Source organism: Nocardia sp. NPDC052112 (assembly GCF_040680135.1).
Taxonomy (GTDB): Bacteria; Actinomycetota; Actinomycetes; order Mycobacteriales; family Mycobacteriaceae; genus Nocardia.
The window spans coordinates 1-57,671 of sequence record NZ_JBFAWD010000038.1 but is presented as its reverse complement, the minus strand read 5'-3'; the positions used below and the strand labels follow the sequence as shown (position 1 = coordinate 57,671).

At 65.7% G+C, this 57,671-nt stretch carries 53 protein-coding genes, 1 tRNA gene and 5 pseudogenes (1 of these 59 running past the window's edge); 33 read left to right on the top strand and 26 right to left on the bottom strand.

All coding sequences use genetic code 11. The features are described 5' to 3' along the window. The 14 genes and pseudogenes from AB0L58_RS39950 to AB0L58_RS39885 all read left to right on the top strand — a co-directional run. On the top strand, positions 1-468 hold the 3' portion of the coding sequence (locus AB0L58_RS39950; RefSeq protein ID WP_364395946.1) for a recombinase family protein. The gene continues 1,194 nt to the left of window position 1, outside the view; 468 of the gene's 1,662 nt are visible here — the last part of the coding sequence; its start codon lies off the left edge, out of view; the stop codon is at positions 466-468. 239 nt (positions 469-707) lie between these two features. Continuing rightward, a pseudogene (locus AB0L58_RS39945) lies at positions 708-1,161 on the top strand (transposase); the annotation flags it as partial. 393 nt (positions 1,162-1,554) lie between these two features. Beyond that, a complete protein-coding gene (locus tag AB0L58_RS39940) occupies positions 1,555-1,878 on the top strand; it encodes a helix-turn-helix transcriptional regulator (protein ID WP_364395944.1) in 324 nt (107 codons plus the stop codon). A gap of 580 nt (positions 1,879-2,458) precedes the next feature. Beyond that, entirely contained in the window at positions 2,459-2,797 is a 339-nt protein-coding gene (locus tag AB0L58_RS39935; RefSeq protein ID WP_364395942.1) for a hypothetical protein, read from the top strand. A gap of 472 nt (positions 2,798-3,269) precedes the next feature. After that, positions 3,270-3,461, top strand: a complete 192-nt coding sequence (locus AB0L58_RS39930) for a DUF5988 family protein (RefSeq protein ID WP_364395940.1) — start codon at positions 3,270-3,272, stop codon at positions 3,459-3,461. A gap of 16 nt (positions 3,462-3,477) precedes the next feature. After that, entirely contained in the window at positions 3,478-3,921 is a 444-nt protein-coding gene (locus AB0L58_RS39925) for a beta-ketoacyl synthase N-terminal-like domain-containing protein (RefSeq protein ID WP_364395938.1), read from the top strand. A gap of 110 nt (positions 3,922-4,031) precedes the next feature. Continuing rightward, a complete protein-coding gene (locus tag AB0L58_RS39920) occupies positions 4,032-9,206 on the top strand; it encodes an SDR family NAD(P)-dependent oxidoreductase (RefSeq protein ID WP_364395936.1) in 5,175 nt (1,724 codons plus the stop codon). A gap of 103 nt (positions 9,207-9,309) precedes the next feature. Next, complete coding sequence (locus tag AB0L58_RS39915) at positions 9,310-10,302, top strand: hypothetical protein (protein WP_364395934.1); 993 nt, start codon at positions 9,310-9,312, stop codon at positions 10,300-10,302. A gap of 228 nt (positions 10,303-10,530) precedes the next feature. Further along, positions 10,531-11,190, top strand: coding sequence for a Uma2 family endonuclease (locus AB0L58_RS39910; RefSeq protein ID WP_364395932.1), 660 nt, complete (start codon positions 10,531-10,533; stop codon positions 11,188-11,190). Positions 11,191-11,281: 91 nt separating this feature from the next. Then, complete coding sequence (locus tag AB0L58_RS39905; protein ID WP_364395988.1) at positions 11,282-11,893, top strand: aquaporin; 612 nt, start codon at positions 11,282-11,284, stop codon at positions 11,891-11,893. A gap of 60 nt (positions 11,894-11,953) precedes the next feature. Next, positions 11,954-12,619: pseudogene (locus AB0L58_RS39900) on the top strand (arsenate reductase ArsC). A gap of 32 nt (positions 12,620-12,651) precedes the next feature. Next, positions 12,652-12,862, top strand: a pseudogene (locus AB0L58_RS39895) (heat-shock protein HtpX); the annotation flags it as partial. A gap of 222 nt (positions 12,863-13,084) precedes the next feature. Beyond that, complete coding sequence (locus tag AB0L58_RS39890; protein WP_364395930.1) at positions 13,085-13,612, top strand: hypothetical protein; 528 nt, start codon at positions 13,085-13,087, stop codon at positions 13,610-13,612. Next, entirely contained in the window at positions 13,560-14,030 is a 471-nt protein-coding gene (locus AB0L58_RS39885) for a tyrosine-type recombinase/integrase (RefSeq protein ID WP_364395927.1), read from the top strand. The genes AB0L58_RS39890 and AB0L58_RS39885 overlap by 53 nt, the downstream gene beginning before the upstream one ends. Positions 14,031-14,087: 57 nt before the next feature. On the opposite strand, the gene AB0L58_RS39880 is transcribed toward AB0L58_RS39885, so the two are convergent. Beyond that, positions 14,088-14,160 (bottom strand) — tRNA-Ala (locus AB0L58_RS39880). A 122-nt stretch (positions 14,161-14,282) separates the two neighbouring features. On the opposite strand from AB0L58_RS39880, the gene AB0L58_RS39875 reads away from it, so the two are divergent. The 3 genes from AB0L58_RS39875 to AB0L58_RS39865 all read left to right on the top strand — a co-directional run bounded on the left by AB0L58_RS39875 (position 14,283) and on the right by AB0L58_RS39865 (position 19,759). After that, positions 14,283-15,797: a DUF222 domain-containing protein gene (locus AB0L58_RS39875; RefSeq protein ID WP_364395925.1), complete on the top strand. Its 1,515-nt coding sequence runs from the start codon at positions 14,283-14,285 to the stop codon at positions 15,795-15,797. A gap of 1,295 nt (positions 15,798-17,092) precedes the next feature. Continuing rightward, complete coding sequence (locus AB0L58_RS39870) at positions 17,093-17,425, top strand: transglycosylase family protein (RefSeq protein WP_364395923.1); 333 nt, start codon at positions 17,093-17,095, stop codon at positions 17,423-17,425. A gap of 375 nt (positions 17,426-17,800) precedes the next feature. After that, positions 17,801-19,759, top strand: coding sequence for an MFS transporter (locus AB0L58_RS39865; protein ID WP_364395921.1), 1,959 nt, complete (start codon positions 17,801-17,803; stop codon positions 19,757-19,759). A gap of 36 nt (positions 19,760-19,795) precedes the next feature. Here AB0L58_RS39865 and AB0L58_RS39860 read toward each other — a convergent pair whose 3' ends face one another. The 6 genes from AB0L58_RS39860 to crcB all read right to left on the bottom strand — a co-directional run bounded on the left by AB0L58_RS39860 (position 19,796) and on the right by crcB (position 25,049). Further along, a complete protein-coding gene (locus tag AB0L58_RS39860; protein ID WP_364395986.1) occupies positions 19,796-20,497 on the bottom strand; it encodes a thioredoxin domain-containing protein in 702 nt (233 codons plus the stop codon). Positions 20,498-20,658: 161 nt separating this feature from the next. Next, positions 20,659-22,020, bottom strand: coding sequence for an MFS transporter (locus AB0L58_RS39855; RefSeq protein WP_364395984.1), 1,362 nt, complete (start codon positions 22,018-22,020; stop codon positions 20,659-20,661). 115 nt (positions 22,021-22,135) lie between these two features. Then, positions 22,136-23,776 carry a phosphoglucomutase (alpha-D-glucose-1,6-bisphosphate-dependent) gene (gene pgm / locus AB0L58_RS39850; protein WP_364395918.1) on the bottom strand — a complete coding sequence of 547 codons (1,641 nt, stop codon included), beginning with the start codon at positions 23,774-23,776 and terminating at the stop codon, positions 22,136-22,138. A 47-nt stretch (positions 23,777-23,823) separates the two neighbouring features. Further along, a complete protein-coding gene (locus tag AB0L58_RS39845; RefSeq protein ID WP_364395916.1) occupies positions 23,824-24,186 on the bottom strand; it encodes a CrcB family protein in 363 nt (120 codons plus the stop codon). Next, positions 24,183-24,557: a DUF190 domain-containing protein gene (locus tag AB0L58_RS39840; protein WP_364395914.1), complete on the bottom strand. Its 375-nt coding sequence runs from the start codon at positions 24,555-24,557 to the stop codon at positions 24,183-24,185. The genes AB0L58_RS39845 and AB0L58_RS39840 overlap by 4 nt, the downstream gene beginning before the upstream one ends. A 33-nt stretch (positions 24,558-24,590) precedes the next feature. Continuing rightward, positions 24,591-25,049 carry a fluoride efflux transporter CrcB gene (gene crcB / locus AB0L58_RS39835; RefSeq protein ID WP_364395912.1) on the bottom strand — a complete coding sequence of 153 codons (459 nt, stop codon included), beginning with the start codon at positions 25,047-25,049 and terminating at the stop codon, positions 24,591-24,593. 333 nt (positions 25,050-25,382) lie between these two features. Here crcB and AB0L58_RS39830 point away from each other — a divergent pair, with 333 nt between their 5' ends. Further along, the gene (locus tag AB0L58_RS39830) at positions 25,383-26,495 is read left to right on the top strand and encodes a lipase family protein (protein WP_364395982.1); all 1,113 of its coding nucleotides are present in this window, start codon (positions 25,383-25,385) and stop codon (positions 26,493-26,495) included. Between the two features lie 238 nt (positions 26,496-26,733). Here AB0L58_RS39830 and AB0L58_RS39825 read toward each other — a convergent pair whose 3' ends face one another. Next, entirely contained in the window at positions 26,734-28,233 is a 1,500-nt protein-coding gene (locus AB0L58_RS39825; protein WP_364395910.1) for an MFS transporter, read from the bottom strand. 117 nt (positions 28,234-28,350) lie between these two features. Between AB0L58_RS39825 and AB0L58_RS39820 the strand changes: the two genes are divergently transcribed. Then, complete coding sequence (locus tag AB0L58_RS39820; RefSeq protein ID WP_364395908.1) at positions 28,351-29,025, top strand: TetR/AcrR family transcriptional regulator; 675 nt, start codon at positions 28,351-28,353, stop codon at positions 29,023-29,025. Between the two features lie 56 nt (positions 29,026-29,081). Beyond that, entirely contained in the window at positions 29,082-30,377 is a 1,296-nt protein-coding gene (locus AB0L58_RS39815; RefSeq protein ID WP_364395906.1) for a D-arabinono-1,4-lactone oxidase, read from the top strand. Positions 30,378-30,394: 17 nt separating this feature from the next. Here AB0L58_RS39815 and AB0L58_RS39810 read toward each other — a convergent pair whose 3' ends face one another. Beyond that, a complete protein-coding gene (locus tag AB0L58_RS39810) occupies positions 30,395-31,141 on the bottom strand; it encodes a Sir2 family NAD-dependent protein deacetylase (RefSeq protein ID WP_364395904.1) in 747 nt (248 codons plus the stop codon). Positions 31,142-31,287: 146 nt separating this feature from the next. Between AB0L58_RS39810 and AB0L58_RS39805 the strand changes: the two genes are divergently transcribed. The 3 genes from AB0L58_RS39805 to AB0L58_RS39795 all read left to right on the top strand — a co-directional run bounded on the left by AB0L58_RS39805 (position 31,288) and on the right by AB0L58_RS39795 (position 33,385). Further along, positions 31,288-32,193, top strand: coding sequence for an oxygenase MpaB family protein (locus AB0L58_RS39805; RefSeq protein WP_364395902.1), 906 nt, complete (start codon positions 31,288-31,290; stop codon positions 32,191-32,193). Between the two features lie 337 nt (positions 32,194-32,530). Further along, positions 32,531-32,944 carry an arsenate reductase ArsC gene (locus AB0L58_RS39800; RefSeq protein ID WP_364395900.1) on the top strand — a complete coding sequence of 138 codons (414 nt, stop codon included), beginning with the start codon at positions 32,531-32,533 and terminating at the stop codon, positions 32,942-32,944. Between the two features lie 48 nt (positions 32,945-32,992). Next, positions 32,993-33,385: a VOC family protein gene (locus tag AB0L58_RS39795; RefSeq protein ID WP_364395898.1), complete on the top strand. Its 393-nt coding sequence runs from the start codon at positions 32,993-32,995 to the stop codon at positions 33,383-33,385. A gap of 7 nt (positions 33,386-33,392) precedes the next feature. Here the strand turns inward: AB0L58_RS39795 and AB0L58_RS39790 are convergent, their stop codons facing one another. Both AB0L58_RS39790 and AB0L58_RS39785 read right to left on the bottom strand, forming a co-directional pair. After that, a complete protein-coding gene (locus AB0L58_RS39790) occupies positions 33,393-34,103 on the bottom strand; it encodes a helix-turn-helix transcriptional regulator (RefSeq protein ID WP_364395896.1) in 711 nt (236 codons plus the stop codon). Between the two features lie 31 nt (positions 34,104-34,134). Next, positions 34,135-35,025 (bottom strand): alpha/beta hydrolase, encoded by an 891-nt coding sequence (locus AB0L58_RS39785; protein ID WP_364395894.1) that lies wholly within the window; start codon positions 35,023-35,025, stop codon positions 34,135-34,137. A gap of 90 nt (positions 35,026-35,115) precedes the next feature. Between AB0L58_RS39785 and AB0L58_RS39780 the strand changes: the two genes are divergently transcribed. After that, entirely contained in the window at positions 35,116-35,760 is a 645-nt protein-coding gene (locus AB0L58_RS39780; RefSeq protein WP_364395892.1) for a winged helix-turn-helix transcriptional regulator, read from the top strand. 58 nt (positions 35,761-35,818) lie between these two features. Here the strand turns inward: AB0L58_RS39780 and AB0L58_RS39775 are convergent, their stop codons facing one another. After that, entirely contained in the window at positions 35,819-36,301 is a 483-nt protein-coding gene (locus AB0L58_RS39775; protein ID WP_364395890.1) for a hypothetical protein, read from the bottom strand. 436 nt (positions 36,302-36,737) lie between these two features. Here AB0L58_RS39775 and AB0L58_RS39770 point away from each other — a divergent pair, with 436 nt between their 5' ends. Then, a complete protein-coding gene (locus tag AB0L58_RS39770) occupies positions 36,738-37,679 on the top strand; it encodes a threonine/serine dehydratase (protein ID WP_364395888.1) in 942 nt (313 codons plus the stop codon). A gap of 66 nt (positions 37,680-37,745) precedes the next feature. Continuing rightward, complete coding sequence (locus AB0L58_RS39765; RefSeq protein ID WP_364395886.1) at positions 37,746-38,288, top strand: thioredoxin family protein; 543 nt, start codon at positions 37,746-37,748, stop codon at positions 38,286-38,288. Here the strand turns inward: AB0L58_RS39765 and AB0L58_RS39760 are convergent. Together AB0L58_RS39760 and AB0L58_RS39755 are read right to left on the bottom strand one after the other, a co-directional pair. Next, positions 38,285-38,575, bottom strand: a complete 291-nt coding sequence (locus AB0L58_RS39760) for a hypothetical protein (protein WP_174415132.1) — start codon at positions 38,573-38,575, stop codon at positions 38,285-38,287. The two genes, AB0L58_RS39765 and AB0L58_RS39760, sit on opposite strands and share 4 nt — an antisense overlap. Positions 38,576-38,688: 113 nt before the next feature. Next, positions 38,689-39,849: an MFS transporter gene (locus AB0L58_RS39755; RefSeq protein WP_364395884.1), complete on the bottom strand. Its 1,161-nt coding sequence runs from the start codon at positions 39,847-39,849 to the stop codon at positions 38,689-38,691. Positions 39,850-39,931: 82 nt separating this feature from the next. Between AB0L58_RS39755 and AB0L58_RS39750 the strand changes: the two genes are divergently transcribed. Further along, a complete protein-coding gene (locus AB0L58_RS39750; RefSeq protein ID WP_364395882.1) occupies positions 39,932-40,381 on the top strand; it encodes a MarR family transcriptional regulator in 450 nt (149 codons plus the stop codon). 98 nt (positions 40,382-40,479) lie between these two features. After that, positions 40,480-41,133 (top strand): TetR/AcrR family transcriptional regulator, encoded by a 654-nt coding sequence (locus AB0L58_RS39745; RefSeq protein WP_364395880.1) that lies wholly within the window; start codon positions 40,480-40,482, stop codon positions 41,131-41,133. Between the two features lie 3 nt (positions 41,134-41,136). Here AB0L58_RS39745 and AB0L58_RS39740 read toward each other — a convergent pair whose 3' ends face one another. The 3 genes from AB0L58_RS39740 to AB0L58_RS39730 form a co-directional block, all read right to left on the bottom strand. Next, positions 41,137-41,499, bottom strand: a complete 363-nt coding sequence (locus tag AB0L58_RS39740) for a hypothetical protein (protein WP_364395878.1) — start codon at positions 41,497-41,499, stop codon at positions 41,137-41,139. 95 nt (positions 41,500-41,594) lie between these two features. After that, positions 41,595-42,308 carry a helix-turn-helix domain-containing protein gene (locus tag AB0L58_RS39735; protein WP_364395876.1) on the bottom strand — a complete coding sequence of 238 codons (714 nt, stop codon included), beginning with the start codon at positions 42,306-42,308 and terminating at the stop codon, positions 41,595-41,597. A 98-nt stretch (positions 42,309-42,406) separates the two neighbouring features. Beyond that, positions 42,407-43,315 (bottom strand): NADP-dependent oxidoreductase, encoded by a 909-nt coding sequence (locus tag AB0L58_RS39730; protein ID WP_364395874.1) that lies wholly within the window; start codon positions 43,313-43,315, stop codon positions 42,407-42,409. Positions 43,316-43,686: 371 nt separating this feature from the next. Between AB0L58_RS39730 and AB0L58_RS39725 the strand changes: the two genes are divergently transcribed. After that, the gene (locus AB0L58_RS39725; RefSeq protein ID WP_364395872.1) at positions 43,687-44,490 is read left to right on the top strand and encodes a Rieske (2Fe-2S) protein; all 804 of its coding nucleotides are present in this window, start codon (positions 43,687-43,689) and stop codon (positions 44,488-44,490) included. Here the strand turns inward: AB0L58_RS39725 and AB0L58_RS39720 are convergent, their stop codons facing one another. The 3 genes from AB0L58_RS39720 to AB0L58_RS39710 all read right to left on the bottom strand — a co-directional run bounded on the left by AB0L58_RS39720 (position 44,491) and on the right by AB0L58_RS39710 (position 47,210). After that, positions 44,491-45,399 carry an EamA family transporter gene (locus AB0L58_RS39720; protein WP_364395870.1) on the bottom strand — a complete coding sequence of 303 codons (909 nt, stop codon included), beginning with the start codon at positions 45,397-45,399 and terminating at the stop codon, positions 44,491-44,493. A 39-nt stretch (positions 45,400-45,438) separates the two neighbouring features. Then, complete coding sequence (locus AB0L58_RS39715; RefSeq protein ID WP_364395868.1) at positions 45,439-46,743, bottom strand: glycosyltransferase 87 family protein; 1,305 nt, start codon at positions 46,741-46,743, stop codon at positions 45,439-45,441. Positions 46,744-46,814: 71 nt separating this feature from the next. Further along, the gene (locus AB0L58_RS39710; RefSeq protein WP_364395866.1) at positions 46,815-47,210 is read right to left on the bottom strand and encodes an ankyrin repeat domain-containing protein; all 396 of its coding nucleotides are present in this window, start codon (positions 47,208-47,210) and stop codon (positions 46,815-46,817) included. A gap of 113 nt (positions 47,211-47,323) precedes the next feature. Between AB0L58_RS39710 and AB0L58_RS39705 the strand changes: the two genes are divergently transcribed. After that, on the top strand, positions 47,324-47,521 hold the full coding sequence (locus AB0L58_RS39705) for a hypothetical protein (protein ID WP_364395864.1): 198 nt from the start codon (positions 47,324-47,326) through the stop codon (positions 47,519-47,521). Between the two features lie 46 nt (positions 47,522-47,567). Further along, positions 47,568-50,615, top strand: a complete 3,048-nt coding sequence (locus AB0L58_RS39700) for a BTAD domain-containing putative transcriptional regulator (protein ID WP_364395861.1) — start codon at positions 47,568-47,570, stop codon at positions 50,613-50,615. Between the two features lie 390 nt (positions 50,616-51,005). On the opposite strand, the gene AB0L58_RS39695 is transcribed toward AB0L58_RS39700, so the two are convergent. From AB0L58_RS39695 to AB0L58_RS39685, 3 genes are all read right to left on the bottom strand, one after another. Beyond that, entirely contained in the window at positions 51,006-51,905 is a 900-nt protein-coding gene (locus AB0L58_RS39695) for an aminoglycoside phosphotransferase family protein (protein ID WP_364395859.1), read from the bottom strand. Positions 51,906-52,456: 551 nt separating this feature from the next. Beyond that, a complete protein-coding gene (locus AB0L58_RS39690; protein ID WP_364395857.1) occupies positions 52,457-52,813 on the bottom strand; it encodes a hypothetical protein in 357 nt (118 codons plus the stop codon). A 158-nt stretch (positions 52,814-52,971) separates the two neighbouring features. Beyond that, positions 52,972-54,261, bottom strand: a complete 1,290-nt coding sequence (locus tag AB0L58_RS39685) for a serine hydrolase domain-containing protein (protein ID WP_364395855.1) — start codon at positions 54,259-54,261, stop codon at positions 52,972-52,974. Positions 54,262-54,586: 325 nt separating this feature from the next. Here AB0L58_RS39685 and AB0L58_RS39680 point away from each other — a divergent pair, with 325 nt between their 5' ends. Next, positions 54,587-55,021: a hypothetical protein gene (locus AB0L58_RS39680; RefSeq protein WP_364395853.1), complete on the top strand. Its 435-nt coding sequence runs from the start codon at positions 54,587-54,589 to the stop codon at positions 55,019-55,021. Positions 55,022-55,199: 178 nt separating this feature from the next. On the opposite strand, the gene AB0L58_RS39675 is transcribed toward AB0L58_RS39680, so the two are convergent. The 3 genes and pseudogenes from AB0L58_RS39675 to AB0L58_RS39665 form a co-directional block, all read right to left on the bottom strand. After that, on the bottom strand, positions 55,200-55,373 hold the full coding sequence (locus tag AB0L58_RS39675) for a hypothetical protein (RefSeq protein ID WP_364395851.1): 174 nt from the start codon (positions 55,371-55,373) through the stop codon (positions 55,200-55,202). A gap of 243 nt (positions 55,374-55,616) precedes the next feature. Continuing rightward, entirely contained in the window at positions 55,617-56,876 is a 1,260-nt protein-coding gene (locus AB0L58_RS39670) for a wax ester/triacylglycerol synthase domain-containing protein (RefSeq protein WP_364395849.1), read from the bottom strand. Between the two features lie 193 nt (positions 56,877-57,069). Then, positions 57,070-57,195, bottom strand: a pseudogene (locus AB0L58_RS39665) (IS701 family transposase); the annotation flags it as partial. Between the two features lie 329 nt (positions 57,196-57,524). On the opposite strand from AB0L58_RS39665, the pseudogene AB0L58_RS39660 reads away from it, so the two are divergent. After that, a pseudogene (locus AB0L58_RS39660) lies at positions 57,525-57,671 on the top strand (cytochrome P450); the annotation flags it as partial.

Sequence of the window (57,671 nt, the reverse complement as noted above, 5' to 3'; positions counted from 1 at the left end):
ATCAACACCAAGATCGACCGCTACCTCACCGCGTTCGAAAACGGCACCATGGACGAACAACTCATCGGCGACCGCCTCAACGGCCTACGCGCGACCCACCGCCAACTCGTCCACAGCCGCGACGAACTGACCGCCACCCTCGACGCCGCACCCACCGGCCCTGACCCCGCCACCCTCACCGAGATAGCCGACCACATCACCGAGCTGATCACCACCGGTACCGACCACGCCCGCAAAACCCTGATCGAAACCCTCATCGCCGAAATCAAGATCACCAGCCCAGACACCGTCATCCCTGTATTCCGCATCCCCCAACCACCCACCGACCCCCACACCCCACACACGAACAAGGCCCCAACCGGAGGAAAACCGCCGGTCAGGGCCTCAGAAACGGGTGTTCGTCCAATGACAAACTTGGTGGAGCTAAGGGGACTCGAACCCGTGGCCCCACACTGCCAGTGTCGCTAAAACTTTTCCAGCGGGTGATGTCCCGTCCATCCCGTCAAGGTCAGGGGCGGTATACCGTCCAGGCAGTACCGCTCCGTCCATCCCGTGCGTGCCCGTCTTGGCAAGCTCTCGGCAAGATGGCGGAGACAGTAACCCAGACCCTGACCTGGGCACGGTCGAATGGTTCGGCAAGGTCCCATTCGCCGTACACGGCTCGCCCGGCCCGCAGGGCAGACTGCCGACTGCCCGTGTCGTGTGGGCAGATCAAGGACCTCGACAAGCAGATCAACACCCGCTTCCGCGCCCACCCGCAGGCGAAGATCCAAGCATGCCCGGGATCGGGCCGATTCCCGGCGCGGAATTCCTTGCGATCACCGCCGGTGACCTGGCCGCGTTCGGCACTGCTGCACGCCTGGCCACCTACGCCGGGCTGGCACCGGTGCCCGACGACTCCGACAAACGCAGCAGCATTCTGCACCGGCCACTGCGTATCACCGCAGGCTGCGGCATGTGTTCTACATGGCCGCGTTCGCCAGCCTGAAGATCGACGGCCCATCGCGAACCTTCTACCAGCGCAAGCGATCCGAGCGACAACGCCACACCAAAGCACTGATCGCCCTGTCGCGCCGCCGCGTCGACGTCGTCTGGGCGCTCCTGCGCGACAACCACACCTGGCAACTGGACGCATCTGCAATCCCCACTGCCGCCGCTTGACACGATCATTGAGATCCGGTCACCGGTCCTGGTCTGAGTTGCCAGGCGAATACCGCAGAGTTTCCAGCAGTCGTCGGCTCGGCCGATATCGAGGAGGCTGTCGGCGCATGCACTTCGGCGCATCGCCCGGCCAGAGAGAGTGTCCAACGAAGGGCGGTAGCGTTGTCGAGTCGACGGCGCGCAGCACCGACGATGTCGGCGACCGTTTCCACCAGCGCCGCGATCGAACCGGGAGGTGGACTTGGTATCGGGTACATGTCAACCCGGCCTGCCGGGCAAAGATTTACCTCAGAAATCGGTTGCTGAGGTTGTGCCACCAGATTGCAGTTCTGTTGCCCTCCTGAGCAGGCCCACCGGTTCGATGGGCTCGCCGTTGTTGAAGGGACTGAGCATATGAGGTGCAACTCGAGGTTGGCCGCCGCCAACCGGGGTATCTGGAAAGCCAGCGAGCTGCAGCGCCAACTCGCCGAGCACGGCCTGGTGATCAGCGCCGGGAAGATGTCCGGGCTGTGGTCGGGCAGCCCGGCCAGCGTCAAGCTCGAGGGCCTGGACATCATCTGCGCCGTGCTGGGCTGCGGCGTCGAGGAGGTCCTCATTCCCGAGCCTGACAAGGTCAACTGGCCGGTCACCGACGCCGAGCCGAAGGCCTCGACCGGCACCAGCGCAGCGGTGGTAACGCCCAAACGCCGTGACGGCCGGTCACTTCCACCTGAGTAACGAGCGGGACCGGCGTGAGGACGGAGCAGACACGGGCTATCCGGCAGGCACCGGACAAGCCGGCGGCGAGCTGCCCCGAATGCCTGGCCTGGGGCGTGTTGTATGGCGGCTATTGCCGCGCCTGCTACGACTTCCGGCGACACCATTCCAGCGCTGCCTGTGCTGGGTGCGCTTCGGTCGTACCCCTGAAGAACAGTCATTACCGCCTGTGCTGGCTGCAAACCGCCTCGCTGTCCGCGGATCCTCCGGTCGTGACCGAGGCTGATCTCGCTCGGGTCACCTGCCACCAGTTGTGGTTCGCGGGGATGACCAAGATGCGCGGCCCGCGCTCGGGGGTGCGGCTGCGGCGCCCGCCTGCGGGCGACCGCCGTCGCGGTTCCAACGCGCCGGTGTTCGGGCCCGCCCGGAGACCGGGCTGTGTTTATCGAGTATCGACAACGCGATGTTCGCCAGCAGTGGCGACAGTACGCCCCAACGCAGTTGGGGCGTACTGTTTCGATGTCACGCTGAGTTACCGCCGGTTGGGGCGTCTTCGCCGCATTTCTGGGATGCTCTGACATGTCTGGTATTACAGTTGTTCATGGCCGGAAATCGCTGCAGCACTGCCGAATTCGCTCAGCACGTCAATGCGGCGGTGGAGCTGGCCGATGCTGGTGTGCCGGTGGAGGACGCGACACGGGTGCTGGTGGGACGGTTCGGATGTTCGCTGCGGCAGGCTCGCCGCTATCTGGCACGCGCAGCTGTCGGCGGCGAGCTCGTGGTGCGGGAGCCGATGGTGGTGTTCACGGTCAAAGTTACTGCGGCACTGGAGGATCGGGTTCGTGAGCGGGCCCGGGTGTCGGGCGGGACGGTCTCCGCCATGGCGGTGGAGGCGTTGACCGAGTATCTGGCGCCCGACCGCCGGTCGGGCGGCCGGTGACCCTGCGGCCGGGTCGAGGAGCTTGTTTTCGACCGGCACGCGGCCACGGATGCGTCAGTGGCCTACGAGACCTCCGCCCCACCACACGGTCACTCGACCGGACACAGTCTCCACATGCGGTCATTCCCAGCCGGGCGGACGCCGCCTTGATCGCGGCCCACTCGCTGTCGTAGTCGTCACGGTGATCGACGACGCCCGATCGCCTTGGCCTTGGTCGCTTCGTCGTACTTCGCAGGCATGATGCGCCCATTCTTGCCATGAAAGAAGGTGAGCACCACACCAAACAGGCAATTCACTCCATTGTAGCTAGTGGCTTGCTATTGGCCGGTCGTGCGCTGTTGAGCCCGGTGTTCGATCGTGTACGGCGTGGAGTGGGCGTTGAGTTGTCGCCGCAGGAAGGTAGACACTGCAAAGCAGTCCAACATGCTGGTCGGGTTCTGCATCCTGATGGGAGGCGTTGGCGGTGACGTGGGTGTTTTTCACCGGCGGGCCTGTCGCGTTGAACGGGCCGTACTGGGTAGCGGATACGGTTTTGTCTGATCGTCTGACGGTCGATCATCACAGTCACTGTGCCCATTTCGAGCAGGCCGACCGTATCGAAGTCATCGACGGGCAGTTGCTGCCGGTCTACATGTTCTCCTATCTGACCGCTGTCGCGGAGTGAGAGGGGCTGATTTGTCATGTCGGCCACGGCCGAAGTGCCGATTGCTGTTGTCGGAGTCGGGTGCCGGTTTCCCGGTGGGGTGAGCACACCGCCGGAGTTGCGGACGCTGATGGTCCGGAGTCGTTCGACGGCCGCGGCGGTGCCGGCGGATCGGTGGGATGCGGCGGGTCTGGCAGCGGTGCACGATTCGGAGGAAGCGGTGCGGACGGGCCGAGGATGCTTTCTCGACGGTGACGTGTGGGCGTGGGATCCGCAGTGTAATCCATTGAATCAGTCCAGTTTTCGCCTTCGAGGTGCCGTGATGGCCGCGAGTCGTCACATTGAATCCGCCGAGTTCGGTCGTGGATCGTTGCCCTCGCCCTGTCAGTCATCGTCGTGGCTGAGCTCATTCCCGTGGTCCGTACTGACGTGTGTCAGCGGGTCGCCCCTTTTCCCGGACCCAGGAGGTTCCCGGCGATGACCACGTGGACTGAGACCCCGCTCGCGATCGTGGGGGCCGGCTGTCGGTACCCCGGGGGTGTGGGCTCGCCGGCCGACTTGTGGACCTTGCTCGTCGAGAGGCGCCAACCCGTGGGTCCGGTGCCGCCGGATCGGTGGGACGCCGCTCGGTTGATGGCCCTGCAGAACCCCGACGAAGCCGAACGATACGGCCGCGGCTGCTTTCTGGAAGGGGATGTATGGGCGTGGGATCCGGAGGCGCTGTCGGTGGCGCCGAGCGAGCAGCGGTGGATCGATCCGCAGTTCCGGGTGCTGATGGAGGTGGCGTGGGAGGCTGTCGAGCACGCCGGGTTGCCGATCGATCGGTTACGGGGGTCGCGTACCGGTGTGTATGTCGGTGCTTATGCTCCGGACAATTTGTTTCGGGAGGCCCGCCCGCCCGAGGATGCGGCCGACAGCGCCTACATGTTCGGCAACTTCACCGGAACCATGGTGGGCCGCTTGGCTTTCGGCATGGATCTGCGTGGCCCGGTCATGGCGTTGAACACCATGTGCTCGTCGGGTTTGGTGGCGGTGAACACCGCCTGTACCGCGCTGATCATGCACGACTGCGATGTGGCGCTGGCGGGTGCGGTGCTGCTGATGGTTTCCCCGGAAACACAGCATTATGAGGCGTCTCTGTTGTTGTCCCAGCGCGGGCATTGCTACGCGTTCGATTCCCGCGCGGACGGATACGTGCGCGGCGAGGGCGCGGGCATGCTCGTGTTGAAGCGGTTGGCTGACGCGCGCCGAGATGGCGACCGCGTGCTGGCGGTGGCGCGCGGCGCCGCGGTGAACAACGACGGCCAATCTACGCGATTGACCGCACCGTCCACCGAGGTGCAACAGGCCTTGTACCGCGAGGCCATCGCGCGGTCGGGCATCGATCCCGGTGACGTCGGTTTGGTCGAGGCACACGGCCCGGGAACCGCGGTGGGCGACCCGGTGGAGTACACCTCGATCAACGCGGTATACGGCCGGGGCAGAGGCCGCTGCGCGGTGGGTTCGATCAAGACCAATATCGGGCATTCCGAACCGGTTTCGGGTATCGCCGGGGTTCTCAAGGCTATCCAGTGCCTGCGCTACGGCATGATCCCGGCGAATCTGAATTTCCGATCGTGGAATCCAGCCATACCCCTCGACGAGAACACCTCACGGTTGTTCGTACCGACGGAGTTGACGCCGTGGCCGGTCGATGGTGAGCCGCGCCTGGCCGCGGTGTGCTCCTACGGCGTGACCGGCACCAACGCCCACATCGTGATCGAGCAGGCTCCGCAGACCGCGAGGATCGGTTCGCCGCCACGCCGTGCGGTAGGCCGTAGGGCGGCACGCCCGCGATTGTTCGTGTTGTCGTCGGCCTCGCCGCAAGGCTTGACGTTATCCGCGCGGCGATTGGCGGACTGGTCGGAGAAGTCGACTGCCACCATCGAATTGGACGACCTCGCGCACACTCTCGACGTGCGCCGTTCACATGGACCGCATCGGCTCGGTGTCGTGGCTGCGACGCATGCCGAACTGGTCACCCGATTGCGCGCATTCGCCGAAAGAGAAGTCGGCGATGGCTTCGTTGCGGGATCCCTGGTGCTGCCCGAGCAGCATGCCGGTCCGGTGTTCGTGTTCACCGGTCAGGGCTCCCAATGGGTGGGAATGTGCCAGGGCATGCTCGACGACGACCCGGGTTTCACCGCGGCGATCAATGAGGTCGAGCCGCTGATATCGGCGGAGTCGGGGTTCTCGGTGCGTGAGATGATCTGCAAGCCAACGGATCTGGTGGGCGTCGACCGGATCCAGCCGACGCTGTTCGCGATCCAGGTCGCGCTGGCGGCGATGTGGCGTTCTTGGGGGGTGCGGCCCACCGCGGTCGTCGGTCAGTCGCTGGGGGAAGTGGCCGCGGCCGTGGTCGCGGGTGCGCTGTCGCTTACCGATGGCGTCGCGGTGATCTGCCGCAGGGCAACCCTGTTGGCGGAGACGGCGGGCGGCGTGATGGCATCGGTCATGCTGCCCGCCGAGACCGTGGGCGCCGATATCGAGGCCGCCGGCGCCGACGCCGTGTCGATCGCGGTCCTGACCGCGCCGGAATCCACGGTGATCTCCGGCGACGCGGCCCAGGTCGCTGCGCTGGTCGCGGACTGGTTGCGTCGCGACATCGTTGCCCGGATGGTGAACGTGGACGTCGCCTCGCACTCCGCGCAGATGAATCCCATCCTCGACCGGTTGCACGACGCCCTGACCGGACTGAGTCCTAGGCAACCGGAGGCGGTGTTCTATTCGACGGTCACCGCGACGCCTCGCGACCCGGGCATGCTGGACGAACGTTACTGGGTGCGCAATCAGCGCGAGATGGTGAAGTTCTCCGGCGCGGTCGCGGCCGCGCTGCGTGATGGTCACCGCTTGTTCGTCGAATGCGCACCCCATCCCGTGTCGATGAGCGCGATCACCGCGATCGCCAAACGTAGGGAGATCGATGACACCGTCGCGGTCGGTAGCCTACGCCGCGATACCGACGATCACGAGGCGATGCTGACTTCACTGGCCACCGCGTTCTGCGCGGGCGCCGACATCGACTGGGCCGCGCACTATGGTGCCGGGAACCTCGTCGAGGCACCCGGCACCGCCTGGCATCGTGTCCGCCATGGCGGCGACAATCCGCCGTATCGCCTGGTCGCGCCGGGCCTGGTCGGCGCCGATCAACACCCGCTGCTCGGGGGCTACATCTGTGATCCGGAACAGCCGGACCGGCACCTGTGGCAGACACCGATCAGCCCGCACCGCGTTCCCTGGCTGACCGATCACCGAGTGGCCGGAGTCCCCGTTCTGCCCGGCACTGGATTCGCCGAGATGATGGTGGCGGCCGCACAACGGGTCTTCGGCACCGAGCGGGTCAGCGTCACCAATCTGTCGTTGACCAGCCCTTTGGTACTCGACCCCGAACCAGTGATCACCACTCGTGTCATCGTCGAGGCACACAGTGCCCGTGCCGAAATCGTTTCGCGCACCGCCATCAAGCCACTCGTGCACGCTACCGCCATCCTGGGCACGATGCCCGCCACCGAGTCCGATGATCTCGAACTGCGCAGACCCACCACCCTCGACTGGCAGGATATTGCGCCGAGCGAGCTTTACCGGCGGTTCCGCGACCGGCACAACGTCGACCACGGCCCGGCGTTCACGGGCGTGGAACGCATTCAACTCGACCCGAATTCGGACCGGGCGCTCGGAGCGGTCCGGCTCGATTCCTCGGCGCGGGTATCCGCGTGGACCATGGCGCTGCACCCAGCGCTTGCCGACGAACTGGTGCAACTCGCGGTTTCGGTGTGGGTGCACCACCACACAACCAGTCCCGGACCCGTAGTCGTCGCCGGATTCCAGGCGATCCGCGTCTACGGCCCGACCTCTCATGCCCGTATCGCGCAGGTGATCCTGCACCACGCCGACGACCTGCGATGCACCGCGTCCGGAACGCTCGCTGCCACCGACGGTACGGTCGTCGCCGAGGTAGTAGGTCTGCGACTGTCCAATGTGACCCCACCCGAAGAGCGGTTCGCGGCCCGCCTCATCCACCCCAGGTGGGTGGTCACTCCGGTAGCGAGCGCCCCTTCCGTCGATCGCCACGGACATTGGGTCGTGCTCGGCGAGGGCGGCGACTGGCCGGCGCATCTGGCCGCTGCGCTTCGCGACCGCGGGGCCTCGTGCCGATCCCGCACCGTCCCAGACGATTTCGACGAATCCGCGCTGACGGCCGCCGTCGCCGGGCAAACCGCCGTAGTACTGGCCATGACCGAGGAAGGTGACGAACATCCCGCGAAGTCAGCCCGCAAGCGCGTGGACCGTGTCCGGGTGACGATCAAAACCCTTGCCGCACTTGCCTCGCCGCCGCGGCTGTGGCTCGCTGTACGTACCAACCGTCGGTCGCCGTCGTGCGCCGGAATCCGTGGTATCGCGCGCGTCGCCGCGTACGAGTGCCCGCAGTTGCTGCCGAGCATGGTCGAGGTCGATCCGGGCACACCGACCGATCTGGTGGCCGCCGATCTGATCGCCGCCGACAGATGCGCGACCGAGATCGCATGGCGGGATAGTAAGAGGTTCACCTCTCGTCTCCGTGCCGGTGCTCCCGAATACGAGCAGACCCGGCGTTGCGCCACCACAGTCCGGCCGGGCGCCGCCTATGTGGTGACCGGGGGGCTGGGCGGACTGGGTCTGCTTTCCGCCTCGTGGCTCGCCCGCAACGGTGCTGGACGGGTCATCCTATGCGGACGATCCGCACCCGGGCCGGAAACCTTGGCGCGCCTCGCCGAGCTGCGGGCGGTCGGCGCCGCGGTCACTGTCGTCAACGGCGACATCGCCGATCCGGCGGTCGCGGCCGCTGCCGTTCGCGCGGCGACCAAGGACGGCGCCCTGTTGCGCGGGATCATCCACGCCGCAGGTCTCGTCGAGGACGCGACCCTGGCCAAAGTCGACACCGCGATGCTCGAGCGGGTGTGGCGCGGCAAGGCCGAAGGCGCTTGGGCAATGCATGCAGCGACACTGGATCATGACCTCGATTTCTGGGTCGTCTACTCCTCGGTCGCGTCGCTACTCGGCTCACCCGGGCAAGCAGCGCACGCCGCCGCCAACTCCTTCCTCGACGACCTCGTCCAGTGGCGCGCCGCACAAGATCTCCCGGCCACCAGCATCTGCTGGGGCGCCTGGAGCGAGGTCGGCAGCGGCCAGCATATGGCTGAGCGCGGCTTCGCGATGATCTCACCCACCGACGGCATCGACGCGCTGGAACGGATCCTGGCCAACGGCTACACCCATATCGGCTACTCGCCGATCGATCTGGAACGTTGGCTCGCCTCCTACCCCGCGGTCGCCCAGTCGACGTTGTTCAGCGACCTGCTCGCCGCACGCGACAACACCTCGCCCGAATCAGCGTTGCTCGATGAACTGCTCGCCGCCGACACCGAACCACGCCGCCGCGCAATCCTCAACGCACACATCATCGAATCCGTCCGAGACATCCTCGGTGGTAGCAACCGCCACATCACCCCGAGCACATCGATGGTGCTCCTCGGCCTCGACTCCCTCGCCGCGGTCCAACTCCAAAACCGCCTCCAACACGCCCTCGCCATCACCATCGAATCCGGCGCCATCTGGGTCCGCCCAACCCCCGCGGGCCTGACCGACTGGATCCTCAACCGCATGGGAATGCTGAGCGACGAAGAAGTCCCGGACGAAGACGTCCAGAGACACAAGACCGTTCGGCGGTCAGCATCGAAACCCGACTGAATCAAGGAGCCGTCATGGCAGGCGACCGCGCGGTGAAAGCCGTCGCATGGGCGGGAATCAGCACATTCCCGATCGACGTAAGACACAGTCTGAGGGAGCCGAAATGACCGCGAACCGTATCGGCTTTCTCCGCCCAGTCACTCGCGTCACCGCGCATCCACCATCGAATCGCAGGAACCCAATCGTGTCCATTGCTGGCGATATCGATCCCTTCGCCGGTATACCGGGCCAGCCAAGCATCGACCGCCGGCCGCGATACCCGGCGAACGCAGCGATCTGTTTCTGCCGATTACTCCGCCCGACAGTCAACATCACCACGCAAGACCGCGCATATGAACATCGGAATCACGCACTACTAGCGGAGGGTTCGGCCATGGCTGCCACACGCGATGTCAGGCTAGCAGGCTGGGCCGGAATCATTTCGGTGATACCGATCCCTGTCCTGTTCTTTGTCTCAGGACGGTTCCCCGATTTCACCCCAGGGCTCGGTGCCAGTTCCACCGAAGTAGCCGAGTGGATTTCACACAACCTCACCGCGATACAGATCCAGACTGGTGCCGGCGTTGCCATCGTGCTCTACATCTGGTTCGCCGCTGGGCTCGTCGAACTCCTCAAACAACCTCCCGATGCTTCCGGCGTCCCTGCCCGCTTGGTCGGCTGGGGTACCACCGCCGCAGTTGCGGTCTCGGTAACCTCCTATGCCACCTGGTCGATCGCCACCTTCTTGCCCAAAAACGAACCCGGCCAAGCCGTTGTCGCCCGGGCGATGGTCGACACCGCACTCGTCGTCTACATCTACACCTACGCCCCGCTCGGGATCATCCTATTCGGAGCAGGGATAGGGATCCGTCGCTCTACCACGTTCCCCCGCCCGCTCGGTAGCGCCGCCCTGATTCTAGCTGGGCCGAACCTGGCCGCCGCCGCGACAGCCATGATCACATCAGGCCCACTGGAAGCCGGAGGGTTCCTCACGCTGATCCCCATGACCCTGTTCTGCCTCTGGGTCTGTGCGACCGGCATCGCCATGGTGCGCTGGAACGGCTCCAGCTCACGATCCCGGAGCTTGTCCGGGTCCTCGCCCCACGATGCGCACTGATCCTACTGTCGTGCTGGTGGCGTGCGGTGTGGACGCGACCGGTCGTAACCCCGCCAGCACCCGATGGGTGACCGAGTTGGGTTGTCCACCGCCACCGGTCGGTCATCGGGGTGGCAGCCACGCCCTGGACGATCCGGGACTGCAATCCTTCGCCGCCGGCGCGGCTCTGGGCACCGGACAGTCGCCAGTACCCCATCTCACACGTGGCGCGAACGCTAACATTGCGTTATGCCCACGCCGCAGATCGACCGCCCTGAGCTGCCGGAATACATGACGTGGGAGGAACTGGAGCGGCTTCCTGAGGAACTTGCCGGACAGATCGAGCTATGGGAAGGGCGCGTGGTCTGGGTTCGGCGCGGACCGTTCGAACACCAGCAGTACACGGGACTGCTGTGGACCACATTGCGTCGCTGCGCCGGCCGGGCGGCGTCCGGAGATCCCGATTCCGATGAATGCTGGCAAGTCGGTATGGAAACAAATGTGTTCCTTCAGCCCACGGAGAAATCCGACTTCGTTACGCCCGATTTCCTGATCTTCCATTGCCTCGACTCGGACTACCAGGACATCCACGCCGCAGATGTCGTATTGGTGGGCGAGGTCTTATCGCCGTCGAACACTCAGACCGACATCGAGGCGAAGAAAGCGCGGTACGCGAACAGCGGCATCCCCTGGTACTGGGAGGTACGGCTTGCTCGTGATCCGCGCGGGATCGCAAGCATCAGAGCTTACGGCTTGGAGGTCGCGACCGGCGAACTCCCAGAAGGAGTCCGCCCACTCCGCCGAGCCAATTACATCGTTGCCGCCGAATGGTTCCCAGGAGAATCGATGGGCATCGACATCGATCACCCATTCCCGATTCACATTCCGTGGGCGGAACTCGAATACTGATCGACCGCCGTCCCCGGGTGACCTGATGATTGACGAATCCAGGCCGAGGCATCGCTAGAATCACAGCGAGAAAACGGCTTCGACCAACAGTATTCCCCGGGGAACCTGCCGGTCACGCGCGGCCCCGTCCGCCGGGTGCCCGCACGGGGCGACGAGGAAGGCGGGAACAGTCGGCCAACCCGTCGCCACCGCTGGATGGGCTTTCGGACCGGTCTCCGGCGCGCACTTCAACCCCGTCGCCGCCGCCGACTGGCTGGCCGGACGCCGACGCCGCACCGGATTGACCGCCGCCGAACTCGGCGGCACCTACATCGCGGCTCAGATCGGCGGGGCGATCGCGGCCAACGTCATGTTCGATCAGAAGGCGCTGCAGATCTCCACCCATCACCGCGTCACCAGCGGACACTTGTTCGGCGAAATCGTCGCCACCGCAGGGCTTCTCATGGTGATCCTCGCGCTCGCCCGCACCGGCCGCGCGGCCTGGTCGGCGACCGCTGTCGCCGCCCGGATCGGCGCGGCTACTGGTTCACCTCCTCCACCTCCTTCGCCAACCCGCGGTCACGATCGGGCGGATCTTCTCCGACACCTTCGCCGGGATCACGCCCTCCTCCACACCCGGATTCATAACCGCCCAAACCGTCGGCGGCCTGATCGGACTCGCCCTGATCAGCGTCCTCTATCCCGACACCGCCGCCACCGCTGACAACGTCGTGGTCCCACACCCCGACCACGCCACGCCTCTCACCGATTCACGGAGCCCTCAATGACCGAGCACCCGACCGAGCTTTCCGTCTCCCTGCGCGCCACTCTCACCATCGACCAGCAGCTGGCGCTCAAGACCGCCGCCGCACGATTACAGGACGAGTTCGCCGACACCTTCGGCCTGGAAAACAATCGAGAAGTTCCTGCACTCCTCCTACGACCAATTCGCCTCCCGCGCCACAGTTCTCAACTTCCTGCCGCTGCTGGCCGAACGCTTCGCCCGCCAGCGCCTGCAAGCCCTGGCCAAGGTCGAAGGCAAGGCGCTGACCGGGAAACCGACCGTGTTGTTCCTCTGCACCCACAACGCCGGACGCTCCCAAATGGCGCTGGGCTTCTTCGCCCAGCTCGCCTGGGACAGTCGCCTGGTCTGGCGGCTCCGAGCCCGGCGACCAGGTCAACCCCGTCGCGGTCGAGTCCATGGCCGAGATCGGCGTCGATATCACAGGCGAATACCCCAAGCCCTGGACCGAGGAAATCCTGCACGCCGCTGACGTCATCATCACCATGGGATGCAGCGACGCCTGCCCCATCTATCCCGGACGCCGCTACGAGAACTGGGAACTGCCCGACCCCGACAACCAGCTCCTCGAGGTCGTCCGCAGCCGCGACCAAATCGAAATCCCGCGTCCGCGCCCTGCTCACCGAACTCGACATCACCGATCACTGACGGTCACACCGACTGAAAGGCCCACCACAGCAATGTCTTCCAAGCCCAACGTCCTATTCGTCTGCGTCCACAACGCCGGACGCTCGCAGATGGCCCAAGGCTTCCTCACCCATCTCGCGGGCGATGCGATCGAGGTTCGCCGCCGGATCCGCGCCCTCCGAGACGCTCAACCCAACCGCCATCGAAGCCATGGCCGAACTCGGCATCGACATCACCGCCCAAGTCCCGAAAATCCTCACCCCGACATCACCCACCTGCACAGCTTCGCCAACGGGCTGCTCAATGACTACGACGCCGTCCGCAACGGACTCACCCTCAACTGGAACAGCGGCGCTGTTGAAGGCAACGTCAACCGCATCAAGATGATCAAGCGAACCATGCGCGGCCGTCGGCCGGGTCGACATCACCGTGGCGGAGGTATGCGACGACTGACTGAAGTCGCGCCGCGATATCCGTGCCAACACCTTGCGGAACTACCGGGATTCGCTGAAGTACGCCAAGCGCGATTTCGGCGCGATGAAGCTCCAAGCACTGCGGCAAGCCCATGTGGACGAATGGGTCTCCACGATGCTCGAGGCCGGGTCGATGAAGGGCAAGCCACTGGCACCGGCCACGGTCCGGCTGGCGCTGGTGATGCTCCAGCAGGTGACCGAGTACGCGGCTCGGCAAGGTCTGATCGCACGCGATCCGGCCGAATACGTCGAGGCACCCCGGCAGCGCCCGACCAAGGTCGCCGCCTCGGACGTTTGGACGAAGGAACAGGTGCAGACCTTCGCCACAAAGGCAAGCGAAGACCGGTTGCAGGCCGTGTTCCTCATGTCCTGCTACGGACTGCGCCGCTCGGAGGTGTGCGGGTTGCGCTGGACCGATATCGACCTGACGCGCGGCACGCTCAGCGTCGAGCAGAGCCACGTGGAAGTAGAGGGCAAGGGACCACGCGGTGGACGACCCCAAGACGGAACGCTCGCGCCGCACTCTGCCGCTGCCCGATGACGTGGCAACAGCATTGCGGGAGTTGAAGATCCGGCAGAAAAGCGAATGGCTCGCGCTCGGCCGGCCCTGGGACCAGACCACGCACGTGTGCTCGCACACGACCGGCCATGCCGTCTTGCCCCGGACCTACACCGGATGGTTCCACCGCATTCGGATCGCGGCCGAACTCCCCCGGATCACCTTGCGTAACCTGCGGCACCCCTCAGTGTCCGTCATGCTGCACGCTGGTATTCCGGCATCGACCGTCGCCGCCTGGCACGGGCACGACGTCCGGATGACCACGGGCGTCTACAACCGGGTTTATGACGAAGGTTTGACCGCCGCCGCGTCGGCCATTTTCGACCCCGTCGAGAAAGCCGTCGACGGCGATCCGGGAAGAGCAGTTCCCCCACCCGTTGGTAAGAACTTGGCAAGATGACCTTGGAATACAAGAAAGACCCGGCCTAAATACCGAGCCTGACCTGCACAAATGAAGTGGAGCTAAGGGGACTCGAACCCCTGACCCCCACACTGCCAGTGTGGTGCGCTACCAGCTGCGCCATAGCCCCGAATGGGTTGCGGTCGGGTTTCCCTGACTGCCTGAACGAAGTTACACCACTGGCGTGTCGGCAACCAAATCGCCTCGATTCGGGGCTAGCGGAGGGGGTTGTTCGACCGTAGAATCGAACACATGTTCGATGACGATGATCTCTCATCCGTGGACTTCGGGGCCATGACCGACGAGGGGCTGATCGAGGCCCTGCGGGCGGCACATGGGCGGGCGGCGGTGGCGCAGGCGGCCGAGGTGTTCGCGGTGCGAGAGTTGTATCGACGGCATCGGGCCGAGAGTGCGGAGCCGGGGCCGGGCGGGGTACGGGCCGGCGAGTTCGCCGCCAGCGAGGCGGCGGTGGCACTGCAGGTCGACGAGGGGACAGCGGGAGCGCTGATCGATATCGGTCTGGCACTGGAGGATTCGTTGCCGCGAACGCGCGCGGCATTCGCGGCGGGACGGATCGATCTGGCCAAGGTGCGGGTGATCGTGGACAACACCCGGGCCGTGGCAAGGGAGGTGTTGGACGCGCTGGAGCCGCGGCTGATCGAGGCGGCGGCGCGGAACAATCCGGTGCGGCTGCGGCAGGCGGCACGGCGATGGGCGGCGCGTTTGGATCCCGGCGGCACGCAGCGGCGACGGGAACTGCGGCAGGACGAGCGCGATGTGCGGCTGCGCGCGGTGCAGGACAGCATGGCGGTATTCGACGGGTTACTCCCCGCACCGGGGGCACAGACCGTGGCGATGCGGCTGCGCGAGATGAGCATGCAGGTGTGCGCATCGGATCCGCGGAGTATGCCGCAGCGGCGGGCGGACGCTCTGGTGGCGCTGGCGGATGGGTCGGGTCGGCTGCGATGCCACTGCGGACGGGGTGAGCGTTGTCCGAAGTTCGGTACGCCGATCGAACAGCCGCGCAGGCCCTTGATCCAGATCGGAATCCCGGCGGACACGCTGCTCGGCATTCAGGAGTCACCGGCTTTTCTGGCCGGATACGGGCCGATCGATGCGGCGCTCGCTCGGATCCTGTCCGAACACGCGCGCTTCCAGATCATTCCGGAAGGTTCGAACGCCGACGACGGAGTGGCCGATACCGACGAGACGACACGGTGGCGGCCGTCCCCGAGACTGGAGCGCGAGATGCGGGCGGTGGACGGCATGTGCCGCTTTCCCGGATGTGTCATGCCAGCCGCCGAATGCGAGCTGGACCACAATCACCCCTTCGACCATCGACGCCCGGAACGCGGCGGACGCAGCATCGGCACCAATCCGGCCACGCTCTGCGCGCGGCACCATCGCCTGAAAACATTGGCGGACAACAAAAGACTGCACTGGCGCAGCTGGCGCGCCGATCCGGATCGCCTTCAATGGACCGCGCCGACCGGCGATATCCACACGACAATCCGCGAGGGTGCGCGGTACCTATTTCCGCATACCGACAGCGGCGCCCCCGTTGGCCCATACACCGGCCACCACCGATCCGAACCGCCCGAAACCCCTCCCGCAATCCCCATTCGTCCCGCCGACCGACCAACCGCCGAAGACATCGCCTACCCGCTCGACGGCTACATCGTCGTCCACGGCCAACTCCGACGAATCCGACCCGAAGACGAAATCCCCGACGACAAGCCCCAGGCAGCCCCGTTCCCCGGCCGCTGACCAGCTGGCTCCACGCCGAACAGGCGCAGGGCTAGCCAGGCACCGGATCCCACCCCAAGCAGACACAGAACCGGCCAGGTACAAGATCTCCCCGCCAAGCGGGGCGCAAGACCAGCAGGATTCCTGCCCGGGAGCAGGGACGAAGGACGGGCCACGGACGCGATCCCCGAACGAAGCGCAAGACCTGCAGGGCCAATGCGCCCCGAGCGGGACGCGGGAGGGACCCGGTAGCGGATCCACGCCAAGCGGGGCGCAACACGGATCCCCGACCGCACCAAAGCGGCACATAGGACCGACCTATCGGGCACCGATCCAACCGAGCGAAGTGCAAGACCGGCAGGATTCCACCCCAGCCAGAGCACACGAGTGCCCTGGTACCGGCGCTATTCCCTGCGCAGCGCAGACCAGCAGGGCAAGTCCCCCGCGGGACGCAGGACTGGCCAGACACGAGATGCACTCCAGCGCGATGCAAGACCAGCAGGACCCCGCCCCAACCCGAGCGGAACGCAAGACCAGCAGGACCCCGCCCCAGCGCGGGGGACGAAGGACCACCGACCCGATTCACCCCGAACGACGTGCAAGACCAGCCATGCGCACCCCGTAACGGTCGTTGCCGTGCAGCAGTGATACCAGCTGCGCACAGCGTCCTGACCGCTGTTGTTCGCACCGCATTGGAGTTTGCGTTCATTTGCTTGATTGCATGCGTACCGTCACCGAGCGCATTTGACGTCGGTATTGCTCAGTTGTGCATGCGGCGCGGAGCCTGCCGGCCACCACCGCGGCACCGGCCGACACGCGCACCTAGGAAGCCATCGGCTGCCGCATCGCTCGATTTGTGGACCGTGAATCGAGGCGAGCAGGTTTCACAAATACCCCAGCGGATAACAACTTCACCATCCGCACCCGGCCGGACGTGCATCGAGGTGGCAGCGAAACCGGACATTCATCCCAGGACTCGGTACTGAAGCGCGGCGGACATCACTATTTCACAGTGATCCCGAACACATAACGTAACTATTACGAGTGGTCGTATATATACATTTTTACGCATTCGAACTGGGTGAATGCACGAAAACTCGATCCAAGGTCGAGGAAATTCAGAAGTTATCTCAGCGTGATCTGTCGCGAATTCTTCGCTAGCGTCGTCGGCAGCCCGGATCAACGCGAAGGGCTCGAACTCGAACCGCCGAACGCCGGTAACCCTGCCCCACGGTTCGAGAGGACCCCTGACATCGCTGGGGGCAGGGACACGGCGGAAGTCCGCCGGAGTCGGACGGGCGCAGCCAGGAATCCACATGACTCAGAACCGCAAGTTCACCCGTGCCCTTGGTCTCGCCGCCGTCGCCGGTGCCATCGCCGCCGTTCCGTTCGGCCTGTCCACCGCCACCGCATCGGCCTCCGGCCACAACTGGGACGCCGTTGCCCAGTGCGAGAGCAGCGGCAACTGGGGCACCAACACCGGAAACGGCTTCGCCGGCGGCCTGCAGTTCACCCAGAGCACCTGGGCCGCCAACGGCGGCTCGGGCAGCCCGGAGAACGCCAGCCGCGAGGAGCAGATCCGCGTCGCGGAGAATGTGCTCGCCACCCAGGGCCCTGGCGCTTGGCCCGTGTGCGGCGCTTACCTGTAAGACCGGATAGACCTGACGGGGTCCGTGCCATCAGGCACGGGCCCCGTTCTCGTCGAAAACGAAACTATTTCCAGCAACCCGGTGGATAACCACCACACAATTAGACCGACACCTATCCCATATCGGAAGCGAAACCCGCTCTGCAGCGGCCCAATTCATCGGTCCCACCGCAGCTCGAGATACCCGCGACGTCAACCGATCGTCCCACTGGTCGGTACCGAATATTCCAATTGCGCATATCGAGCGTTCTCATGGTCCAAAACACCTGCGGGGAGTGATCCATCTCACTACCCTGTGTCCACCCGGCAACTCGTCCTGATCCACGCACGGTTCAGGTCCTTTACGAAATGCCGTGGCTAGAAAGGCATCTCGACCATGAGCTCGACCCAGATTGCGGATCCGCCGACCCTGCTCACGGGGCTGTGGCAACGCAAGCTACCGCACTATCCCGATACACCCGCCCGCTCCTGGTACCTGGCCGTCGTGGTCATCGCCTCGATCGCGCTCTATTACCAATTATTCGTCACCGGCGCGGTGGGCAATGAACTCATTGCCTACTTCGACCTGTCGTTCGCCTACTTCGTCTGGATCTTCATTATCGGCGCCGCCTTCGGTGCGGTCGCCTCGGTGCTCGCGGGCGTGCTGGATCGATGGGGGCGGGCGAATATCGTCGCCTACGGGGTGGTGATCTGTTCGCTGCTGACTCTGTTCGCGGTGCCCGCGACGACCACCAAGGAGCAGTACCTGGTCGTGTACTGCCTGGTGAGCATTGTCGAGGGCGCGGTGCTCGTGGCCACACCGGCACTGATCCGCGACTTCTCCCCACAGCTGGACCGGGCATCGGCGATGGGCTTCTGGACGCTCGGTCCGGTCATCGGTGCCTTGGTCACCACGCAGATCTCCACCCGCACGCTCGACGCGCATCCGGATTGGCAGTACCACTACCGGCTGTGTGGTGTGATCAGCCTCGTCATCGCGGTGGTCGCGGTGGTCGGACTGCGCGAGCTGAGTCCGCAGCTGCGCGACCAGATCATGGTGACATTGCGGGACCGTGCGTTGATCGAGGCCCGCGCCCGCGGTCTCGATGTCAAGGAACTCGAGCAGGGTGTGTGGCGGCAGATGTTGCGTCCCGACATCGTCGGCTCGGCATTGGCGATCAGCCTGTTCCTCGCTTTCTTCTACACGATCGTTTCGTTCCTACCGGTGTATATGGCCACGAACTTCGGGTTCAGTCCGGCCAAGGCCAATGCGCTCGGCAACTGGTATTGGGCCGCCAGTGCAATCGCCCTGGTGTCGGCCGGGATCGTGTCGGACAAACTCAAGGTGCGCAAGCCGTTCATGATCGTCGGCGCGCTCATCAGCATCGTCGGCATGTACGTGTTCATCGGCTACACCGATCAGCCCGATACCGGTTACTACTCGTTCGCAGCGGTTTTCGTGGTGATCGCGGTCGGCACCGGCATTGCCTATTCCACCTGGATGGCGAGCTTCACCGAGACAGTCGAAGCGCGCAATCCGGCGGCGACCGCGGTAGGGCTCGCGGTGTGGGGCGGCACACTGCGCGGGGTCGTCACCGCGGTGCTGTTCGGATTGCTGATCGTGGTGAACGCGGCCGGGCCGCTGGTCAATTACGGACCACGGCTGTCGGAGATCGCGCACAAATACGCCCAGCAACTCGCGACCATCCAGACCGTCGGCACGGAAACTCTTGCGGCACTGCAGCGCAACCCCAATGATCAGACCGCACAGGTCACTGCGCTGACCAAACTGACCGGCGCGACACCTGCCGATATCCAGACCACCGTCGGTCTCAACACCCGCTACCCGCAGGAATTGGCGACGCTGCAGGCCATCGATTCGGCGACTCTGGCCACACTGACCACGAACCCGGCCGATGCGAACGCCGGACTGGCGGCTGTTGGACAGGTCGCGAAGAAATTCGGCATTCCGGTGGATCAGGCGATCGCACGCCTACAGGCCGTGCAGCAGATTCCGGCCGCCGATCTCGCGGTGGCGGCGACCGTCGGGCCCAAATTGGTGCAGGCGACTACGCAGTTGCAGTCGGTCGGCACCATCCCGGCCGATGATCAGGCCTATCTGGCCGCACACGCCAAGGAAGTGCAGCAGGCGCAGGCCGATTCGCCCAAGCAGTGGGAACGCTGGTGGTGGATCTGCCTGGCCGCGCAGGTGGTGTTCCTGCCGTTCGTCTTCCTGATGGCCGGACACTGGAACCCGAAGAAAGCGGCCGCGGAGGCGAAGGCGCACGACGAACTCGTCGAGCGCGAACTGGCCGCGATCGCGAAGGGTGAGCCCGAACCGGAACCCGCCGGATAGGTGCTCGGTGCCGGGCGGCGCCACCGCCCGGCACGATCACTTCGTCAGGTCGACGACCCATTCGTGGTTGTTCACGTCGATCTTGTTCTTGCCGTCGAAGACTGCGGGCGTGGCGACCTCGCCATTGGCATCGGTCAGCGCCGCGCGTGCCATGTGTGCGTGGATCTTCGCGGCGTCGAGCTTCGCGCCGGAGCTGATGCATTGCACCGCTGCCAGTGCGGCGCCCGATTCCTTGGCGATGTCGGCGAGTTCGTCATTGCTGAGATCCGACCCGCCCTCCCCCGGCTGCTTCGAGGTGAACAGCAGCGCGTGGAATTTCGAATACACCGGACCCGAACCGGTATCCGCGACACATTCGTTCGCGGCCACCGCACGGGTCGAATAATCCTTGCTCTTCGACTTCGGGTCGAGGAACGTCACGAGGTGGTAGCGGACGGCGAGTTTGCCCGCATCCAGCTGTTGCGCGATCTCCTGTCCGTAGAGCCGCTCCAGCGCGCCGCAGGACGGACACAGCGGATCCTCGTACACATCGATGGTCTTCACCGCATCCGGGCGGCCGAGCAGAATCGTGCCGTTGTTCTGGTCCAGGACCACGTGCACGTCCGCACTGTGCACCGACCCATATCCGTCATTGCGGATCTCGGCGTCGTCGCGCCCCCACCGGAACGCGAGGATCACGATCAGGACGATGAGCGCCAACGCCACCCCACCCAGGGCATATGTGGTCGCGCTCGACATCGGCCGCGGCGTGTACTTCGATCCCGATTCGCTCACCCCGAACACTCTGCCCCAACCACCGCCCACCCCGCGCACGGGGTGCTGGATCCGAACCGATGATCACCGGGCATCGATGCAGGCAAACGCCGAGAGGCCCCCGCCATCGGTACATGGTGAGCAGGTCAGCGGGCGGCGTAGTTGTCGTCTTGGGGCGCGGAGTCGGGCGCCGGGCTGTCGACGCGGAGATGCTCGGCACCATCAGGGCCGCAGATGTGGTCCGGTGGGCAATCCGCGACGGCTTCCACCACCGACTCGACACCGCGCCGGTGCAGTGGTTCCGGGACGAGTGCCCAGCCGACGGCCGCGACGGCGAGCAGTGCACCGGTCAGGGCGAGTGCGAGGCCGTAGGAGAAATGCTGGGCCACGGCGCCCACCGCGACCGGTCCGATGACGGTGCCGAGGTCGGCCGCCATCTGGAAGCCCGCGAGCACCGGGCCGCCGCGGGCCTTCGGTCCGATGACGTCCGCGACCGCCGCCTGCTGTGCGGGAGTGAACATGCCCGAGCCCAGCCCGGCCACGAATGAGGTCGCGAGCAGCCAGGGCAGGTTCGACGCGAGACCGAGTCCGGCGGTCCCGGCCGCACAGATCAGGGATCCGATGATCAGGAATGGCTTGCGCCCGAAGCGGTCCGAGAGCCTGCCGGACGCGAAAAGCACCGCCACATTGCCCGCCGCGAACATCGTGAGCGTCACACCGGCCATGCCCGGTTTCTGATGTAGCACTTCGACAACGAGCAACGGCACGAGCGCCATCCGCACGCCGAATACCGCGGCACCATTGGCGAAATTCGACAGCAGTACCGCCCGGTACTCCGATCGTGCCAGTCCCTCCCGGAACGATACGAGCCGCAGCTCACCCACCGGTTCCGGTGCGGCCAACGTCGAATGCCGCAGATTCACATGGACAACCGCGGTGGCGAGCAGCAGTGCCGCCGCGTAGATCAGGAACGGTGCGCGCAACCCGAGCCCGGCCAGCGCACCGCCGACCAGCGGCCCACTCACCGATCCGATCAGAAAACTCGTCGACCACAGCCCGGACACCCGGCCGCGCTGCGCCGGCGGCGACATCCGGATCACCAGCGCCAGCGACGACACGGTGAACATGGTCGAGCCGACCCCACCTGCCGACCGCAAAACCAGCAGCTGCCAATAACTCTGGGCAAACGCACTCGCCCCGGTCGACACCGCGACGATCAACAGGCCCCCGAGATACACCGACCGCTCCCCCAGCCGCTGTACCAACCGCCCACTGACCGGCGCGAACAGCAGCCGCATCAACGCGAACGCACTGACAATCGCAGACGCGGCCGCGACACCGACCCCGAACCCCCGGGCAAACTGCGGCAACACCGGCGCGACCAGCCCGAACCCGACTGCGATGACAAACGACGCACCGACCAGCACCCAGATCTCGACCGGCAACGCCCTGGATACCGCGCCACTCGAACCAGCCCCCGCCGCAACCGAATCCGACGCCGCTGCCATCTCCACCGACCCCGACGCCTTCGCAGATCCGCCTGGCACCGTCGAACCGAGCGACGCCGCTGAATCCGCCGAACCCAGCGGACCTGCCGACCCCGATAACCCCGCAGTCGATCTATCACTCACGGGACAGCGCCTGCCCCACCACTTCTTCCGCGGCCGCTTGGACCTGGGCCAGGTGTTCGGGGCCCTGGAAGGACTCCGCGTAGATCTTGTATTTGTCTTCGGTACCGGAGGGGCGGGCGGCGAACCAGGCGTTTTCGGTGGTGACTTTCAGGCCGCCGAGAGGGGCGCCGTTGCCGCGGGCTCGGGTGAGGACCGCGGTGATGGGTTCACCGGCGATCTCCTTCGTGGTGATCATGTCCGGTGTCAACTTCCCGAGCAGTGCTTTCTGTTCCGGAGTCGCCGCGGCGTCGATGCGGGCATAGGCCGGACTGCCGTAGCGCTTCTCGAGTTCGACATAGCGCGCGGACGGACTCTGGCCGGTGACCGCGGCGATCTCGGTGGCCAGCAGGGCGAGCAGGATGCCGTCCTTATCGGTGGTCCATACGGTGCCGTCCATCCGCAGGAACGATGCACCCGCACTTTCCTCACCGCCGAAAGCCAGACTGCCGCTGAACAATCCGGGTACGAAGAATTTGAAGCCGACCGGCACCTCGTACACATCGCGCCCGAGCACGCTGACCACCCGGTCGATCATCGACGAACTCACCGCCGTCTTACCGATCTTGGTGAGCGCATCCCAGCCCATCCGATTCGCGACCAGATATTCGATGGCGACCGCGAGGAAGTGGTTCGGATTCATCAGTCCGCCATCGGGTGTGACGATGCCGTGCCGATCCGCGTCGGCATCGTTGCCGGTGGAAATGTCATAGTCGTCCTTGATGGCGATGAGCGAGGCCATCGCATACCGCGAGGACGGATCCATTCGGATCTTGCCGTCGGAATCCAGCGTCATGAACCGCCACGTCGGATCGACGAACGGATTCACGACCTCGAGTTCGAGGTCGTAGCGCTGCCCGATCTCCTCCCAGTAGTCGACGCTGGCACCACCCATCGGATCGGCGCCGAGCCGGATCCCGGCGCCGCGAATGGCGTCCAGGTTCAACACGTTCGGCAGATCCGCGATGTAGTGGTCGAGATAGTCGTAGCGCTCGACACAGTTCTCCAGCGCATGCCGCAGCGTGGTCCGGCGGACCCCGGCCAGGCCGTTGCGCAACAATTCGTTGGCGCGGTTGGCGATGGCATCGGTCGCTTTGGTGTCGGCCGGACCGCCATGCGGCGGGTTGTATTTGAAGCCGCCGTCGCGCGGCGGATTGTGCGACGGCGTGACCACGATGCCATCGGCCTGATGCTTTGCGCCACCGCGGTTGTGCCGCAACACCGCATGACTGAGCGCGGGCGTCGGGGTGTAGCGATCGCGGGCATCGATCATCGCGATCACATCATTGGCGGCGAGCACCTCGAGCGCGGTGGTCCACGCGGGTTCGGACAACGCGTGGGTATCGCGAGCCAGATAGACCGGACCGGTAATCCCCCGCGTGGCACGGTATTCCACGATCGACTGGGTGATGGCCAGGATATGTGCCTCGTTGAACGCGGTGTCCAGACTGGAGCCCCGATGACCCGAGGTGCCGAACGCCACCTGCTGCGCGGGCTCGGCGGGATCCGGGATTCGGCTGTAGTAGGCCGTCACCAAACGCGCGATGTCCTCCAGGTCGGTGGGACGCGCGGACCGCCCAGCTCGATCATGGGCCATGCTCGGGTCTCCCTTCCGTGTCGGCTGCGCCCGGCTCGTCATCAAAATCATGTCCACAACCACTGGGTAGTGGCCGCGGCGACGAACACCGCGGTCAGGCTGGTCACGACGCTGAGCACCACATTCCCCACCGCATAGGCGTATGCACCCTCGGCCGCGAGCCTGATCGTCTCGTAGCCGAAGGTGCTGAATGTGGTCAGCGCACCGCAGAAACCTGTTCCCGCGGCGGCCAACAGCCAGCTGTTCGCGCCGGCGCCGATCAGTCCACCGAGCAACGCCGAACCGACAATATTAACGGTCAATGTGCCCAGCGGCAGCAGAGATTCGAATCGCGCGACCACCGCACGGTCGATGAGATACCGCGCCGGCGCGCCGAGCATGCCGCCGACCAGGACGAGCACCACGATCATCGGGCGACCCCCAGCGTCGGCTGCCAGATCTCGACTTCGGACAAAGCGACATTCACCGCGGCGAGCACCTCGGAATTCTGTTCGATGAAGGCGCGCAACCGCTCCGCCTCGTCGATGATCATCACCAGTACGGGTAGGTGTTCGGCCAGATCGAGGATCCGACTGGTGTGGATACGCGAGGACGCGCCGTAACCCTCCACCCCGCGCCACACGCTGGCACCGGCCAGTCCGGCGTCGCGGGCGCGCCGCACGATCTCGTGGAACAGCGGCCCGTGCCGCCACTTGTCGTCCTCGTCGAGCAGCAGCGTCAGCCGCGCCGCCGGGTGCCACTGTCCTGCCGCCGGACCAGTGCCGGTCGGTGAATCTTTCATCGCCTGACCCCCTTCCGTCGCGCTCTCCACTATTCAACTCATCCGTCGTGCCGTACCAGTAGCCCACCGCGCCAAAACCATGCCGAGAACGACCGCCCCCAGTGCCGCCACCACCGTCCCCCCGAGATAGCCGAGCGCCTCGACCGCGGCACCCGATTCGAGCAGTCTACGAACCTCGACGCTGTAGGTGGAAAAAGTGGTGAAGCCGCCGAGCACGCCGATACCGAGAAAAGGGCGGAGCAGTCTGTGGGCTACCCATACCTCGGTGATCAGAACCATCAGGATTCCGATCGCAAAGCATCCCACGACATTGATCGTGAAGGTCGCCCAGGGCACCTGGTGTGGATGCGCGGGCCACCATACGCCGATGGCGTAGCGCGCCAACGCGCCGAGACCACCGCCCAGGGAGATCACCACCAGCACCGACGGCTCGACGGCAGGGGTACGGGCCCGCTGCCCCATGCGCTGACCTCCTGCCGAGCCGAATGTCATCGGCGCAATGCTAACGGTCGGGTCGGCCGAGCCGAACATCCGGGACGACAGTACGTCCCGTGACCAGCGTCGTTCGTTGACATGGTGGCGCCGAGAACGTACGAATGCCTGGAAGGTTTGGCCGAAGTTCCCACCCACCCCTACGGACACAGGTCGGGAGCGATGATGGCGGCACGAATGGCGGTATCCGAAGCGCCTCGGCAGAGGGCGAAAAGCGGGCGCCAGCAACTGTTCGGCAGATCGGTTCGTGGCAACTGGAGACCTTCGGTCCGGCGACTCGGCGTCGCGGCTTTGGCGGTCGCGCTGGCCGGACTCGGCTACGCACCGCCCGCCATGGCACAGGCGATCTATCCGATTCCGGAGCCGGACAGTTTCTATTGGGCGCCACCGGATGTGGGCAACTTCCAGCCCGGCGATGTGATCCGCAGTCGGCCGGTGGACGCGGCGCGTTTTCCCGGCGCGACGGCATGGCAGTTGCTGTACCGGTCGACCGATTCGGCGGGTAATCCCATCGCGGCCATGACCACCCTGCTGCTGCCCGCGGGTGGCGGACTCAACCGGCCGCTGGTCTCATATCAGCCGTTCGTCAATTCGCTCGGTATGCACTGCGCGCCGTCGCACAGCATCTTCGACGGCGGCCTACCGGAGGCGCCCGCATTCAATCTGCTGCTGGCTCGTGGCTGGGCGGTCACGGTTCCCGACCACCTCGGACCGACCAGCGCCTATGGCGCGGCCCGCCTCGGTGGTCGGCTCACCTTGGACGGGATTCGCGCGGTAAAGCGTTTCGCACCAGCCGATCTCGCGGGTAGCCCGGTCGGTATGGCCGGATACTCGGGCGGCGGTATGGCGACCGGATTCGCGGCGGCAATGGCACCGGAGTATGCGCCGGAGCTGCCGATCGTCGGGGTCGCGCAAGGCGGGGTTCCCGTGAATATCGGCAAGCTGGCCCGCGATGTCGGAGTGCGGCCGAGCCCGCTGTTCGGCCTCGGATTCGCGGCCGCGGTCGGGTTGGAGCGAGAATATCCGGCCCAGCTGTCGATGGAGCGGTTCCTCAATGCCGAGGGTTGGGCACTGCGCGCCCAAGTCGCCAATGCCTGCACCTCCGAAATCATCGTGGCGGGCGCGAACAAGGACCTCGACGATGTCTTCAACGGCTCGATGTTCGACGTCGACGACACCACGATCCGGATCCTGCACGAGAACAGCCTGGAGACCTATCCCGGCGTACCACGCGTTCCGGTCTACGAATGGCACGGCGCCGACGATCAGGTGGACCCGTGGCTGACCCGCGAGGTGATGGGCCGCTACTGCGCGGCGGGCACACCGATGCTGTTCGACCTGATTCCGGGCACCGACCACACCGGGGCGATATTCGCTGGTGCGCCACGGGCATTCACCTATCTGTCCGACCGGTTCGCGGGACTTCCGGCCCCTAGCAACTGCTGAGGGAAAACAGCACTGCGCCCGCGTCGACGATGACGCGGGCGCAGTGCCGTTCGGACAGACCGTGAGTGACCCCCTCATCCGGCCACCACGGAGCGAGATGTTTACGAGCGAGGAGTTCGCGGCCCGTCTCACGTCCGAGTCGTCGAAGCGCATGCGGCGAAGTCGCGAGTCTCGACGGCTCGGACGCGAGACAGTATGGGCCGCGAACACGCCGCGCCCGCGCGGCCGACAACACAGATCAGTGCACGATTACTGGTTCGCCCTCCGACGGAGCCGGAACCGTATTCGGCATCAGCCATGCGGTTATCACCGCACCGGCCACGAAAATCGCGGTGGCCCACCAGAAGCTGGTCGTATAGCTCTCGATCTGGGCCTGTGCCACGGCCAGCGGACCCGGCGTATGCGATGACAGGTAGTCCGTCGCGGCCGAGGCGGCGATGGTGCTCAGCAGGGCCGTACCGATCGAGCCGCCGACCTGCTGGCTGGTGTTGATCATCGCCGAGGCGACACCGGCATCCTCGTGGTGCACACCGGCCGTCGCCCCCTGGAAGGCGGTCGACATCGCGCCACCGAGACCCAGACCCATCAGGACCAGGGCGGGCAGGATATTCGCGACATAGCCGCTGTCCAAGCTGATCTGGGTCAGCCAGGCCATGCCGACCGCGGCGACCAGGAAGCCACCGGCGACCACCAGCTTCGGACCGACCTTGGGCAGCAGCAGCGAGGGCACCGTGGTCGAGGAGGCGACCATACCCGCCACCATCGGCAGGAACGCCAGACCGGTCTTGATCGGCGAGTAGCCCATGCTCAGCTGCATGTAGTAGGTCAGGAACAGGAAGATCGCGAACATTCCGATGCCCATGACGAATACCGTCAGGAACGAACCACCGCGGGTCCGGTCCAGCACGATGCGCAGCGGCAGCAGCGGATTCGCGACCCGGGTCTCGATCCATACGAATACCGCGAGCAGTGCGGCGCCACCGATCAGGAATCCGAGGGTGACCGGGTTGCCCCAACTGGTCGACTCGGCGTGCGAGAAGCCGTAGACGATGCCGAACAGTGCGGCGGTCACCACGATGGTGCCTGGAATGTCGAGCTTGGGCCGCTCGGCGACCACATGCTTGGCCAGCAGCAGCACGGCACCGGTCAGCGCGACGGCGGCGAAGCCGAGATTCACGAACATCACCCAGCGCCAGGAGGCCCATTCGGTGAGCATGCCGCCGAGCAGCAGACCGATGGCGCCACCGGCGCCGGCGACCGCACCGAAGATGCCGAAGGCCTTGGCGCGCTCACTCGGTTCGGTGAAGGTCACCGTGAGCAGTGACAGCGCTGCGGGCGCGAGCAGCGCACCGAAGACACCCTGTCCGACGCGAGCCGCGACCAGCATTTCGAAGCTGGTGGCCGCGCCGCCGACCGCAGAGGCGACGGCGAATCCGATCAGGCCGATGATGAAGGTGTTACGTCGGCCGAACAGGTCACTGAGTCGGCCACCGAGCAGCAACAGGCTGCCGAAGGCCAGGGCGTAACCGGTGACGACCCACTGCCGGTCGCCATCGCTGAAACCGAGGTCTTGCTGCGCTGCGGGCAGCGCGATATTCACGACGGTCGCGTCGAGCACAACCATGAGCTGAGCCACGCCGAGTACGGCGAGCACCCACCAGCGCAGGGCGTGCGAGCCGCGGCGGCCCGAGTCGGCTTTCTCGGGGGCGGGTGCCCCACGGTCCAACGTGGTAGTCATGTGTCCCCTTTGTCTCGAGGCTTGATCCGGAGGAACCATCTCCGCTTACCGAGTTAAGCTATCACAATAACGGAGACAACTCCTCCGCTTAATCCCACTTTTTGTTAGGATGTGTCTGTGAATCCCGCCACTACCGTGCCGCCACCTCGGCGCCTACGCGCCGACGCTGCCCGCAATCAGCAGCGCATCGTCGAGGCAGCCCGCCAACTCTTCGCCGATCACGGCCTGGAGATCACCCTCGACGACGTGGCCGAACGCGCCGGGGTCGGCGTTGGCACCGTCTACCGGCGCTTCGCCAACAAAAAGGAACTGATCGCCGAGGTCTTCGAACAGAACGTCGGCGAATTCGCGGTCGCCGCCGAGGCCGCCGCCGAACATCCCGATCCCTGGCTGGGGTTGGTGCAGTTCTTCGAGTACGCCTGCACCCACCTGGCCACCAATCGCGGCTTCAGCGAGGTCATGCTCGAACTCGAGGAAGACCCGGAGCGCTTCGCCCAGTTGCGCGACCAGATCAAGCCGACCATCGCCGCGGTCATCGATCGTGCGCGCAAGGCCGGCGCACTGCAGCCCGATATCGAGCCCTCGGACTTCTTCGCGCTGATCCATATGGTCGACGCGCTCGCCGAGTTCTCCAAGCCGGTCAATCCGAATACCTGGCAGCGCTATATGGCCATCGCACTCAACGGCGTACGCAGCGATGACACGCCGCGTCGACCGCTTCCGGTACCCCCATTGACGGACGAGGAAGTCGAGCAGGCCAAGTCATTCGTCTGCGCAGGCCGCAGGCGCTAACGCAAAAAGCCGGACATATCTAGCGCTGGTCCGAGCCAGCCCTTACAGTTGGACGCATGACCAATTCGTGGGGGAACTGGACCGGGGATCAGCAGTGCGCACCAGCCGCCATCGCCGCCCCGCGCAATACCGAAGAATTGGCCGAGATCATCGGCCGCGCCGCCACCACCGGGCAGACTGTACGCGTCGCCGGTGCGGGACATTCGTTCACCGATGCCGTACTCACCGACGGCATCCTGCTCGACCTCGCGAAGCTGAACCGCATCCACACCGTCGACCGGGAGACCGGCCGTGTTCGAGTCGAGGCGGGCATCACCCTCAATACCGCGAGCAATGCACTGCATCCGCTCGGCCTTGCCTTCCCCAACCTGGGCGATATCGATGTGCAGACCATCGCGGGCGCGACCGCCACGGCCACCCACGGTACCGGTGCGACGCTGCAGAACCTCTCGGCCGCACTGCAATCCATCGAACTGGTGCTCGCCGACGGCAGTACGGTCGAGTTGAACGAGGCTTCCGATCCGGACGGCTGGCGCGCGGCGCGAGTCAGCATCGGAGCACTCGGCGTGGTCAGCGCGGTCACCCTGCAACTGGTGCCGTCGTTCGTGCTCGAGGGGGTCGAGCGGCCGGTGCCGTTCGAGGAGGTCCTCGCGAATCTGGACTCCTATGTCGACGGCAACCAGCATTTCGAGTTCTACATGTTCGGGCACAGCCCGCTGGCGATGACCAAGCGCAATAACCCCGTCGACCTGCCGGAACAGCCGCGCGGCAAGGCCGCCGACTGGTTCGCCGACATCCTGATGTCCAACTACGCCTTCGATGCGCTGTGCCGACTCGGCAAGCGCCAGCCCCGACTGGTGCCGTGGATCCATCGCGGCGCGGCGTATGCGGGCAGCTACCGCCGCCAGGTCGACCGTTCGTATCGAGTCTTCGCCTCGCCTCGGCTGATTCGCTTCACCGAGATGGAATACGCGATCGCGCGCGAACATTCCGTCGCCGCCATCCGCGAGATCAAGGATCTTGCGGCGCGGTTCGATACGCCGATGCCGATCGAGGTGCGGTGGGTCGCCCCCGATGACGCATTCCTGTCCCCCGCGGGCGGCCGCGACACCTGCTACATCGCCGTACACCAGTACCGCGGCATGGACTTCGAACCGTACTTCCGCGCGTGCGAGGCGGTTTTCGACAAGTACGACGGCCGCCCGCACTGGGGCAAACGTCACTTCCAAACCGCCGAGACGCTGCGGTCGCGCTACCCGGACTGGGATCGCTTCACCGAAGTTCGTCGCCGCTTCGACCCCAAAGGCCGCTTCACCAACGCCTACCTCGAGCGGGTGCTCGGGTCTGTTTGATTCGCCGCGCGGGTTCGTCAGCTGGCCAGTATCTCGCCGACCAGGCGCGGGAGGGCGATGCCGATGGGTTCGCGGATGACCTCGGTGGCGATGCCGTCGTAGGGCGTCGGTTCGGCATTGACGATGACCAGATCCGCGCCGCCGTCGACCGCGATCGCGCACATCGACGCGGCGGGCTCCACCTGCAGCGAGGAGCCGACGGCGAGGAAGATATCGCTGGCCTCGGCGGTCAGCGCGGCCTTGGTCATGGTGCGGCGATCCATCTGCTGGCCGAACATGATGGTCGCGGATTTCAGGATGCCGCCGCAGGCCGGACACGGCGGATCCGCCTCGCCCGCGGCCACCCGCGCCAGGGTGGCGGCCATGCTCGTCTGGTATTCGCAACCGACACAGACGACTTCGAACATATTGCCGTGAATTTCGATCACCCGACCGGGTGAAGACCCGGCACGCTGGTGCAGCCGATCGATGTTCTGGGTGATGATCGTGACGGTGCGCCCGGCCCGCTCCAGATCGGCCAGCGCGGTGTGCGCGGGATTGGGTTCGGCCTGCCAGGCCGGATTGTCACGGCGGGCCAGCCAGGAACGTTTACGCAGCTCCGGATCGGCGAGGTAGGCGTCGTAGGTCGACAACAGCTCGGCGATGGGATCTTTCGTCCACACACCACGGGGACCACGGAAGTCGGGAATACCGGAATCGGTGGAGATGCCCGCACCGGTGAGGACGCCGATCCGCCCGTCACGTTCGCGCCAGTCGGTCGTCATATCGAATCAGCCTAGGGGGCCGCGTCATCGGAGCCCAGCGGGCTGGGCTTTCGGCGCCCGGGGCGATCGGTCGACAAGCCAAGTTTATGAGAGATTGTTACACTAAGTCTCTCAAGTTCTTGGATGGTTGATCAAAGGAGATCGCAATGACCGCCGCCGCACTCGATGCCGATTCCGGGACCGCACCGCAGCGCCGCCCGTTCGCACCGGGGACGCGAATGTGGGACGAGACCGGCTTGATCACCTTCTCCCTCACCGCCGGATCGGCATTTCTGCTCCAGACCATGGAACCGACCATCGCCGCCGTGGTCGATGAACATTCGACCTTCCGCACCGATCCGCTCGGCCGCGCCGTGCGCAGCATCGGTTCGGTGATGATGTGGATCTACGGCGGCGACGAGGCGATCGCCGAAGCGGATCGCCTGCGCACGATGCACGCCTCGCTCAACACCACCACCCCCGATGGCGTCCGGCACAAGGCGCTGGCGTCCGGCCCCTGGGCCTGGGTGCTGCATACCGGCACCTTCGCCTTCACCGAGAACGCCGAATACTTCGCCCGCCGCCCGCTGACCCCGGCCGAGAAGGAGGCGTACTACCAGGAAACAGTGCAGCTCCTGCGTAATTTCCTGGTGGCACCCAAGGAGATTCCGGCGAACTACACCGAATTCGAGAAATTCTTCACCGATATGGTGGAGAACCACCTGCAGGAGACCGGTACCGCGCACGACTACCTGCGGGTGATCCAGTCGATCGCGCCGCCCAGGCAATTGCCGCGCGCACTGCGACCGGCCTGGCGACGCTTGTTCGCGCCGGTGGGACGGCTGCAGTACTTCGTCACCGTCGGCACCACCCCGGCGGCCGCGCGGCGCAAACTAGGCCTGACGTGGTCGGAGTCCGACGAACGCAAACTGAAGGCGTTGGGCTGGTTCATCGCCCGCGCGGTGCCGCTGCTGCCGGAGCGAGTGCGCTATTTCCCGATCGCTTACGAGGCACGGCGACTCGAGCGCGATCGGGCGCGGCTGCGCAAGGTGATCAATCTGCGTCCCATGTGACACCTCCCGACACTGCGCGCGTCCACGGCCCGCGGTTGCCGCTCCGGCACCGCGGGCCGCGCCATATCCAGGCAAGATGCCAATTTCCTGACCGACCGGTTTCTTCTTGGTCGATATCCCGCGTGCAGCAACAACTCTCGCGCGAGCCGCCTCGAGATGCCTTGGCGGGCAAAGACGCCCCCCTCGTCGCGAAACATACTCCACCCGCCCTGGTATACGTATCACGCACCCTCCGACGCAGACCGGTGCAGCCGTTGCCCGACAATCCCGACATTGCGCCCAGACTTCTCGACCACGGCACCGCTCCGATTCACCAGCCCGAAAGGTATTCCCGCACATGGCTCACAAGCCCAGCGTGCTGTTCGTCTGTGTCCACAATGCGGGCCGCTCGCAAATGGCCGCCGGATTCCTCGATGCGCTCGCCGGTGACCGCATCGATGTGCACTCCGCCGGGAGCGCGCCCGCCGGCACCATCAATCCGGCGGCCGTCGCGGTCATGGCCGAACTCGATATCGATATTTCGGCCCAGGCACCGAAGCTGCTGACCGTGGATGCGGTTGCCATGTCCGATGTCGTCGTCACCATGGGCTGCGGTGACGCGTGTCCGTTCTTCCCTGGCATCAGCTACCGCGATTGGATGCTGCCCGATGCGACCGGCGAGGACATCGCGATCGTGCGCTCGATCCGCGACCGGATCCGCATCCTGGTGGAGAACCTGATCGCGGAACTGATCCCGGCCACCGCCTGCTGAGTCCGATTTGTTCAAGACGCCTGCCGAAGTGCGGCATACGCTGCGGATATGACTCCACAACTCAATGTCATCGGCATTGTCGTCAGCGATATGGCCGCCTCGCTCGCCTTCTATCGACGCCTGGGTCTCGAGTTCCCCGATGCGGGCGGTGACGGGCATCTCGAGGCCGCACTGCCCGGCGGTATGCGCCTGACCCTGGATACCGAGGCCGTGATCGAGTCGTTCCACCCCGGCTGGCAGCCGCCGACGACCGCGGGCCGACTCGGGCTGGCATTCCAGTGCGCGAACCCCGCCGAGGTCGACGCGGTCTACCGCGAACTCACCGACGCCGGATACCACGGCGAACTGAAACCATGGGACGCCTTCTGGGGCCAGCGCTACGCGACGATCCTGGACCCGGACGGCAATAGCGTCGATCTGTACGCCCCACTGTCCGATTGAGCCGTCACTACGAGCGCGTGAGCAACTCGCGCAACGGCATTCCGGCCAGTTCGCGCACATCGCGCGCGAGGTGGGCCTGATCGGCGAATCCGGTGCGAAATGCGGTGTCCGCGAGCGGTACTCCGCTGCGGGCCACCGCCAGCGCCCGCTGCAGCCGCAGGATCCGTGCCAATGTCTTGGGTCCGTAGCCGAAGGCCGCGAGCGAGCGTCGGTGCAATACCCGCGCACCGAACCCCGCGGCCTCGGCCGTCGCCGCGACCGACCATCCGGCTTCCAGCGCATCGACGATCCGGCGCAATACCGGATCGGGAGGTTCGCTGTCATCGGCCCGCCGCATTGCGATCGCCTCCAGTGCGGCGGGCTGATCCGCTGCCGCCCCAACCTGTTCCGCGAGCCGCCGAGTGGTCGCGGCGGGCCACAGATCCGCCAACTCGACCCGTTTGTCGCGCAACTCGTGCGCGGGCACTCCGAGCAGTGCCGGCGCGCTCCCCGGCGCGAATCGAATTCCGACCCATCGAGTCCCCGCTGCACCATCGGCCGTATACGCCCGAGTGTCCGGCCCGGCAACCAGCAACCTGCCATTACTCCACAGCAGGTCCATACAGCCATCTGGCAACACCGGTAACGCCGCGGCACCGGTGGCACTGGTATTCGTCCACACCACGGCCCCCGGGAGCCGCGATGGCCGCTCCCGATATCCCGGCACTACCTCTGCCACGAATCCGAGGCTACCCGCGTCGCCTCTCGGCTCAGCCGAAGAAGGTCAGCAGCCGGTCGGCCAGCCACTGCGGTTGCTCCTCCGGCATGAAGTGGCCGCAGTCCGGGATCCGTTCCAGGCGCATATCGTCGGCGTAATCGCGATAGCTGTCCGGTACGCCGTCGGAGAGCGGATCGCAGGCACCGTTGAGGTGCAGGGTCGGCACCCGCAGCCGGATCATGCGGTAATGCCGCGCGAAATGCGGAACCTCGTGCAACAGCACGTTGCGATTGAAGTCGATGGTCGCCAGGTGCGCGCTCGGTGTGCGCATCCGGGAAAGATAGGTCGCGGTCTCCGCGGCGCTGAATCGCCCCCGGTGCCGCCATGCGCGCAGACTCCGCCGCACCAGCGCCGCTTGCAGTGCCGATGAACGTCCGAGCGCGGCAAGCGCATAGACATGCCACGGCCTGGTGAATACCGCGGGCCGCACGCCATCGATGGTCCATGGATGCACACCGGCCAGCGCGACGAACCGGTCGAACCGCTCCGGCCAGTTCAGGCAGGCGCGGTATCCGATCACCAGACCCCAATCGCGCCCGACCACCCGAGCCCGGTCCACACCCAACCGATCCAGCAATTCCACGAGATCGCGCGCCAGTCGCTCGAAGGAGTAGCCGCCACCGGATCCTTCGGACCACCCCAGGCCGCGGATATCCGGACAGATCACCCGATACCGCTGCGCGAGCGGTGCGATCACCTGCCGCCACTCCCACCAGTGCTGTGGCCAGCCGTGCAGCAGGATCAGCGGTTCACCCGCACCCGCCTCGGCGTAGTGGATGCGCAGGCCATCGATCCGCACGAAGTGATGGCGCACTTCGGTCGGGATATCGGCGGAAAGTGCGGTGAGTTCGGCGATTTGCGAATTCGTCAGCGATGTCGTCACGGGTCTCTCCTGAGTTCGACCAACCCCCGATTCGACGCTAACATAAGATTTAGAAGTACGTACACCATGTTTTCGAACAAGAGGATGGCGATGGCGCGGCGCACCTACAACCAGTACTGCGGACTGTCCCGCAGCCTCGATCTCGTCGGCGAACGCTGGACGCTGCTGATCGTGCGCGAACTCATGGCGGGCCCGAAGCGCTACACCGACCTGGCCGACGCGCTCGACGGCATCGGCACCAGCCTGCTCGCCGCGCGCATCAAACAGCTCGACGACGACGGCCTGATCAGCCGGACCACACTGCCACCACCGGCCGCGTCGCAGGTGTACGAACTCACCCCGGCCGGTCGGGAACTCGCGGCAGCGCTTGTCCCCCTTGCCATGTGGGGCATGCGCCACCACTTCGACGAACCACGACGGCCCGAGGAGAGCTACCGCGCCGAATGGACGCTCGTCTTCCTCGCGGCGCTGATCGACCCGCCCGCGGATATGCGGGCGACAATCCAGTTCCACATCGACGGTTCCGGCGCGGCCATCGTCATCGGCGACGGGCGGGCCATCGTGACGCCCGGCGAACTCGGCGATGCCGATGCCACAGTCACCACCGATCTGCGCACGCTGGGTCGCCTCGGCACGCGCCAACTCGATCCGACGGATGTGATCGACCGAGTGCACGTCGCGGGCGATACCGAACTCGCGCTGCGCCTACTGGGGTTGGTGATCAATCGCCGATGAATTTCCGGCGGCCGCGCACCACCGCACCTTCCGCGCGGTGGATTGTCCGCGCACGGGTTCAGTGCGGGATGATGCCGCGCGGGATGACCCAGATCGTGCGGTCGTCGCCCGCGGCGATCTTCGACTCCGGATCCTTACATCCCACCGTGACCTCGGCGCCCGGGGGCGAGGAAAAGGTCCACAGCGTCATCCACTCTTTTCCGCCGATTGTTTCCTGCTTTTTCGTATCGGTGGAACGGAGGTCCTCGTTGCGGCCGGTGCTGTCGGTTACCGCGCAGCGTAGGCTCGCGCTCGCCGGGCCCCAGTCGACGGGCACCTTGATATCCATTACGACATCTGCGGGAATCGGTACTTTTTTGGTGTCGCCCAACGGAATTCGCACGCCGCTACCCGGCTCCTCGTTTTCGGCAGGTGTCGCACCCACCGAACTCGTTTCCGATGGTGTGGACGAACTCGACGCGGCCGGCATCGACTTGTCATCGGAGCATCCCGCCACGGCAACGGCAAGTGACGCCGTCACCGTCATCCAGATCAGTTTCACCGGTCAACCTCTCTTCGACAGAGCATGACTACAACTTCCAGATGGACGCAGACTACATGGCGTACAAATCGGCAATTTGTTCGCAAATAAGAGGACTCGGCGGATACCGAAATCTCCGATAGCCGGCCGGACCCGCTCCGGTGCGCCCGCTGCGATGCCACCGATCCGGCAGGCATGCGAAATTCTTTGCCGCACTTGGTGCGGTCGCCCGGTAGCCCGATAGTCGGCATCGCATCTCCGCGGACATTACCGCCGAATTATTTATCGCGGTTGCGAGCCAAGATGATTCGATGCCACCACGGCTGCACCATGCGCAACACCCCGGTTTTCGATCGGGCGGCCTACGACCGCGATCTCGCCGACCTCCGGCACCGGGCGTCCCAGCGCCGGACGCGCGGGGCAAGATGATCTGTGGGGACCGAGGACAGGAGTGCGAATGGAGTTGAGCTACGGCGATGTGAAGGCCGCCGCCGATCGGATCGCCGGACATGTGCGGCCGGTCGCCATCGCCCACGGCGACCCGGTGGCGACAACCGGCGAGCTGTGGCTCGCACTGGAATTCATGCAGCACACCGGCTCGTTCAAGGCCCGCGGTGCCCGAAACTTCATCCAGGCGCACCAGGACGACGGGACCCTGCCGGATATGGGCGTGACCATCGCATCCGGCGGCAACGCCGGACTCGCGTGTGCGTGGGCAGCCCGCGAACAAGACGTGCGGGCCACGGTCTTCCTGCCGACCACCGCGCCGATGGTGAAGGTCGAGCGGCTGCGCGGCTACGGCGCGGAGGTGCGCCTGATCGGCACGGAATACGCCGACGCACTCGCCGCCTGTCGCGAATTCGCCGATACCAGTGGCGCTTTGCCCTCGCACGCCTACGACAATCCCTACATCGCGGCCGGTGCGGGCACCCTGATGGTGGAGATCCACCAGTTGCTCCCCCGGCTGGACACCGTCGTCGTCGCGGTCGGCGGCGGCGGCCTGTTCGCCGGGGTCGCCACGGCCGCGGACCACTACGGCGTGCGGACGATCGCGGTGGAACCGGAGCGTTGCCGGGCACTGCACGATGCGATCCAGGCCGGACGGATCGTCGACGCGCCGGTCGATTCGGTCGCCGCCGATTCCCTCGGCGCCCGCCGCGCCACCGAACTGGCACTGCATGCGGCCCAGCGCTATGACGTGACCTCGGTACTCGTCCCCGACGCCGATATCGTCGCGGCCCGGCTGGCGCTGTGGCAGGACCGTCGCCTGGCCGTGGAACACGCCGCCGCGACAGCTGTCGCGGCGCTGAGCACCGGCGTCTACCGTCCCGAACCCGGTGAACGGGTCTGCGTCGTACTGTGCGGGGCCAATACCGATCCGTCGGATCTGGCGCCGTGAATCGGGCCGGGCGCACTAGGCTCGATACCGACTCGGGCTCGCTATCGACTCAGATGGAGGCACCTCATGTCGGTCCGATCCCTGATGGTCCCGATCGGAACACCCGCTCCGGATTTCGCCCTGCCCGACCTCGACGGTCACCGCCACGCCCGCGCCGACTACACGGACGGGCCGGGGCTACTGGTGATCTTCGTCTGTAACCACTGCCCATACGTACGTCACCTCGAGTCGAAACTCGGCGAGGTGCTCGGCACACTGGTGATCCCGACGTTGGCGATCTGCACCAACGACGCCGACGCCTACCCGGATGACGGGCCGCAACATCTGCGGGCCCAAGCCGATCGCGCCGGTTGGCGGTTTCCCTACCTGATCGACGAAACACAGCAGGTGGGTCGAGACTTCCGGGCCGCGTGCACGCCGGACTTCTTCCTCTACGACGCACAGTTGGAGCTTGCCTACCGCGGCGCATTCGACGAATCGACGCCCGGTAACGGTAAACCGGTGACCGGCAACGAATTACGCGCCGCGGTCGAGGCGGTACTCGCCGGAACACCCGTGCCCGAGCCGCATCGGCCGAGCATGGGCTGCTCCATCAAATGGCGTTCCTAGGTGCCGATCACGGCATTCATGATGGTGCCCGCGCTGGTGGCGACGACGCCGCCGATCATGGCTCCCGCCACCATCTTCGGCGACTGCAGGCCGCCACCGGACCACTTCTCCCAGGCGAACCGACCGCCCGCGTAGGTGATGGCGGTAATACCCGCCAGCAGGATGAACCAGGTGAAATAGCGCACCATCTGCAGGATCTTGTCCGCGAGGGGCGGCGCCTCAGGTGTCGGGTTGCCGAGTTGGGCCAGGACTGCTCCATACGTGTCATGTGCCGCGGCGAGAATCATGCTCACAGTCGTACCCCTCTTCTGATATCTGCGACGCTGGTAAGCGCCTAGCCAGATGATAGCGGCTCAGCTCGAGACAGATTGTGCAGCAATCGGATTCAACGACATACCGGTCAGCTGGATTCCAACGCGGGCCGGCGATCACGCCGCAGCATGTGCAGCGCCAGCGCCGAGCCCGATACCGTGAGCACGGCGGCTATCGAATAGATCGAACGCAGTCCCGGTCCGTCATCGATGGCCCAGCCGCCGATGCGGCCGGCGAATGCGGCGGCGAGTTGGTATCCGGAGGCATTGACCGCGATGGCCAGTGTGGGTGCCGCGCCCGCCGCGGTCACCACCCGGATCTGCATACCGGGAACGATCGCGAAGGCCAGCACACCGAGCACGAAAATCAGTGCGACCGTAATCAATTGAATCTCCGCGAACACCCACAGCAGCGCCGACGTACCAGCCAGGGCGGCGAGCAGACCCGCCAGCGATGGCATCAGCGCCCTGTCGGCCAGCCGTCCACCGAGATAGTTGCCGAGCACCGCGCCCGCGCCGTACACCAGCAGCAGCGCGGGGACCACACGCGACGCGAAACCGCTCACCTCGGTGAGCAACGGGGTGAAGTACGTAAACACCGTCACCACACCGACATTGCCGAGCGTGGTGAGCCCGATCGCCAATTGCACTCGGCGATCGGCGAATACGCGCAGCTCCCCGCGCACCGATCGGCTCGACGGCGCGGGCATCGTCGGCAGGAAACGCAGCACCAGCAGCAGCGCGACGGCCACGCACACCACGACCGACACGAATGTCGCACGCCAGCCGAAGGATTGGCCGATGGCCGCACCGATCGGGGTGCCGCCGATTATGCCCAGATTCAGGCCGAGCGCCACCTGCGCCACCGCAGCCGCCTCCCGGCCGGGTTCGGCCATCGCGACAACGGTCGCGATGGCGACGGCGAAAAGCGTTGCCACCACGAGTCCCGCGGCGAATCTGGCCAGCAGCACCATCGAATAGTTCGGCGCGAGAGCCGAACCCAGATTCGCGACGACCGCGACCGCGACCAAGCCGACCACGAGCGGTTTGCGCGGCAGCCGTGCCGTCGCCACGGTCACCACCGGCCCGCCGACGATCATGCCCAGCGCATACGCGCTCACCAGCAGACCCGCCGCGGGCACCGACACCGCGAGACCGTCCGCCACCTCGGGCAGGATACCGGCGATCACGAATTCCCCCGTGGTCAGGCTGAACACCACCAGCATGAGCGCAAAGACAGCAAGACGCATACATCCACTCCCGGATAGTTCTAATTCAAATGATTTGAATTAGAACTATCATAGTTCGAAGCATGACACTAGACTCGACGATATGAAGGATCAGCCGGACTCGTCACCGAATCTCCCCGTGGATTCCGAGATCGATCGCGATGTCTGCAAGCTGGTGCATCAGTTCACGCATCGTCTCGACGTGCATGTTCGACGGGTCGCCGAGACATTGGACATGACGCCGTCACAGGTCATCGCCCTGCGCGAACTGTCGGATCCGATTACCGCGCGCGAATTGGCCACCAGGATGTCGTGCGAGCCGTCGAATGCGACCTTCGTACTGGATCGCCTCGAACGGCAGGATCTGGTTCGACGGCAACCACATCCACACGACCGGCGTGCCAAGCAGATCGTACTGACGGCGGCCGGGGAGCGGCGCCGCACCGAGGCGCTCGACCTGCTCGGCGCCCAGTCGCCACTCACCTCGCTCACCGGCGCCCAGCAGCAGACCCTGCGCGATCTGCTCCATGCGATGGTGGCGGAAATTGTCTAACCATACGGTCGGACGTATTCTTTTGTCATGACTACGGCGATACTCCCGGCCACGGTCGTCGCAGCACTTGCGCACCAACCGAGTAAGCGGGTGCCCGAATGAGCGAAGTTTCGCGCAGCGATTCGACGAGGGGTGGCGGCCGAGTGGCGGGCGGGCCCGAGGACAAGCGCCTGCTACGCGGTGCGCGCAGTCGCCAGCTCGTGCTGCGCCAGGCGGTCGACACCGCCTCCCTCGATGGTCTCGAGGGTTTGAGCTTCGGCAGATTGGCGACCGATACCGGGCTCAGCAAGGCGGGCGTGCAGACCCTGTTCAAGACCAAGGAGGCACTGCAACTCGCGGCGCTCGATTTCGCCCGCGATATGTTCATCGATGCCGTTATCCAGCCGGCCCGCAAGCAACCCCATGGCGTGCAACGACTTCGCGCCCTGATCGAACTCTGGATCGTCTACGCGCAGACACCGTTGTTCGCGGGCGGCTGCTACCGGGTCGCGAATATGGCGGAGTTCGACAGCCGTCCCGGTCCCGTGCGCGATGCGCTGGTCCGTGATCAGCAGGATTGGATGGCAACCATCGCGCGTGAACTCCGCCATGCCGTCGATGCGGGCGAAATCGCCGATTTGGATATCGATCTCGCAGCCTTCCAGATCGACGCCGTCCTCTGCGCCGCCAATACCGCACTGCGCCTCGGCGATGCCGATGCGGTGCCCAAGGTCCGCCGAGTCGTCGAAAGCTTCCTCATTCCGACGACGTAGCGATCAGGGGCAATCGGCGGTCTGTTGCAGCTCGATCCTGATCCGGTCGTCACTGAGGATGAGCATGCCATTGCTGGTGGTCCACGCGGGCGCGAGGAGCAGGAATTCTTTGAGCCAGCTGTCCTGGTGGGCGAATTCCGGCGGGTAGGACAGCACGGTGGAGAACGGGGACCGGGTTTTCAGGACGCCGCTGTCGGGATCCACTTCGAACATCACGGTATTGGCGCCTGCATGGGCGGACAGGCGGCGGGTTTCGTCGACGAACCACAGCGTGATCCGGGTGCCGCGGACCAGGAATCGTGGCAGGCCATTCTCGGTGACGGATGAGGAGACGTAGCGGTTGCCCCAGAGATCGGAGTCTTGCATCGGCGGATCGGCCCTTACTTACAGCGTTCGACAGCCCATCCATCCTGGTTCCCGCGCCGAGCGTGCAGAACGGCACGGTCCACTGAACGAACCGATCAGCGAAGATTCTTCTCGATTTCGCGGGCGGCATGTGCGACCAGACCGGGCAGATTCGGCGGAAACTGTTGTGACAGTGAGATACAGCCGATAGCGGCAGCATCGCACATTTCCGGTTGACGGATTGCCGCTGCGGCACAGCAAATCCCGGCGATCAGTTTGTGATGATCGACCGAAACCAGTCCGGCATCGACGATTCCGGAGCACACACGCTGCCATTCGGCGGCCGAATAGGTCGGTGGCGCAACGGTGTTGTCGGCCCGCCCCGCGAAGAGCACCTGCGCCAGCGCGGTGCGATAGATCAGCTCCGGATCCGCTGTGGTACCGAGGAAGAACTCGGCACCCTTGAGCCCGGAGACCAACCGCACCTCGCCCGCATCCAGAATGCACACCGCAACAGTCGAATTCGTCAATGCGGCCAGAACCCGCGCGGGCCGTTGCGCGGCCCGGCGCAGGGTCGGCGCGGCCTGCCAATGGCGGCCCAGCTCCGCCATTCGCTCGCCGACGAAATACCGCTGCTCCACCCGCTGCACGGCACCGAGCGTCACCAACTGCTCGGCCAACCGATATGCGGTGGCCTTGGCCAATCCGGTGGTGCGGGCCAGTTGCGAGAGCCCACAGCCCTCCGGTGCCGCCGAAATGGCCTCCAGGATCTGGAAACCCGCATCGAGCACACCGCGACCCGTTCCGTCAGCCGATGGGCTACCCGCCATCGCGCCCGTCCTCCTCCTTGCCGCGGCTCGCATCGGCACACGGCAAGAAGAGATGGTACGCCGGTTGTCGTTCGCAACAAGGCGTTCCCCGGACGAGGTCAGCTCACGTCGAGTACGACCTTGCCTGGGCCACGCCCCTTTTCGCTCTCCTCCTGGGCGGCCGCCGCCCGCTCCAGCAGGAAGGTCCGCGGCTGACCAGGCAGCCGGAAAACACCGCTGGCAACATGTTCGGCGACCTGCCCGAGGAGTTCGGTCGGACGCTGCGCGCCGCTGCCGGCGAGGAAGGTGATGCCGAGTTCGCGGGCCGCCGGATCGACGATCGTCACGATCCGGTCGGTGCCGCCGCGCAGTTCGATAGCGGCGGGCAGCACACCATGCCCGGCCGCATCGAAGACCGCGTCGATGCCATTCGGCGCGAGTTCGCGCACACGCTCGACCAGACCGGGGCCGTAAGTGGCCGGGGTGGCTCCGAGTTCGCGCACCACATCCTGATTGGCCGCGGATGCGGTGCCGATCACGGTGGCTCCCTCGGCCGCGGCCAGTTGCACCGCCATCGACCCCACCGCACCCGACGCGCCGTTGATCAGCAGTGTTTCGCCCGGTTGTATTTTCAGTGCCGCCAATGACTTCGCCGCTGTCGACACCGCGACCGGGAGCGATGCGGCATCGGCCCAGGATAATTCCGCGGGCTTGTGCGCAACGGCATTGCTGAGAGTGTATTCGGCATACGCCGCGACCGCCCAGCCCAGCACCTCGTCGCCGACCGCGACGTCGGCGACATCGGGACCGACCGCATCGACCACACCCGCGATCTCACCGCCCGGATACTGCGGAAACACCCGGTCGCCGAAAGATAGTGCTCCGGAACGGATCTTCCAATCTGCCGGATTCACCGCGGTGGCTCGCACCGCGACGCGGACCTGACCGACACCAGGTTCCGGGATCGGGATGTCGACGATCTGCAGTACGTCCGGACCGCCGAATTCGTAGAACGCAATCGCCCGCATCGCACCAGCCTACGGGTCGCGCCGCGCGCCTACCGGTACCGCGGCTCGAATTTTCTCAGGAGAGTCTCATCGAACTCCTACCTCTGGTCTCAGAACCGTTCCGTTCAATGACCGGTGGCTGCCCCGCCCGGTCCCGGTCTCACCCGGGCGGTAGGCAGCGCCAACCTCCGCAGGAATCCGAACGACCTCGAACCGAATCGGCGGCTATCTCGTAACACCTACAACTACGAGTCGACAACGCCGAGGTCACGATGAGCGTCGAACACTGCAACCGTCGAACAATCGTCATCGGAGCCGGGGCCGCGGCATTTGTCGCGGCCTGCTCGACGAGCGAACGCCCGTCTGCGCCGGCCACTTCCACTTCCGGCACGGTGACCACGACATCGAGTTCGGTTGCCGCCGCGCCGACCATCGAAGCGCCGCCGCCCCCGAACGAGGTGGCCGCCGGGCCGGAACCCACACCCGGCACCGCACTCCTCCGCACGGCCGATGTGCCGATCGGCTCCGGCGTGCTACTCGGCGATACCGTCGTCACCCAGCCGAGTCCGGGTAATTATCAAGCCTTTTCGGTGATCTGCACGCATCAGGGCTGTGCCCTCAATGAAATCGCGGGTGGCACCATCAATTGCCCTTGTCACGGTAGCAAATTCAATCTCGACGGCTCCGTCGCCACCGGTCCGGCCACCCAACCGCTCGCTGCCCGCACCATCTCGGTGCAGGGAGAATGGATTGTCGCCGGCGCGTTCGCATCGCTACCCGCCGCTCAACAGCCGGTCCAGGAGCCACCCGCACCGGCACCGCACATCGAGCAGGGCGCACCGGAAAACGCCATCGCCCGCGCCTCCGACGTAGCGGTCGGCTCCGGCCTCATCCTCGGCGATACCGTGGTGACCCAGCCGAGCCCGGGTAATTACCAAGGCTTCTCGGTAATCTGCACGCATCAGGGCTGTGCCCTCAATGAAATCGCGGGTGGCACCATCAATTGCCCTTGTCACGGCAGCAAATTCAATCTCGACGGCTCCGTGGCCACCGGTCCGGCGAACGAACCGCTCGCGCGCCGCGAGGTATCGGTACAGGGCGACTGGATCGTCGCGGGCGAACCGGTGACTCCACCGGTGATCAAGCCGTGGTGGTGCGAAATCCCGATCTTCGCCCCCGGTAGTGCGGGCTGCTGACTATTTCCGCCGTGCTGTTCGGGTCGCTCCGATGGAGGCCGCCACCACGCAGATGACGCCCGCCCACTGCGCCGCATGCATGACCTGGCCGAGAACGACCAGTCCGGCGAGTGCGGCGGCCGCCGGTTCCAGGCTCATCAGCACGCCGAAGACGCGCGGGGGAATGCGCCGCAGCGCTTCGAGTTCCACGGAATACGGCAGTACCGACGACAGCATCGCGACCGCGAAACCGGCGACGAGGACCGACGGCTGGAACAACGTGGCGCCCGCTTCGGCAATGCCGACCGGGACCATGAGCACACCACCGAAGGCCATCGCAATGGCCAATCCCCCGCCACCGCTGGTCCGGTCACCGAGTGCGGCGCTGAGCAGAATGTAGCTTGCCCACAGGGCTCCCGCGGCCAAGGCGAACAGCACCCCTGACCAGCCGACCTCGCCGCCCGCCTTGGTCAGCAGCACTACGCCGCCGCCGGCGAGCACGGCCCACACCGGATCGGTCCAGCGCCGCGAACCTGCCAGCGCGACGGCGAGCGGGCCCAAGAATTCGAGGGTGACCGCCATACCCAGCGGAATCCGGTCGATGGCCTGATAGAAGCACAGATTCATGGAGGCGAGCACGGTGCCGTAGCAGAGCACGACCGGGAGTGCGCGCCGCTCGATCCGCAGCGCGGACCGCCATACGACCAACAGCACCACCCCGGCGAAGAACAGTCGCAGGGTGACCGCGCCCGCGGCACCGGTGGCGGTGAACAGCTGTTTGGCCAGCGCCGCGCCGACCTGCACGCTGACGATTCCGATCAGCACCAATGCCGTGGGTGGCACCCCGCCGAGCCCGCGCGCGTGTACTGCGCGCAGGGTCGTCAGCGGCCACGCCGACTTCGGATTCCGTTCGATATCGATCGCGACCACGCGGTACCCTCCGTCCAAAACCCAGCATCCCAGAAAGGGTCAGGCCGCCGGGCGAGGACCTGCCAGGTCGACGAGATCGGTATCCTTCGGCGCGGAACCGGCTTCGCCCACTTGCGGCTTTGCCCGCCTGCTGGCGACCAGATACGCGACGACCAGCAACACGCTCAACCACACGTAGGTGTTGCCCCACAGGTGTTGCCAAGGCGTCCAGGCCAATTCGCGTCGATTATCGCCGGGCAGCCAGTTCTGCGGCCCGTAAACGAATGCCGCCGCGGTGAGCACGATTGCCACATACCAGCCGATCGCCCGACCGCGCGGCAGTGTGGTCGCATAGCAGACCATCGCGAACAGTGCGGGCGCGATCATCACCCAGTGGTGCGACCAGGAGATCGGCGATACCAGCAGCGTGAAGACGGCGTTGATGGACAGCGCGAGCGCGGGTGCCTCGGCGGCGTGGCGCATGGCCGGAATCACCAGCAGTAGCAGCGCCGCGCTCAGCACCAGCCACAGCACGGTGAACAGCGGCTTCTCCACACCGAATCGGGCGAGCACGGCCTGGATCGACTGGTTGGTATGGAAGGAGGAGCCACTGAGTCCGGAGACGTTGCCGAGGCCGCCGAACCAGTAGGTGACCGATTCCTTGGGCAGGATCGCGAAGCTCAGCGTGGTCGCCACCGCACCGGTGATCGCCGCCGTGACCGCGGCGCGATAGTCCCGGCGCACCAGGAAGTAGAGCACGAATGCGGCCGGTGTCAGCTTGATCGCGGCGGCCACGCCGACCAGCATGCCGCGCCGCCATTTCGGCTTCGCGGTCAGCGCGTCCGCGGCGACCAGCACCATCAGCAGCAGATTCACCTGTCCGAAATCCAGCGTCGAGCGGACCGGCTCCAGCAGCATGGCCAGCGGGGTCGCGCAGGCGGTGGCGAGCAGCGCGAGCCGCAGCCCGCTGCGCTCGGGCCAGCGCCGCCGCGCGACCAAATACAGCGTCACGGCCAGCGCGAGCGTCGAGGAGATGAAGAAGGTGAAGGCCGCGGCGTCCCATGGCAGCAGCGCGAACGGGCTCAGCACCAGCGCGGCGAACGGCGGATAGATGAACGGCAGGCCGATACCGATGGTGGTCTGCGGCAGTTGACCGTACATATCCGCGCCATCGCGCAGCGCCTCGATACCGAGCCGGTACACCTGCAGATCGATGAACCCACCGGTGATCCGGTGGAAGGGCCACAGTGGCGCTGTCAGACACCAGGTGGCGAAGGCGACGAGCAGTACCGGCACCAGCCACACCGCGCGCCCGAATCGGCGGTTCACGGGCTTCGACCTATCTGGGGTGGCGACACTACTCATCCGCGGCGACTATACCGACCCGCACGAACGCAGCCGAATCGGCGTTCTCGGTCATGACAAACGGCCAACGCTCACGACGCCCCGAACAAGCTCAGCAGATCGTTCTTGCCGAACATGGCCGCCGCGGCCCGCGCGGACGGTGTCCCGGCATCCGGATCCGCACCCGCGGTGAGCAGGGCCCGCAGAATCTCGGTCTCGCCCTTGAAGACGGCACCGGCCAGCGGTGTCTGCCCCTTGTCATTGGCCCGATTCGGATCGGCATCGCGTGCGAGCAGCACCTGGACGGCGTCTTGATGACCGTGATAGGCGGCCAGCATGAGCAGCGTGTCGCCGTTGTCGTTGGTGAGGTTCACCGGGACACCGGCATCGAGGTACGCCGTGAGCTGGTCGGCATCGCCGTGCCGAGCCAGATCGAAGATCTTGGTGGCGAGTTCGATCAGGTCCGCGTCCATCTCGTCATTGCCCATCTGCCAGTACTACCACTCGAGATGGGCCGGAGACGGCAGTTGTCACGGAATGAGATTCGGCCTGTCGTGGTCGATAACAGTTTCATAACTCGACGATCGGGTACTCGGTGAGCATGACAGTGACGCACAAGCGATTTCACCGCCCTGGCGGTGTCGATCGCGGAACTGCGCTGCTGGCCTCGGTAACCTGTCTGATTTTCGTGGCCGGCATCGCCACCATCACCCGTTCCTTCGCGACCACCGCGGCATCCGCCGGATGCATCGCGGCCGGATTGGTCGTGACCATCGGCATCCTGCCGCACAGTCGTTAGCCGGTCCATCAGCGACTCCGCTGCCCGATACGGCAGGCTTACTGCCGTGCGTGTACTGCTGCTCGGCCCCTTCGAGGTCCGCGATGACGAGGACCGACCGCTCCGGATCGCCGGAGTCAAGGTGCGCGCATTGCTGGCCAGACTGGCCATGGAACCCGGCCGGGTCGTACCCGCCGATGTGCTCGCCGATGCGATCTGGGACGGACGTCCGCCGGATAACGGCGCGAATGCGTTGCAGGCCTTGGTGTCTCGGGTCCGGCGCGCGGTCGGCACGGCGCGGGTCGAGGGACTGGCGCCGGGCTATCGGCTGGTCATCGATCCCATCGATGTCGATGTCGTCCGGTTCGAACGCCTGGCCGCGGCTGGGCGGGAAGCGGCTGATCTGGCCGCATTGCGCGAGGCCGAGGCGCTGTGGCGAGGGCCGGCGCTGACCGAACTGCTGGAGCTGCGGTTCGCGGCCGATGCGGCGGTGCGGTTGGACGAGTTGCGGCTCGACGCGGCCGAGTACCGACTGGGACTGGAGGTCGCCGCGGGCAACGATGTCCTCGACGAAGTGCGCGCACTGGCCGAGGCACATCCACTGACCGAACGCATCCAGGGTCTGTTGATCCGTGCGCTGTATGCGGGGGGTCGGCAGGCCGATGCGTTGGCGGCATTCGAACGCACCAGGGATCGACTCGGCGACGAACTCGGCATCGATCCATCCCCCGAACTGAGCGAACTGCACCTGTCGATCCTGCGGCAGGAATCCGCGCCGCCACGCCGACGCACCAATCTGCGCGCGCAGGTCACGAGTTTCGTTGGGCGCGAGGACGATGTGGCCGAGCTGACGGCGCGGCTCGCCGCCGCCCGGCTGATCACCATTGTCGGACCGGGCGGTGCCGGTAAGACCCGACTCGCCGTCGAGGTGGGCGCGCGGGTTTCCGGTGGCGTCTGGCTGGTCGAACTCGCCGCGGTGCGCGATCCGGAACAGGTTGCCACCGCGGTCCTCACCACGATCGGCGTACGCGAGGTGGGACTGCTGGAGCCGTCGGCGGGTGATCCGGTGGATCGGCTGGCGGAATACCTAGCGCAACAACATGTCCTGCTGGTTCTGGACAATTGCGAACACCTCGTCGATGCGGTCGCCGAACTCGTCGACCGGCTGCTCGGTGCCTGTCCGGAGCTGCGGGTGCTGGCCACCAGTCGGGAATCGCTCGCGGTCGACGGTGAACATATTCACCAGATCGGTCCGCTGCCCTGGCCCGATGATGCGGCCGCGGCCGAAAGCTTCCCCGCGGTGCGGCTTTTCGTCGAACGCGCACGAGCGGTGCGTCCGGATTTCGCGCTCGATGCCGGTACCGCCCTCGCCGTGGTGGAGATCTGCCGACGGCTGGATGGTTTGCCGCTGGCCATCGAATTGGCGGCCGCGCGATTGCGGGCACTATCGGTCGGCCAGATCGCGGCGAAGCTCGATGATCGGTTCACGCTGCTCGGTCGCGGCAGCCGGACGGCACAGGCCAGGCATCGGACACTGCGCGCGGTCATCGAGTGGAGTTGGGCGCCGCTGTCGGAGTCCGAACGTGAACTTGCCATGTGGTTGGCGGTTTTTCCGGCTGGTCCGACCCTCGATGCCGTCGACGATCTCGAACTGCTCAGCGGTTTGGTGGACAAGTCGCTGGTCGAGCGGGGTGGCGAGCGGTATCGGATGCTCGAGACGATTCGGTCGTATGCGTTGGAGCGGTTGGCGGAGTCCGGCCGGGAGGCCGCGGTTCGGGGTAGACAGGCACAGTACTTGCTGCGGCTCGCCGAATCGGCCGAGGTCGAACTGCGGTCGGCCGCCCAGCTCGACACGCTCGCGCGGCTCGATGCCGAACGCGACAATATCGCCGCCGCATTGCGATTCGCGGTTGACACCGCCGCCGTCGGGCTGGGCATTCGGCTGATCGCGGCAATGTTCTGGTACTGGACGTTGCGCGGAATCCACACCGAGCGGCTGCATTGGATGCGAGCCGTGCTGGAGCTTCCGGGCGAGGTGCCGGATGAGCTGCGGGCCTTGCGCGGTGTACTCGATGGGTTGTCGCGGTATGAGGGCGGCGCGATCGAGGACGGGCTGCGAGCAGTGGCCGCTGGTCTCGAAATCGTCAGCAGCTCAGGCGAGCTTCCCAGCGGACCGGCTCGTACGGTGTTGCTGGTGGCACCGGCATTCCTGGAGGGACGGAGCCTGTCGACCTCATGGTCCGGGCTGGTCGGATGGGAGCGAGGTATGGCGCTCTTGCTCGGCTGTACGAGCATCGACCAATTGGTTGACGCGAAAAAGGAATTCGAATCGATGGGTGAACGCTTCGGCCTGTCGACGACGCTCCAGTCGATCGCGGATGACCAGCTACGCCGCGGTGATCTACCCCAGGCGATTACTTCACTCACCCGCGCCGCGGCCGCCTTCGAAGAGCTCGGCAGTTCGGGTGATGCCGCGGCCGTCTGCGCCGAATCGGCAACCGCACTGGCTCGACTCGGTGAGCTCGACCGTGCCGAAGCCGCGCTGGCCAGGGCGGGACAACACGTCGCGGCGGCCGGAGAACCCGGCACCGCGACGTACGTGCGACTCGCGCGTGCGGAGTATCTGTTGCGTCGCGGCGAGCGGAAGGCGGCACTGCGCGAACTCGATCGTGCCGAAACCGGTCTCGCGAACAATGCCTTCGGCACTCGAATTCGGGCTCGGAGTGTGGCTTTCCGGGCGCTCATCGCGATACTCGACGACGATCCGGGGCAGGCGCGGCGAATGCTCGATACGATGACCAAGAAGCTGATCGGCCGAGACGGATCGGTGACCGCCGCGAGCGGGGCACAACCGGACGACCTGGCGATGTTCGCGCAACTGTACGCCGTACTGGCAATAGGCGACGGCAACCCGACCACCGCGGCCCACTTGGTCGGTGCCGCGGCCGCCATGCTCGGCGCCGAGGATCGGCGCGGTTACGACAATCTCGTCGCACCGGCAGACCGAGCCCGCGAAGCACTCGGTACGGAAGCCTTCGACACCGCCTTCGCGAGCCGGGCAGGTTTGCCACCCACCGCCGCGATCGAATTCCTGCTGGCACAGGCAACGACATGAACGCGATTCCGGCACATTGCGAGTAGTGCGCCAGTTCTCGGAATCTACTGGCATGGAAGCGGATTCGAGCATCCATTCGACGCCCCTGGCCGAACTGGAATCGACCGCGGTGGCCAGTGGATTCGCGGCGAGCACATCCATACGTCGGCCGAGTACCGATGCGCGCATTCGGCCAGGAATCCATCAGGCGCAGCAGCCCTGGCGCGACCCTGCTCGGGCCGCCACGTTGTCCGCCTGCGTCGCGCGGTCGGCCGTGCCAGCTCGCGCAGACGTGCGAGCACGGCGACCGTCGCGTCATGGGTTGAAAGACGTTGCCTGAGTTGGCATTTTATGGACAGCTGGGCTGAACCCGATGCGGCGGACGCCCCGCCGCTCGACGTCACCAGGACGTTATGACAGCGCCGTCCATCCATCCCACACCCGTGGGCCGATATCGCCACGTACACAGGCCAGGCGAAGATCCGCCTGCTGCTGGTACGCCGGATTCGCGGCGGCCGCCTGCGCGGCCATGGTGGCCATCCGGAACTCCCGGATATCGCGCAGCAGATAGAAGCCGCCCCAGCGCATCACATCACTGCCGTAGGCCCGGCAATACTCGGCGTACTGCGCATCGGTGATCCAGCCGAATGACGCACATTCGATCGCCGCATGCACCAGATCCCATTCCGGCGGACCGACCGACAGCAGTCCGGTATCGAGCAGGACCACGTTGTCGTCCTCCGTGACAACCACATTGCCGCTCCACGCGGCGCCATGGATGACGCACCACGGTCGTCCGGTCGGCAGCGCCGCCCAGCGACCGCGCAGTTCGGATAGATGCCTACGCATCCAGGATCTGTCGTCCGGGGTCATGGTGTGCGCGGCGTCGATGCGTTCATCGAGTCCGACGAAGGGCGCCACCTGTCCGACTTCCATATCGGTCGGTGGCGCCAAGCCGTGCAGCCGCGTCAGCGCGGCGGCCACCTCCGCGGGTGTGCCCGCGCGGTGCCTCGGCAACTCCTGCCAGAAGGTCACGGCACGACCGTCCACCACCACCGGCCGTGGCATATCGGAAACCGCCTGGGCCACTGGTATTCCGGCGGATGCCAACCATCGAGCGATATCGACCGCGCGCTTGGCGACACCCTGCTGTCCGGGCGCACCGATGCGCGCTATCACACCGTCGGGCAATCGGTAGTCGATCTCCCCCGTCACTCGAAGTAGTTGGGCCCCTGTGGCATTGATGCCAACGCCGGCGCAGGCGACCCGCAGAATCGACCACGTCCCGTCACCAACCCGCATCGCGGTCATTTCCCCATGGTAACGGTTCGATCTGACGAATTGCATTGATTCACAACCAATCTGATGTATCAACTACCGCACCGACCACAGGATGTCGCTCGAAGATCGCGGCACGATCTTGCCATGGCCGACGACGAGGTTGTTCGGATCGGCTCGAGTTCTGCTCGAGTCCGCGCCCCGGTGCAAGGATCGGAGTCTTCGCATAGGAGCCGAAGATCTTGCGGCCATGGTCATCACGTCCGTCGCGGACGCGATCGGCTTGGAAGAAGACCGGATTCCCCCGGAGTCGTCGTTGATCGACGAACTCGGCGCTGAATCGATCGACCTGTTGGATATGTGGTTTCGCATCCACCGGGACTCCGGTGTGGCGATCGTCCGGCGCCGATGTCGCCGCGCTGTTGCAGGCACTTCCCGACCGCACTCGGCCGCATATCCGAGGAAGAAGAACGCCTCAACGAATTCGCCTACGGCCCTACGACATCCGCGGCATTCTGGCAACAACCGTGACCCGCCTGACGCCCACGGCCATCACCCGCTACCACCACCTCGGTACCGCCCTCCTAGCCTGGACCACCCGGGCCGATCGTGAACGCGACGCTGCGCCCGCGTGCGTCCAACGTGCCGTCGCCCCAGCTCGCACTGCCATAGGCATCGACTTCGATGGCGTACTCGCCGTCGGCCAATTCGGCTGGCAGTTGCACCGACGCCGATGGCCGTCGGTCCACGAGGTCCAGGTACACCCGCTGCGGTTCACCACCCAGCGCCACCAAGAAAATCCGCGCGTACTCGAACTTCTTGCGGGCGGCCGATGCGTTGGCGGCCGACCATGTGATACCGAGCGACCGGCGCGCGGAATCGGCGAACTCGATGGCGACTCGCAATGTCGCCGCACCCTCCAGCCCGGCCCGGTTCCGCACGGCTTCCTCCTCGTGTGCCCGCTACGTCGCATTATCTTCCGGGCGGGGTCGGCCGTAAATTCAGCTCACGCGGTTTCCATCGATTGCCATGGTCAGGCCGATCGCCCCGGCGCCCGCGATGAGTACACCGGTGTCATCCATCCGACATCACCTGCAGGTCATCGACCAGGAGTGGTCGACTCGGTGGTGCTTGTCGGACTCGCGCCGGTGGTCGCCGCAGGCGGGTTCTTCCCCGGCAGGGCATCGGCACCGTAGAAGGTCGGCAGCATGCCTTTGACCAACACCAGGGCCGACCCCTCACCCGACGGAACCGTCGCGAGGTTCGTGGCGACCACGATCGTCAGGTCCGATGCCGGGTCATGGCCCATGAAGGTCATGAATCCCGGGAGCTGACCGTCGTGTCCGATGAGGTGCGTGCCGAACCGCACGATGCCGAGACCGTATCCGGCTCGGTCCGGATCGGCCGGATCGATCGGCTGAATGCTGTCCAGCCGAGTCCGCTGCATCTTCGCATCGAGCAGGCCACCGCCGACGAGCGCCTTCACATATGTCGCCAGATCGTCGGCCGTCGAGATCGCACCACCGGCGGTCCACGCCCAAGACACGTTGATATTTGTTTGGTTGCTCGGTTTCAGGGTGCCCGCGACGGCCTCGGCTTGTTCGGCCGGAGGAAGCGTGTACGTATCGATGGTGGAAACATTGGTGCCGAAGGCATAGCCCTGTGGATGCGGATCCGGTATCGAAGAGTCCGCGGGCGCGGGCAGTGATGTGTACTCGAGGCTCAGCGGTTCGAAGATGCGCTGCTGAAAACTCTCGGCGGCCGTCATCTTCGTGAGCTTCTCGATGACCAGACCGAGCAGGATGAAGTTGGTATTGCTGTACTCGAACTTTTCCCCGGGCTGAAAGTTCACCGGGTGCGCGAACGCGATGGCCAGCAATTCCTCCGGTGTCCACACTTTCTGTGGCTCGTTGTCGAGCGCGGCGTCGAACTGCGGGTCGAAGGTGTAACTGTATAGCCCGCTGCGCATTTCGTTGAGCTGAGCAATCGTGATCCGATCCCCGTTCGGCACGCCGGGCCAATACTTGTCGATGGGGTCGTCGAGCGCGAGCTTGCCGTCCTGCGCCAACTGCAGGATCACCGTCGACGTCATCGTCTTCGTATTACTGCCGACCCGAAAGTAGTCGTCGACCTGCATCGGCTCACTCGAGTCGATGGCTCGAGTACCGAACGCCGCAGTCCAATTGCCTTGCTTCGGCGATTTGACCACCACGACAGCACCCGGGATGACATTGTCCTTCATCAACGTGGTTATCACCGGCCGTAGAGCGGCCGCATACGCGGGCTCGGCCCCCGCCGTGGTCGATTGCGCGGAAGTCCCACCGGACTCCGTCGATGTCCCACAGCCCGCGACCAATAACGCGGCCGCAGCACACGCAGCGATACCCATCCTGTGTCCCATAACGCTCCATTCGAGGTTTGCTGGAACGTGGCTATGTAGCGCGGGGCAACACTAACTCCGAACGACACGGTTTCGGGCGGGAATGCCGGGGCAACCGGTCGGCTCGTACCGGACATCGCGGTCAGCACGTAGTTCGGTAGACGGTGAACCGGTCCTGGTCGACACCGAGCGTCGTCTGCCTCTCCTGAGGCAAAACCACTTGACTCCGGGATTCTCGGCGCGGCCTGCGCCGATGTGATCGGCGTCTCAGGTACCGTGCGACGCCTACGCCGGGCCATGAGGGGCTCGGTCGGCACAGCGAAAGGCGGGCATGATGGGCAGACTCTCGCGTGGCGCGGCCGGTGTGGCGCTGGCGGCGGCGTGTCTGGCGGTACCGACAACCCTTGCACCCCAGGCGAATGCGACGATCGCTCCGACCCTGTCGGTGGCGATGACCGGCTTGACGCTCGGGGCAAACAGTGTTGCTTCGGTCGGCTGTGGGCAGACCGCGCAGGCGACCGTGCGGCGCCCAGATGGCACACCGGTGGATCGTGGCGTCGTCGAATTCACGAGCCGCCTGCCCGGCCTCGGCGGAAACATCGTCGGGACCGTGCCGGTCTCCAACGGCACCGCGAGCATCCTCTGGATTCCGGATATCGCGGGCCAACATGTCGTCAGTGCCGTCTACTACGACGGTCTCCCCGACTACCAACCAGCAGCCGGGTACACCAATGTCACCGCACTGAACCTCGGCGGATTCTGCGTGTAGCTGCGAACGATCCGCCGAAACGACGAAGGCCCGGTCCGCGTGGACCGGGCCTTGTCAGTGGGCCTAACGCTGCACAACCCGAACACTTTGACGGTGGCGGGTCCGGAACTCCAGATCAAGCCGGTAGGTAGGTACGCACCAAATGGCGACGGGTGATGGTCGCTGATGGCAGCAAACCTCAGCGCAGCAGATGATCTCGTCCGTGCTCGCGGACGTCGATCACCCCGTCGACACCCGCATCGCCCTGCGCGACCAGATCAACGCTCTCGGCACCCGACTCGATGCGATAGCCGAAGACCACGCGGACCGGCACGCCAGCTGACGGCGGGAAGCGTCGAACCCGTCGGATCACCGCGGCGGCGGTGATCGCCGAGGAAAGTCACCGGCGGCGACTCACTGTGCGCGGTGTGCCGTTTCGAGCGGGGATCGCGAGCGGGCATCGACTCGGCGGCCGGGGTGCGCTGAAACCAGCCTCACCGCCTGCGCCGAGGGTCACAATGGCAGTCCTGAGCAAGGGCGCTGCAAAGTACCAATTCGAACTCGCACGGAAACGTCTGTGCCCGCGTGCTGTTGGCCTATCGCGCAGAACCCGAGCCTAGGATCGACTCAGCGTGGCCGCGTTGCTCTGCCATGAGAGCAGGGTCTGCTCCCACATGCGGTGGATTTGGTCGAGCCCGGAGAATCCGGCGTTCGTTCTGAAGCATGCGGTGGCGCTGTCTCCATGGACGAGGAGAAGCACGCTCAGCGGAATGCCTCCGAGGGTGGTCGTGATCGGATCGATCGCGGTGACGGGATCGCCGTGCAGCGCGAGGGGATGACGCAAAACGACATTCGACACCGCGGCCGGAGCACGTCGTGGAGTCGAGATAGCGGAAAACGTTGCGCGCATGAGCCATGCGGGCGTGCTGTCGAAGTTGCGGCGCAACGCTGCCCGGACAGTTGGTGACTTCAACGGTACGGTGGCGCGGATGGTGCTGGTCAGTCGTTGGTCGAAGGGGAGCGGCGCTCCCGGCAGTCTGAGGTAGGGGATGGCTGTCCTGTTGCCCGCCAGTGCGACCTCGTCCGGGCGACGGACGTTGGCCGCCACCAGGAACGGTATGTCGGGCAAGTCTTCAGTCCCGCGGATCTCGCTCTGCCAACGGGTGAGCGCGTGCGCGAGCGCTGCGATGTATACGTCATTGCGGGTGCAGCCGAAAGCACGGGCGACGGAGGTCAGCGTGCTGGTGGGCACGCGACTCCACGCGAATCCGACCTCATTCGCGGGCCGACACCCGGGCAGGTCCCAGGCACCCAGGCTCCGAAGGCTCTGCAGATCCGTTGCGGCGCACTGCACTCGCGTGCGGGCCGAGGTGCGAGGGTATTGGGCGAAACCGTGATATGCCGCCGAAGATTCACTCTCGGGGACACCAGGCGCGAACAGCGACTCCAGTGTTCGAAGCATTCCCGCGCCGTCTTGTACGCAGTGTTGCACCAGATACAACAGGGCGTATCGATCCGGCGCGTAACCGCGCAGCAAGCACATCCGCCAGTGCGGAGCGCCCTCCGGCAGCGGAGTTTTCGCCAGCTCGACAACGACCTGCTCCAGATTTTCCTGGGCGGGCACAACGTGCTCGACAACATGGCTGGTCAGGTCCACCTCGTCGGCCACCGTCCAATGCCGGGCTCCCTGGGGCATCCATACCGCCAACGCCGGCAGAGCGGCCAACCGGGTCGCGATGTAGTCCTGGATGTCAGCGAGGTGGGGCGGTTGCCCGTCGAAGTGCAGAACTGCGCCGATATTCAGCGGAATTTCGGGAGAGCCTAAACCGCGTAGCGTCCGATCCATTGCCGTAGTGGGCATGTCGAGGGTGCTCATCGTGCAGGTTCCTTCAATTGTGCGGCTTCGGCGGCATCGCCGCGTCAGCGGAGTTTCCATATAGGTCAGCGAGACCGCCAGGCACGGCAGTTGTATTTCGTTGTGTGGTAGTCGGTTTCGTTGATATCCGATCTGTTGGGCGTGGGTTCGGTGGTGTTGCGCGGCGGCGAGGAAGGCGTAGGCGCGGCCGACCATCGGCACTCCAGCGTGACCGGTTCAGAAAATACCGCAGCCCGTCCGGCTCCACCACACCCGCGGCCTCGGCCAACTGCCAGGAGTTCTTGCGCTCCACCGGCGCCCACAAACCGGTCACATACGCCCGCACCCGCCATCACGGCGCCACTCGCCCGAACCCCCCGCCCGAACACCTCATCGAAAGCACGCCATCGGCACCATCAGGCCTGCACCAACCGGTTTCGACGCGCGATAATTCGCACCGGCTGCTGCCGGTGCGGCACGGAAGGATTGGCACGAAATAGCGCTGGACAGTACGCTTCTCGAACTAGCAGTAGTAGTTGTTCGGCGGCCGAAAGCAGGGATGCGCGGATGATCGCGTCCCAGAACACACGAATATCTGGAGTACCATTCTTGAGTACGACACAGTCCCGACCGAACACCCCGACCTGTCCGGTCGTCCACGGCTCGCCGATGACTACCGAAGGTCCGCGGGTGCCGCTGTACTCGCCGGAATTCGCCGCGAATCCGCACCGTGTTTACGACGAAATGCGAAGACAATACGGCTCTTTGGCTCCGGTTGAACTGGCGCCGGGCGTGCCGGCCACGTTGGTGGTCGGG

Excerpts from the sequence above, each read along its gene's own strand:
- AB0L58_RS39860 (WP_364395986.1), bottom strand. The coding sequence starts at position 20,497 with ATGTCGAGCGCGACCACATATGCCCTGGGTGGGGTGGCGTTGGCGCTC.
- AB0L58_RS39795 (WP_364395898.1), top strand. The coding sequence starts at position 32,993 with ATGACTCCACAACTCAATGTCATCGGCATTGTCGTCAGCGATATGGCC.
- AB0L58_RS39750 (WP_364395882.1), top strand. The coding sequence starts at position 39,932 with ATGAAGGATCAGCCGGACTCGTCACCGAATCTCCCCGTGGATTCCGAG.
- AB0L58_RS39770 (WP_364395888.1), top strand. The coding sequence starts at position 36,738 with ATGGAGTTGAGCTACGGCGATGTGAAGGCCGCCGCCGATCGGATCGCC.
- AB0L58_RS39840 (WP_364395914.1), bottom strand. The coding sequence starts at position 24,557 with ATGAAAGATTCACCGACCGGCACTGGTCCGGCGGCAGGACAGTGGCAC.
- AB0L58_RS39780 (WP_364395892.1), top strand. The coding sequence starts at position 35,116 with ATGGCGCGGCGCACCTACAACCAGTACTGCGGACTGTCCCGCAGCCTC.
- AB0L58_RS39670 (WP_364395849.1), bottom strand. The coding sequence starts at position 56,876 with ATGAGCACCCTCGACATGCCCACTACGGCAATGGATCGGACGCTACGC.
- AB0L58_RS39715 (WP_364395868.1), bottom strand. The coding sequence starts at position 46,743 with ATGAGTAGTGTCGCCACCCCAGATAGGTCGAAGCCCGTGAACCGCCGA.
- AB0L58_RS39685 (WP_364395855.1), bottom strand. The coding sequence starts at position 54,261 with ATGGGTATCGCTGCGTGTGCTGCGGCCGCGTTATTGGTCGCGGGCTGT.
- AB0L58_RS39855 (WP_364395984.1), bottom strand. The coding sequence starts at position 22,020 with ATGGCAGCGGCGTCGGATTCGGTTGCGGCGGGGGCTGGTTCGAGTGGC.
- AB0L58_RS39765 (WP_364395886.1), top strand. The coding sequence starts at position 37,746 with ATGTCGGTCCGATCCCTGATGGTCCCGATCGGAACACCCGCTCCGGAT.
- AB0L58_RS39925 (WP_364395938.1), top strand. The coding sequence starts at position 3,478 with ATGTCGGCCACGGCCGAAGTGCCGATTGCTGTTGTCGGAGTCGGGTGC.
- AB0L58_RS39875 (WP_364395925.1), top strand. The coding sequence starts at position 14,283 with ATGTTCGATGACGATGATCTCTCATCCGTGGACTTCGGGGCCATGACC.
- AB0L58_RS39695 (WP_364395859.1), bottom strand. The coding sequence starts at position 51,905 with ATGACCGCGATGCGGGTTGGTGACGGGACGTGGTCGATTCTGCGGGTC.
- AB0L58_RS39760 (WP_174415132.1), bottom strand. The coding sequence starts at position 38,575 with ATGATTCTCGCCGCGGCACATGACACGTATGGAGCAGTCCTGGCCCAA.
- AB0L58_RS39940 (WP_364395944.1), top strand. The coding sequence starts at position 1,555 with ATGAGGTGCAACTCGAGGTTGGCCGCCGCCAACCGGGGTATCTGGAAA.
- AB0L58_RS39800 (WP_364395900.1), top strand. The coding sequence starts at position 32,531 with ATGGCTCACAAGCCCAGCGTGCTGTTCGTCTGTGTCCACAATGCGGGC.
- AB0L58_RS39735 (WP_364395876.1), bottom strand. The coding sequence starts at position 42,308 with ATGGCGGGTAGCCCATCGGCTGACGGAACGGGTCGCGGTGTGCTCGAT.
- AB0L58_RS39815 (WP_364395906.1), top strand. The coding sequence starts at position 29,082 with ATGACCAATTCGTGGGGGAACTGGACCGGGGATCAGCAGTGCGCACCA.
- AB0L58_RS39845 (WP_364395916.1), bottom strand. The coding sequence starts at position 24,186 with ATGATCGTGGTGCTCGTCCTGGTCGGCGGCATGCTCGGCGCGCCGGCG.
- AB0L58_RS39810 (WP_364395904.1), bottom strand. The coding sequence starts at position 31,141 with ATGACGACCGACTGGCGCGAACGTGACGGGCGGATCGGCGTCCTCACC.
- AB0L58_RS39935 (WP_364395942.1), top strand. The coding sequence starts at position 2,459 with ATGGCCGGAAATCGCTGCAGCACTGCCGAATTCGCTCAGCACGTCAAT.
- AB0L58_RS39730 (WP_364395874.1), bottom strand. The coding sequence starts at position 43,315 with ATGCGGGCGATTGCGTTCTACGAATTCGGCGGTCCGGACGTACTGCAG.
- AB0L58_RS39830 (WP_364395982.1), top strand. The coding sequence starts at position 25,383 with ATGGCACAGGCGATCTATCCGATTCCGGAGCCGGACAGTTTCTATTGG.
- AB0L58_RS39755 (WP_364395884.1), bottom strand. The coding sequence starts at position 39,849 with ATGCGTCTTGCTGTCTTTGCGCTCATGCTGGTGGTGTTCAGCCTGACC.
- pgm (WP_364395918.1), bottom strand. The coding sequence starts at position 23,776 with ATGGCCCATGATCGAGCTGGGCGGTCCGCGCGTCCCACCGACCTGGAG.
- AB0L58_RS39705 (WP_364395864.1), top strand. The coding sequence starts at position 47,324 with ATGACAGTGACGCACAAGCGATTTCACCGCCCTGGCGGTGTCGATCGC.
- AB0L58_RS39915 (WP_364395934.1), top strand. The coding sequence starts at position 9,310 with ATGACCGCGAACCGTATCGGCTTTCTCCGCCCAGTCACTCGCGTCACC.
- crcB (WP_364395912.1), bottom strand. The coding sequence starts at position 25,049 with ATGACATTCGGCTCGGCAGGAGGTCAGCGCATGGGGCAGCGGGCCCGT.
- AB0L58_RS39825 (WP_364395910.1), bottom strand. The coding sequence starts at position 28,233 with ATGACTACCACGTTGGACCGTGGGGCACCCGCCCCCGAGAAAGCCGAC.
- AB0L58_RS39745 (WP_364395880.1), top strand. The coding sequence starts at position 40,480 with ATGAGCGAAGTTTCGCGCAGCGATTCGACGAGGGGTGGCGGCCGAGTG.
- AB0L58_RS39740 (WP_364395878.1), bottom strand. The coding sequence starts at position 41,499 with ATGCAAGACTCCGATCTCTGGGGCAACCGCTACGTCTCCTCATCCGTC.
- AB0L58_RS39865 (WP_364395921.1), top strand. The coding sequence starts at position 17,801 with ATGAGCTCGACCCAGATTGCGGATCCGCCGACCCTGCTCACGGGGCTG.
- AB0L58_RS39710 (WP_364395866.1), bottom strand. The coding sequence starts at position 47,210 with ATGGGCAATGACGAGATGGACGCGGACCTGATCGAACTCGCCACCAAG.
- AB0L58_RS39805 (WP_364395902.1), top strand. The coding sequence starts at position 31,288 with ATGACCGCCGCCGCACTCGATGCCGATTCCGGGACCGCACCGCAGCGC.
- AB0L58_RS39870 (WP_364395923.1), top strand. The coding sequence starts at position 17,093 with ATGACTCAGAACCGCAAGTTCACCCGTGCCCTTGGTCTCGCCGCCGTC.
- AB0L58_RS39680 (WP_364395853.1), top strand. The coding sequence starts at position 54,587 with ATGGGCAGACTCTCGCGTGGCGCGGCCGGTGTGGCGCTGGCGGCGGCG.
- AB0L58_RS39910 (WP_364395932.1), top strand. The coding sequence starts at position 10,531 with ATGCCCACGCCGCAGATCGACCGCCCTGAGCTGCCGGAATACATGACG.